59 protein-coding genes and 1 tRNA gene are annotated in these 54324 nt (G+C 70.2%); 34 read left to right on the top strand and 26 right to left on the bottom strand.

Annotated elements, in window-relative coordinates:
* Position 1: 1 nt before the first annotated feature.
* Positions 2 to 304, bottom strand: a complete 303-nt coding sequence (locus AUL35_RS04705; RefSeq protein ID WP_062012527.1) for a YggT family protein — start codon at positions 302 to 304, stop codon at positions 2 to 4.
* A gap of 171 nt (positions 305 to 475) precedes the next feature.
* Between AUL35_RS04705 and AUL35_RS04700 the strand changes: the two genes are divergently transcribed.
* From AUL35_RS04700 to AUL35_RS04690, 3 genes are all read left to right on the top strand, one after another.
* A tRNA-Ala gene (locus AUL35_RS04700) sits at positions 476 to 551 on the top strand.
* Between the two features lie 285 nt (positions 552 to 836).
* Positions 837 to 1025: a hypothetical protein gene (locus AUL35_RS04695; RefSeq protein ID WP_062012525.1), complete on the top strand. Its 189-nt coding sequence runs from the start codon at positions 837 to 839 to the stop codon at positions 1023 to 1025.
* Between the two features lie 96 nt (positions 1026 to 1121).
* Positions 1122 to 2129 carry an SDR family oxidoreductase gene (locus AUL35_RS04690; protein ID WP_062012523.1) on the top strand — a complete coding sequence of 336 codons (1008 nt, stop codon included), beginning with the start codon at positions 1122 to 1124 and terminating at the stop codon, positions 2127 to 2129.
* A 46-nt stretch (positions 2130 to 2175) separates the two neighbouring features.
* On the opposite strand, the gene AUL35_RS04685 is transcribed toward AUL35_RS04690, so the two are convergent.
* On the bottom strand, positions 2176 to 2946 hold the full coding sequence (locus AUL35_RS04685; protein WP_062012581.1) for an SDR family NAD(P)-dependent oxidoreductase: 771 nt from the start codon (positions 2944 to 2946) through the stop codon (positions 2176 to 2178).
* A gap of 205 nt (positions 2947 to 3151) precedes the next feature.
* Here AUL35_RS04685 and AUL35_RS04680 point away from each other — a divergent pair, with 205 nt between their 5' ends.
* Together AUL35_RS04680 and AUL35_RS21980 are read left to right on the top strand one after the other, a co-directional pair.
* The gene (locus AUL35_RS04680; RefSeq protein WP_062012521.1) at positions 3152 to 3652 is read left to right on the top strand and encodes a DUF2726 domain-containing protein; all 501 of its coding nucleotides are present in this window, start codon (positions 3152 to 3154) and stop codon (positions 3650 to 3652) included.
* A gap of 84 nt (positions 3653 to 3736) precedes the next feature.
* The gene (locus AUL35_RS21980; RefSeq protein ID WP_156417833.1) at positions 3737 to 3895 is read left to right on the top strand and encodes a hypothetical protein; all 159 of its coding nucleotides are present in this window, start codon (positions 3737 to 3739) and stop codon (positions 3893 to 3895) included.
* A gap of 59 nt (positions 3896 to 3954) precedes the next feature.
* Here AUL35_RS21980 and ybaK read toward each other — a convergent pair whose 3' ends face one another.
* The gene (gene ybaK, locus AUL35_RS04675; RefSeq protein WP_062012518.1) at positions 3955 to 4428 is read right to left on the bottom strand and encodes a Cys-tRNA(Pro) deacylase; all 474 of its coding nucleotides are present in this window, start codon (positions 4426 to 4428) and stop codon (positions 3955 to 3957) included.
* A 191-nt stretch (positions 4429 to 4619) separates the two neighbouring features.
* Between ybaK and AUL35_RS21475 the strand changes: the two genes are divergently transcribed.
* Positions 4620 to 4763 (top strand): DUF1127 domain-containing protein, encoded by a 144-nt coding sequence (locus AUL35_RS21475; RefSeq protein WP_082666108.1) that lies wholly within the window; start codon positions 4620 to 4622, stop codon positions 4761 to 4763.
* A gap of 144 nt (positions 4764 to 4907) precedes the next feature.
* On the opposite strand, the gene AUL35_RS21975 is transcribed toward AUL35_RS21475, so the two are convergent.
* Positions 4908 to 5057 (bottom strand): hypothetical protein, encoded by a 150-nt coding sequence (locus AUL35_RS21975; RefSeq protein WP_156417832.1) that lies wholly within the window; start codon positions 5055 to 5057, stop codon positions 4908 to 4910.
* A 42-nt stretch (positions 5058 to 5099) separates the two neighbouring features.
* Positions 5100 to 5546: a DUF2383 domain-containing protein gene (locus AUL35_RS04670; RefSeq protein WP_062012516.1), complete on the bottom strand. Its 447-nt coding sequence runs from the start codon at positions 5544 to 5546 to the stop codon at positions 5100 to 5102.
* A gap of 186 nt (positions 5547 to 5732) precedes the next feature.
* On the opposite strand from AUL35_RS04670, the gene AUL35_RS04665 reads away from it, so the two are divergent.
* From AUL35_RS04665 to alr, 7 genes are all read left to right on the top strand, one after another.
* Positions 5733 to 6785: a cytochrome c oxidase subunit II gene (locus AUL35_RS04665; protein WP_244493663.1), complete on the top strand. Its 1053-nt coding sequence runs from the start codon at positions 5733 to 5735 to the stop codon at positions 6783 to 6785.
* Positions 6782 to 9340: a cytochrome c oxidase subunit I gene (ctaD, locus tag AUL35_RS04660; protein WP_062012513.1), complete on the top strand. Its 2559-nt coding sequence runs from the start codon at positions 6782 to 6784 to the stop codon at positions 9338 to 9340. Before AUL35_RS04665 ends, ctaD begins: the two co-directional genes overlap by 4 nt.
* Positions 9341 to 9347: 7 nt before the next feature.
* The gene (locus AUL35_RS04655; RefSeq protein WP_062012508.1) at positions 9348 to 9728 is read left to right on the top strand and encodes a hypothetical protein; all 381 of its coding nucleotides are present in this window, start codon (positions 9348 to 9350) and stop codon (positions 9726 to 9728) included.
* Positions 9725 to 10393 carry a cytochrome c oxidase assembly protein gene (locus tag AUL35_RS04650; protein ID WP_244493662.1) on the top strand — a complete coding sequence of 223 codons (669 nt, stop codon included), beginning with the start codon at positions 9725 to 9727 and terminating at the stop codon, positions 10391 to 10393. The genes AUL35_RS04655 and AUL35_RS04650 overlap by 4 nt, the downstream gene beginning before the upstream one ends.
* A complete protein-coding gene (locus AUL35_RS04645) occupies positions 10390 to 11673 on the top strand; it encodes a c-type cytochrome (protein WP_062012504.1) in 1284 nt (427 codons plus the stop codon). Before AUL35_RS04650 ends, AUL35_RS04645 begins: the two co-directional genes overlap by 4 nt.
* A gap of 109 nt (positions 11674 to 11782) precedes the next feature.
* Complete coding sequence (locus AUL35_RS04640; protein ID WP_062012502.1) at positions 11783 to 12814, top strand: aldo/keto reductase; 1032 nt, start codon at positions 11783 to 11785, stop codon at positions 12812 to 12814.
* A 147-nt stretch (positions 12815 to 12961) separates the two neighbouring features.
* The gene (gene alr / locus AUL35_RS04635; RefSeq protein WP_082666113.1) at positions 12962 to 14116 is read left to right on the top strand and encodes an alanine racemase; all 1155 of its coding nucleotides are present in this window, start codon (positions 12962 to 12964) and stop codon (positions 14114 to 14116) included.
* 20 nt (positions 14117 to 14136) lie between these two features.
* Here the strand turns inward: alr and AUL35_RS04630 are convergent, their stop codons facing one another.
* The 4 genes from AUL35_RS04630 to AUL35_RS04615 all read right to left on the bottom strand — a co-directional run bounded on the left by AUL35_RS04630 (position 14137) and on the right by AUL35_RS04615 (position 19424).
* Entirely contained in the window at positions 14137 to 15108 is a 972-nt protein-coding gene (locus AUL35_RS04630) for a dihydrodipicolinate synthase family protein (RefSeq protein WP_062012500.1), read from the bottom strand.
* A gap of 83 nt (positions 15109 to 15191) precedes the next feature.
* Entirely contained in the window at positions 15192 to 15908 is a 717-nt protein-coding gene (locus AUL35_RS04625; RefSeq protein WP_062012498.1) for a GntR family transcriptional regulator, read from the bottom strand.
* An 80-nt stretch (positions 15909 to 15988) separates the two neighbouring features.
* The gene (gene rhaI, locus AUL35_RS04620) at positions 15989 to 17284 is read right to left on the bottom strand and encodes an L-rhamnose catabolism isomerase (protein WP_082666107.1); all 1296 of its coding nucleotides are present in this window, start codon (positions 17282 to 17284) and stop codon (positions 15989 to 15991) included.
* A 43-nt stretch (positions 17285 to 17327) separates the two neighbouring features.
* Complete coding sequence (locus AUL35_RS04615; RefSeq protein ID WP_062012496.1) at positions 17328 to 19424, bottom strand: bifunctional rhamnulose-1-phosphate aldolase/short-chain dehydrogenase; 2097 nt, start codon at positions 19422 to 19424, stop codon at positions 17328 to 17330.
* A gap of 191 nt (positions 19425 to 19615) precedes the next feature.
* Between AUL35_RS04615 and AUL35_RS04610 the strand changes: the two genes are divergently transcribed.
* From AUL35_RS04610 to AUL35_RS04600, 3 genes are read left to right on the top strand one after another with little or no spacing between them, the layout of a single operon-like run.
* Positions 19616 to 20419 carry a DeoR/GlpR family DNA-binding transcription regulator gene (locus tag AUL35_RS04610; RefSeq protein WP_062012494.1) on the top strand — a complete coding sequence of 268 codons (804 nt, stop codon included), beginning with the start codon at positions 19616 to 19618 and terminating at the stop codon, positions 20417 to 20419.
* A 37-nt stretch (positions 20420 to 20456) separates the two neighbouring features.
* Positions 20457 to 20771, top strand: coding sequence for an L-rhamnose mutarotase (locus AUL35_RS04605; protein WP_192847044.1), 315 nt, complete (start codon positions 20457 to 20459; stop codon positions 20769 to 20771).
* A complete protein-coding gene (locus AUL35_RS04600) occupies positions 20768 to 22162 on the top strand; it encodes an FGGY-family carbohydrate kinase (protein WP_062012490.1) in 1395 nt (464 codons plus the stop codon). Before AUL35_RS04605 ends, AUL35_RS04600 begins: the two co-directional genes overlap by 4 nt.
* Before the next feature lie 7 nt (positions 22163 to 22169).
* Here the strand turns inward: AUL35_RS04600 and AUL35_RS04595 are convergent, their stop codons facing one another.
* Positions 22170 to 22832 carry a hypothetical protein gene (locus AUL35_RS04595; protein ID WP_062012488.1) on the bottom strand — a complete coding sequence of 221 codons (663 nt, stop codon included), beginning with the start codon at positions 22830 to 22832 and terminating at the stop codon, positions 22170 to 22172.
* 19 nt (positions 22833 to 22851) lie between these two features.
* Positions 22852 to 23550 carry a hypothetical protein gene (locus AUL35_RS04590; RefSeq protein ID WP_062012486.1) on the bottom strand — a complete coding sequence of 233 codons (699 nt, stop codon included), beginning with the start codon at positions 23548 to 23550 and terminating at the stop codon, positions 22852 to 22854.
* A 190-nt stretch (positions 23551 to 23740) separates the two neighbouring features.
* On the opposite strand from AUL35_RS04590, the gene AUL35_RS04585 reads away from it, so the two are divergent.
* From AUL35_RS04585 to ptsP, 6 genes are all read left to right on the top strand, one after another.
* Positions 23741 to 24736, top strand: coding sequence for a sugar-binding transcriptional regulator (locus AUL35_RS04585; protein WP_244493661.1), 996 nt, complete (start codon positions 23741 to 23743; stop codon positions 24734 to 24736).
* Between the two features lie 96 nt (positions 24737 to 24832).
* Positions 24833 to 25285 carry a transcriptional regulator GutM gene (locus AUL35_RS04580; protein ID WP_062012482.1) on the top strand — a complete coding sequence of 151 codons (453 nt, stop codon included), beginning with the start codon at positions 24833 to 24835 and terminating at the stop codon, positions 25283 to 25285.
* A 165-nt stretch (positions 25286 to 25450) separates the two neighbouring features.
* Entirely contained in the window at positions 25451 to 26194 is a 744-nt protein-coding gene (locus AUL35_RS04575) for a PTS glucitol/sorbitol transporter subunit IIC (protein ID WP_374754477.1), read from the top strand.
* Positions 26195 to 26219: 25 nt separating this feature from the next.
* Positions 26220 to 27275, top strand: a complete 1056-nt coding sequence (locus AUL35_RS04570) for a PTS glucitol/sorbitol transporter subunit IIB (protein WP_062012480.1) — start codon at positions 26220 to 26222, stop codon at positions 27273 to 27275.
* Positions 27276 to 27414: 139 nt separating this feature from the next.
* Positions 27415 to 27795, top strand: a complete 381-nt coding sequence (locus AUL35_RS04565; RefSeq protein ID WP_062012478.1) for a PTS glucitol/sorbitol transporter subunit IIA — start codon at positions 27415 to 27417, stop codon at positions 27793 to 27795.
* A gap of 34 nt (positions 27796 to 27829) precedes the next feature.
* Positions 27830 to 29803, top strand: coding sequence for a phosphoenolpyruvate--protein phosphotransferase (gene ptsP / locus AUL35_RS04560; protein WP_306304358.1), 1974 nt, complete (start codon positions 27830 to 27832; stop codon positions 29801 to 29803).
* Between the two features lie 113 nt (positions 29804 to 29916).
* Here the strand turns inward: ptsP and AUL35_RS04555 are convergent, their stop codons facing one another.
* Complete coding sequence (locus tag AUL35_RS04555; protein WP_082666105.1) at positions 29917 to 30561, bottom strand: response regulator transcription factor; 645 nt, start codon at positions 30559 to 30561, stop codon at positions 29917 to 29919.
* A complete protein-coding gene (locus AUL35_RS04550; RefSeq protein ID WP_062012471.1) occupies positions 30545 to 31861 on the bottom strand; it encodes a sensor histidine kinase in 1317 nt (438 codons plus the stop codon). The genes AUL35_RS04555 and AUL35_RS04550 overlap by 17 nt, the downstream gene beginning before the upstream one ends.
* Before the next feature lie 274 nt (positions 31862 to 32135).
* Between AUL35_RS04550 and AUL35_RS04545 the strand changes: the two genes are divergently transcribed.
* The 3 genes from AUL35_RS04545 to AUL35_RS04535 all read left to right on the top strand — a co-directional run bounded on the left by AUL35_RS04545 (position 32136) and on the right by AUL35_RS04535 (position 33418).
* Positions 32136 to 32474: a hypothetical protein gene (locus tag AUL35_RS04545; RefSeq protein ID WP_062012469.1), complete on the top strand. Its 339-nt coding sequence runs from the start codon at positions 32136 to 32138 to the stop codon at positions 32472 to 32474.
* A gap of 94 nt (positions 32475 to 32568) precedes the next feature.
* Complete coding sequence (locus tag AUL35_RS04540) at positions 32569 to 32946, top strand: hypothetical protein (protein WP_062012467.1); 378 nt, start codon at positions 32569 to 32571, stop codon at positions 32944 to 32946.
* A 127-nt stretch (positions 32947 to 33073) separates the two neighbouring features.
* Positions 33074 to 33418: a hypothetical protein gene (locus tag AUL35_RS04535; RefSeq protein ID WP_156417831.1), complete on the top strand. Its 345-nt coding sequence runs from the start codon at positions 33074 to 33076 to the stop codon at positions 33416 to 33418.
* A gap of 93 nt (positions 33419 to 33511) precedes the next feature.
* Here AUL35_RS04535 and AUL35_RS04530 read toward each other — a convergent pair whose 3' ends face one another.
* Genes AUL35_RS04530 through AUL35_RS04510 form a run of 5 tightly spaced genes read right to left on the bottom strand, consistent with a single transcriptional unit; the run spans position 33512 to position 39077 of the window.
* Positions 33512 to 34171 (bottom strand): HAD family phosphatase, encoded by a 660-nt coding sequence (locus tag AUL35_RS04530; protein ID WP_062012463.1) that lies wholly within the window; start codon positions 34169 to 34171, stop codon positions 33512 to 33514.
* 50 nt (positions 34172 to 34221) lie between these two features.
* Positions 34222 to 35631, bottom strand: a complete 1410-nt coding sequence (locus AUL35_RS04525) for an acetoin dehydrogenase dihydrolipoyllysine-residue acetyltransferase subunit (RefSeq protein WP_062012461.1) — start codon at positions 35629 to 35631, stop codon at positions 34222 to 34224.
* Between the two features lie 3 nt (positions 35632 to 35634).
* Complete coding sequence (locus AUL35_RS04520; protein ID WP_062012459.1) at positions 35635 to 36648, bottom strand: alpha-ketoacid dehydrogenase subunit beta; 1014 nt, start codon at positions 36646 to 36648, stop codon at positions 35635 to 35637.
* A 25-nt stretch (positions 36649 to 36673) separates the two neighbouring features.
* Positions 36674 to 37726, bottom strand: a complete 1053-nt coding sequence (locus AUL35_RS04515; RefSeq protein WP_062012457.1) for a thiamine pyrophosphate-dependent dehydrogenase E1 component subunit alpha — start codon at positions 37724 to 37726, stop codon at positions 36674 to 36676.
* A gap of 31 nt (positions 37727 to 37757) precedes the next feature.
* Positions 37758 to 39077 carry an NAD(P)H-dependent oxidoreductase gene (locus tag AUL35_RS04510; RefSeq protein ID WP_062012455.1) on the bottom strand — a complete coding sequence of 440 codons (1320 nt, stop codon included), beginning with the start codon at positions 39075 to 39077 and terminating at the stop codon, positions 37758 to 37760.
* A gap of 144 nt (positions 39078 to 39221) precedes the next feature.
* On the opposite strand from AUL35_RS04510, the gene AUL35_RS04505 reads away from it, so the two are divergent.
* The 3 genes from AUL35_RS04505 to AUL35_RS04495 are packed head-to-tail and all read left to right on the top strand — an operon-like array spanning position 39222 to position 42115.
* A complete protein-coding gene (locus AUL35_RS04505; protein WP_062012453.1) occupies positions 39222 to 39461 on the top strand; it encodes a hypothetical protein in 240 nt (79 codons plus the stop codon).
* Positions 39462 to 39483: 22 nt separating this feature from the next.
* On the top strand, positions 39484 to 41082 hold the full coding sequence (locus AUL35_RS04500) for a glycerol-3-phosphate dehydrogenase/oxidase (RefSeq protein WP_062012451.1): 1599 nt from the start codon (positions 39484 to 39486) through the stop codon (positions 41080 to 41082).
* A gap of 58 nt (positions 41083 to 41140) precedes the next feature.
* Complete coding sequence (locus AUL35_RS04495) at positions 41141 to 42115, top strand: carbohydrate kinase family protein (RefSeq protein ID WP_062012449.1); 975 nt, start codon at positions 41141 to 41143, stop codon at positions 42113 to 42115.
* 13 nt (positions 42116 to 42128) lie between these two features.
* On the opposite strand, the gene AUL35_RS04490 is transcribed toward AUL35_RS04495, so the two are convergent.
* The gene (locus AUL35_RS04490) at positions 42129 to 44483 is read right to left on the bottom strand and encodes a DUF3772 domain-containing protein (protein ID WP_062012441.1); all 2355 of its coding nucleotides are present in this window, start codon (positions 44481 to 44483) and stop codon (positions 42129 to 42131) included.
* Positions 44484 to 44604: 121 nt separating this feature from the next.
* Between AUL35_RS04490 and AUL35_RS04485 the strand changes: the two genes are divergently transcribed.
* From AUL35_RS04485 to AUL35_RS04470, 5 genes are all read left to right on the top strand, one after another.
* The gene (locus AUL35_RS04485) at positions 44605 to 44874 is read left to right on the top strand and encodes a hypothetical protein (RefSeq protein ID WP_062012439.1); all 270 of its coding nucleotides are present in this window, start codon (positions 44605 to 44607) and stop codon (positions 44872 to 44874) included.
* Positions 44875 to 44978: 104 nt separating this feature from the next.
* On the top strand, positions 44979 to 46496 hold the full coding sequence (locus AUL35_RS04480; RefSeq protein ID WP_062012437.1) for a sodium:proton antiporter: 1518 nt from the start codon (positions 44979 to 44981) through the stop codon (positions 46494 to 46496).
* 148 nt (positions 46497 to 46644) lie between these two features.
* A complete protein-coding gene (locus AUL35_RS04475; RefSeq protein ID WP_062012434.1) occupies positions 46645 to 46836 on the top strand; it encodes a hypothetical protein in 192 nt (63 codons plus the stop codon).
* Between the two features lie 73 nt (positions 46837 to 46909).
* The gene (locus AUL35_RS22495) at positions 46910 to 47074 is read left to right on the top strand and encodes a hypothetical protein (protein WP_192847043.1); all 165 of its coding nucleotides are present in this window, start codon (positions 46910 to 46912) and stop codon (positions 47072 to 47074) included.
* A gap of 23 nt (positions 47075 to 47097) precedes the next feature.
* Positions 47098 to 47277, top strand: coding sequence for a DUF3606 domain-containing protein (locus AUL35_RS04470; protein ID WP_062012432.1), 180 nt, complete (start codon positions 47098 to 47100; stop codon positions 47275 to 47277).
* Positions 47278 to 47749: 472 nt separating this feature from the next.
* Here the strand turns inward: AUL35_RS04470 and AUL35_RS04465 are convergent, their stop codons facing one another.
* Together AUL35_RS04465 and AUL35_RS04460 are read right to left on the bottom strand one after the other, a co-directional pair.
* The gene (locus AUL35_RS04465; protein WP_062012430.1) at positions 47750 to 47971 is read right to left on the bottom strand and encodes a hypothetical protein; all 222 of its coding nucleotides are present in this window, start codon (positions 47969 to 47971) and stop codon (positions 47750 to 47752) included.
* A 193-nt stretch (positions 47972 to 48164) separates the two neighbouring features.
* Entirely contained in the window at positions 48165 to 48377 is a 213-nt protein-coding gene (locus AUL35_RS04460; RefSeq protein ID WP_062012428.1) for a cold-shock protein, read from the bottom strand.
* A gap of 309 nt (positions 48378 to 48686) precedes the next feature.
* Between AUL35_RS04460 and AUL35_RS04455 the strand changes: the two genes are divergently transcribed.
* Complete coding sequence (locus AUL35_RS04455) at positions 48687 to 49127, top strand: hypothetical protein (protein WP_062012426.1); 441 nt, start codon at positions 48687 to 48689, stop codon at positions 49125 to 49127.
* A gap of 15 nt (positions 49128 to 49142) precedes the next feature.
* Here the strand turns inward: AUL35_RS04455 and hydA are convergent, their stop codons facing one another.
* From hydA to AUL35_RS04430, 5 genes are all read right to left on the bottom strand, one after another.
* On the bottom strand, positions 49143 to 50549 hold the full coding sequence (gene hydA / locus AUL35_RS04450; RefSeq protein WP_062012424.1) for a dihydropyrimidinase: 1407 nt from the start codon (positions 50547 to 50549) through the stop codon (positions 49143 to 49145).
* Positions 50546 to 51763, bottom strand: a complete 1218-nt coding sequence (locus AUL35_RS04445; RefSeq protein ID WP_062012422.1) for a cysteine desulfurase-like protein — start codon at positions 51761 to 51763, stop codon at positions 50546 to 50548. The genes hydA and AUL35_RS04445 overlap by 4 nt, the downstream gene beginning before the upstream one ends.
* 25 nt (positions 51764 to 51788) lie before the next feature.
* Complete coding sequence (locus tag AUL35_RS04440) at positions 51789 to 52463, bottom strand: amino acid ABC transporter permease (protein ID WP_062012420.1); 675 nt, start codon at positions 52461 to 52463, stop codon at positions 51789 to 51791.
* Between the two features lie 68 nt (positions 52464 to 52531).
* A complete protein-coding gene (locus AUL35_RS04435) occupies positions 52532 to 53317 on the bottom strand; it encodes a transporter substrate-binding domain-containing protein (protein WP_062012418.1) in 786 nt (261 codons plus the stop codon).
* Between the two features lie 154 nt (positions 53318 to 53471).
* Positions 53472 to 54182, bottom strand: a complete 711-nt coding sequence (locus AUL35_RS04430) for a GntR family transcriptional regulator (protein ID WP_062012416.1) — start codon at positions 54180 to 54182, stop codon at positions 53472 to 53474.
* Positions 54183 to 54324: the final 142 nt, after the last annotated feature.

Below are 54324 nucleotides of genomic sequence, written 5' to 3'. Positions count from 1 at the left end.
CTCAGATGCCGGCGCGATAGATGGCGGGAATGACGTAGATGAAGATCAGCTGCTGGATGAAGAAGATGACCAGGAGCACCACCAGCGGCGACAGGTCGAGCCCGCCGAGGTTGGGCAGGACGCGCCGGATCGGCCGATAGAGGGGCTCCGTCAGGCGGTAGAGCATGTCGGCGACGGAGCGCACGAAGTTGTTGCGGTAGTCGAGGATGTTGAAGGCGAGCAGCCACGACAGGATCGCCGACACGATGATGATCCACCACAGGATGTTGAGGATCAGGAGAACCACTTGGATGACGGCGAGCATGGGTCGCGATGGGCCTTCGATGGGGGCCGCGGGCGGCCGGGAGGGAAACGGGAATCGGAGACTAGCGCCGCCCATGTGGTGATTTCGCTAACGCGAGTCCACGCCCTCGCGCGCCTCACATCCGCTTGACACCGCAGAGCCCGCCGCGCTAGAGGATCGCCACCGGTGGACGGGGCTGTAGCTCAGTTGGGAGAGCGCGTCGTTCGCAATGACGAGGTCAGCGGTTCGATCCCGCTCAGCTCCACCAGGTACCTCCTTCGATTGAGTGGACAAGCGGCGCGCTGCCAGCGCGGGTTCCGCATGACAGAGTCTATGCCACCCGCGCGCCGGGAATAGCAGGCTTGCTCCGCGCCGGGCTCGCGCCGGCGGAAAGCCTTGTGTTCCGGATCGGGTCGTCCGTCGGGCGGACGGCTTGGTGGTCGCGTGCGACGATGAGCGCGCAACCCTTCCCGGACACGACGGCGTTATCGCGTCTAGGATCCGTGAGCGTCCCCTTCCCCCGGGATCCCGAAACCAGCGCGAGGCGCGATCGATGTTCGTGGACTATCGCAACTGGCGTCCGCCCGAGCCCCTGCCGGAGCGTCCCCCTTCGCCCAAGCTGACGCGGCGCCAGGAGAAGGTCCTAATCTGGGCGATCGGGCTCAACGTCCTGGCGCTGTTCGTGGCTCCGCTCGCGGGCGTCACCGTGCTGCAGGCCCTCTGGGCGTGGGCGGCGGGCTGAGGGGCGCCTTCTTCCGTTAGCTGGCGCAGCGACGCGAACGATCCGGCGCGCCGGGACTTTGCGCCTTGCGTAGGATCAACGGGAGCGCCATCCACCATGCCGTCACTTGCGGGCCAAGTCATCGTCGTCACGGGCGCCAGTTCCGGCATCGGCCTTGCCACCGCGCGCCTCGCCGCGCGGCAGGGGGCGAGCATCGTCCTCGCCTCGCGCGACGAACCACTCCTCCGGCGCCTCGCGCGCGAGATCGAGGAAACCGGCGGCCAGGCTCTCGCGGTCCGGACCGACGTCGCGGTGGAGGCCCAGGTCGAGGCGCTGGTCGATCGGGCGGTCGCACGCTTCGGCCGGATCGACGCCTTCGTCAACAATGCGGGCATCGCCGCCTATTCGACGCTTGACGCGTTGCCGCTCGCCGAGCACCGGCGCATCTTCGAGACGAACTACTGGGGTCTCGTCCACGGCTCGCTCGCCGCCGTCCGCCATTTCCGCTCGCGGCCGGGCGGAGGCAGGCTCATCAACGTCGGCTCGGTCAACTCCGACTTCGCGATCCCGCTTCTCAGCGCCTATTCAGCCTCCAAGCACGCGGTGAAGGGATTCACGGATGCGCTGCGGCGCGAACTCCTCGCCTCCGATCCCGCGATCACCGTCACGCTGATCAAGCCGTCGGGCATTGCGACCGGCTTTCCGCAGCATGCCCGCAACCATCTGGCGGAGGAGCCGCGCGTCGTGCCCCCGCTTTATGCGCCCGAGATCGTGGCGGATGCGATCCTCGATGCGGTCCGCCATCCCCGGCGCGAGATCGTGGTGGGGGCGGTCGGCCCCGCGCTCGCCGTGCCGCTGGCCCTGTTTCCCCGCGCCATGGACCGGTTGCTTGCCGCCGTCGTCCCGCCCCTGTCGAAGTCGCGCAACCCGCGCACGCGAACCGACAATCTCGACGCGCCGACCGGCGAGGCCCTCGTCCACTACGCCCACGCGCCGGGCCTGCCCTTCAGCCCCTATACGGCGATGCAGAAACGCCCCGGCCTCACCGTGCTTCTCGCGGCCACAGCTGTGATCGGGGCGATCGCCTCCCGTCGGCGGCGTTCGCGATACGATCCGCGCCGCTAGCAGACGCATCGGCGTCCGGGCTCGGTCCCCGGACGCCGATGCTCCGTCAGCGCAGGCGCGGCTGGCCGTTGGAGGCCGACAGGCCGCCGTCCACCGGCAGGTTCACGCCGGTGATGAAGTAGGCGTCCTCGCTCGCCAGAAACGCGATCGCACCCGACACGTCGTCGGGCCGGGCGCCGCGGCCCATTGGAATACGCTCCTCGAACTCCTGGATGAGGTCGGGCTGATCCTGCATGCCCTCGGTTAGCGCGGTGTAGACCAGCGAGGGGTTCACCGCGTTCACCCGAACCCCGTTCGCGGCCTCGTCCAGGGCGAGCGCGCGGGTGAAGTTCGTCACCGCGCCCTTGGCCGCGCAGTAGAAGCTGTGGTTCCAGTCACCGCCGAGCCCCGAGACCGAGGAGACGTTGACGATCGAGCCCTTGGACTTGCGCAACTCCGCGATCGCGGCCCGGCTGAGCTGGACGACGCCATAGAGGTCGGTCTCGATGACCTTGGTGAACTCCGAGAAGTCGCCTTCGTCGAGTTTGCCGAGATGGTCGACGCCGGCGTTGTTGACGAGGACGTCGATCCGGCCGAAGCGCTCCAGCGTGAAGCGCACGAGCGTCTCGCAGTCCTCGCGCCGGCTGACGTCGCAAACTTGCGTCTCGATCCGCCCTTCGCCGCCCCCGAGCGCGGAGGCCACCTTGCCGAGGCCGTCGGCATCCTTGTCGCCGAGAACGAGATGGGCGCCCTCGGCCGCGAAGCGCCTGACGGCGCCCTCGCCGATGCCCGAGCCCGCGCCGGTCACGATGACGACCTTGCCTGTGAAACGTGCCATGCCTGTTGTTCCGATCCGATGGTGTTGGACGGCCGGCGGGAAGTGCCGGCGGCGGTCGGGCAGGAGAAGGGTCGTGCGCGACGAGAGTTGCAGCAAGATGGCGCTTTTCGTCCGGTCGCGACGGCTTGACGCCCGGCCGCCTCCTCGTGTCCCTCGGCCGTTCCGACGGGCGATCAAGGCCCGCGCCTTGGAAGGAGGGTCCGCCATGGGATCGTGGTCCGCACCGCTTGCCGTCGATCCGGCGCGCTTCGTGCCGCTCGGCGGCGCGCTGCTCGTGCTTCTCGTCGCGCTGCTCGCGCTTCGGCGCTGGTGGCGCTCGCGCGTGCGGCTCGAACGCCGCCCGCTCCTTACCAAGGCGGAACTGGAACTCCTTTCGATCCTTCGCGCCGCGCTTCCCTCGCGGCTGATCGGCTGCCAGGTCTCGATGGGCGCCCTGCTCCAGCCCCGGCGCGGGATCGGTCGGCGCGCCGCCTCGCTTGCGCGCAACAAGATCAGCCAGAAGGTCGTGGACTTCGCGGTGATCGATCCGGCGACGGGCGTCGTGGAGGCGTTGATCGAGCTCGACGACTCGTCGCATGACGCCCGACGCGACGCGGCCCGCGACCGGCTGCTCGCGCAGGGGCGCTATCGCGTGATCCGCATCCCTTCCAAGCCCCGTCCGACGCCGGACGTGGTGCGCCCCTATCTCGCGGGCCTCATCGCCTGAAAGTCGCTTGGCCGCGCATGGATACCGGAAACCTCGACGGGTTGGGACGTTGGTTCGACAGACCCCTTTCCGAAAGGATCCGCTGTGCAGGAAAAATCGAAGAACCGCTCCGCCGCAACCTTCATCCTGGTCGGCGCGATCGTCGTGGCGCTCCTTCTGATCGGCCTGTGGTCGGATTGGTTCGGGCTTCTGGGAACGGAAATGGCGCCGGGCAGCACGGTTCCGCCCGGCAACCCATCCTGAACGCGACCGGTGCGGCCTTCCGGGCGACCCTGGCGTATTCGGCGACCGCCGAGCGCCTCTCAGGCGACGACGGAAACGGTCAGGGCCTCGAGCAGTTTTGCTGCGTCGCCCGGGGCCAGACGGACCTGCAGGCCGCGCTGTCCGCCGTTGATGAAGACGAGCTCGTGCCGCAGCGCCGCCTCCTCGAGAAGTACCGGCACGCGGCGCTTCTGGCCGAACGGGCTGATCCCTCCGACCTTATAGCCCGTCAGGCGTTCGGCATCGGCCGGGGGCATCATCTGCGCGGACTTGGCGCCAAGCGCCGCGGCCACGCGCTTCATGGAAAGCTCGCGGTCGGAAGGCAGGATCGCGCAGGCCGGGCGGCCGTCCGCCAGAACCATGAGCGTCTTGAGGACGCGATCCGGCGCCTCGCCGAGGGCCTCGGCCGCCTGGAGGCCGATCGAGCTGGCATAGGGATCGTAGTCGTAGCTGCGGATCGAGAAGGCGACCCCGGCCTTCTCCAAGGCCCGCGTCGCGGGGGTCGTTCTGGACATGCGCCTTCTTCGCGTCCCTCCTCGGAAGTCACCGGGTGATTAACCAGGGACGCGCGGGATGCAAGGCTCCCTTGCAGAGTTTGCGCTCCTTTAAATCGGTTCAGTCGCCTATCTTCCGGGTGTCGAAAGAAACCAGAGAGCAGCGGCCACCACCGACGAGAGGCCGCGCCCAACCACCAAGGAAGAGACCCATGGGTATCACCTCCGCCCTTCGCGCCTACCGCTCCTACCGCCAGACCTCGAACGAGCTGAACCGCCTGTCGAACCGCGAGCTCGCCGACCTCGGCATCAGCCGGGCCGACATTCCGACCGTCGCCCGTCAGGCCTCGCGCTAACAGTTTCACGCTTTCGCTGCGGCACTCTCCTCCCAAACGTCGCAGCGGATCGGCCGAAGGTTCCTCCCACCTGAGGCCACTCATACGCCCCCGCCGGTCCTCCCCCGGCGGGGGCGTTTTGATATGCGGATCAGCGGGCCCGCGTCACGCCCATTGCGCGAGCGTCAGGCCGCCGATCAGGAGATAGATGACGAGGCCGAGACTCAGCTTGAGCCGCCCGTCGACCTGCGTTCCGCCGAGAAAGCGCTTCCAGAACGCAAGGCCGGCATCGTCGCCCGGTTTGACGCTGTCCATGCGTATCCCTTCCCTGTCCCGGTCGTTTGTGCCGCCTCGCCCTCAGGCGGCGGCGGTCGCGTCCATCCAGTCCTTGTGACGCGACTCGTCCGCGTAGGCCTTCTGGAAGAAGGCGCGCGCCTCGCCGCTGGCGACGCCGTTCTTGGCCGCCTGGTCGTAGGCCATCTTGGTCTCGATCTCGTTGGTCGACATGGCCTTCAGGATCGTCCGGTCGCCGACGATCGAGGCCAGCGCCACCTTGCCGGTGGTGAGATACTGCTTGACGTCGCCCTCCCGGGGCGCCTCGGTTCCGAGCGCGGCGGCCATGCGCGTGAGTTCGGCCACATGGCTCTCGTGGTCGCGCTTGAACTCCGCGATCCGCTGCTTGTGGGCGGGATCGTCCAGCCGCTCGATCGTCGTGTCGTAGGCGGCGATCGCGTCGTGCTCGAGGATGAGCAGGTTCTGGACGAGCTTTTCGAACGTCGTCTCGGTTCCGACCGTGGTGACCATGGGGTCTCTCCGTCTGGTTGAACAGATCCGGGAAAGGCGAGGCCGGACCCTGCCGTTCCAAACTCATCACTTAGCCGGCACCACGGCTCGGCCGGGCCGAAACACCATCGCCGCCGAAAGTTTGCGCGCTATCTTCTTGGTCGGGGATCGATGAACCGGCGCTCATGGTGCCGATACGGGATGTGGATGGGGAAGCTGCGAAGGGACATGGTGGCGCCGGCCAGGCGTCGCGGGCGCAGCCGCGCCCGGACGGCCCGCGCGATGGCGCTGGGCATGGTCGCTGCCGCGCTGGCGGGTTGCCGGGGACCGCAATCGGCCTTCGACCCGGCCGGCACGGAGGCCGCGGGCGTCATCCACCTGTTCTGGGTGATGGCGGCGGGCGCCGCGCTGATCTGGCTCTTCGTCATGGGCATCTCGGTCTACGCCACGCGCGTCCAGCCCGGCGCCCATAGCGAGCGCACCGGCAACCGTTTCATCCTGTGGGGCGGCGTCGCCTTCCCGGTGGTGGTGCTGACCGCGCTGCTCGTCTTCGGCCTGCGCCTCATGCCGGGTTTCCGCGCGCCCGCCGACGGGCCGCGCATCGCTGTGTCGGGCGAGCGCTTCTGGTGGCGCGTCCACTACGACACGCCCGATACGCCCGGCGTCGCCAAGGCGCTGACGCTGGAGGGCGTGCCCTCGGCCAACGAGGTCTGGCTGCCGGTCGGCCGCCGCTCCGAGATCCTTCTGGGAAGCCCGGACGTCATCCATTCCTTCTGGGTGCCCAATATCGCGGGCAAGACCGACACCATTCCCGGGCGCATCAACCGGCTCGTGCTGGAGCCGACAAGGCTGGGCACCTTCAACGGCATCTGCGCTGAATTTTGCGGCACCGCCCACGCCCAGATGGGCTTTCGCGTGCGTGTCGTCAGCCAAGCCGACTACGACGCACGGGTGGCGCTGGAAGCCTCCGATGCCGCTGTGCTCGACCATCCGGGGCGGGCGAGTTTCGAACAGGCCGGCTGCGGCGCCTGCCACGCGGTGCGCGGCACCGCCTCGGTCGGCCTCGTCGGCCCGGACCTGACCCATCTGGCGAGCCGCCAGACTCTGGGCGCCGGCATCCTCCCCGTGACCCCCGACAACATCGCGCGCTTCGTCGCGCTCACCGAACACGAGAAGCCGGGCGTCCAGATGCCACCCTTCAGCATGCTGCCGCCGGACGAACTCGCCAGCATCGCCGCTTGGCTGGGAGCGCTGCGATGAGCATGGCCGAGCTCGACGCCCTGCGCCGTCCGGGCGACCCGGACCAGAACGACGAGGCCGTCCGCAAGGCGCAGGCCGAGCGTCTGATCGCGGTCTGGGACAGCCCCAAGGGCTGGCGCTACTGGTCCGACGTCAACAACACCACCGTCGGCGTCTGGTACACCGCGACGGCCTTCGCCTTTATGCTGTTCGCGGGCGTGCTCGGCCTCCTGATCCGCGTGCAGTTGGCCGCGCCCGACAACGACTTCCTGTCGGCCACGATGTACAATCAGGTGTACACGCTGCACGGCACGGTGATGATGTTCCTGTTCGCCGTCCCGATCTTCGAGGCGGTGGCGGTTATCCTCCTGCCGCAGATGCTGGGCGCGCGAGACCTGCCCTTCCCGCGCCTGTCGGCCTTCGGATACTGGTGCTTCCTGATCGGCGGCCTCTTCGTGTGCGGCTCGATCTTCTTCGGGCAGGCGCCCGACAGCGGCTGGTTCATGTACCCGCCGCTCACCACGCAGGCGCGCTTCACGCCGGGCTACGGCGCCGACATCTGGCTGCTCGGCCTGTCCTTCATCGAGGTCGCCTCGATCGCGGCCGCCGTTGAGCTCATTGTCGGCACGCTGAAGTGCCGCCCGCCCGGCATGCGCCTCAACCTCATGCCGCTCTACGCCTGGTACGTCCTGGTGGTTGCGGCGATGATCCTGTTCGCCTTCCCGCCGCTGATCGCGGGCGACGTCCTGTTCGAGATGGAGCGGCTGTTCGACTGGCCCTTCTTCGATCCCACGCGCGGCGGCGACCCGATGCTGTGGCAGCACCTGTTCTGGATCTTCGGCCACCCGGAGGTCTACATCATCTTCCTGCCGACCATCGCGCTGTTCGCGATGATCATACCGACCTTCGCGCGCCGGCCGCTGCTCGGCTATTCCTGGATCGTGCTGGCGGCGGTCGGCACGGGCTTCCTTTCCTTCGGCCTGTGGGTCCACCACATGTTCGCGACGGGCCTGCCGGCCATGTCGCTCGGCTTCTTCGCGGCCGCCTCCGAGGCGGTCGCCATCCCGACCGGCGTCCAGATCTTCGTGTTCCTAGCCACCTGCCTGGCCGGCCGCGTCCTGTTCTCGGTGCCCATGCTCTTCGTATCGGGCTCGCTCGGCATCTTCGTGCTGGGCGGCCTCACCGGCGTCATGGTGGCGCTCGCGCCCTTCGACTGGCAGGTCCACGACACCTACTTCGTGGTGGCCCACCTCCACTACGTCATCATCGGCGGCGTCCTGTTTCCGATCGTGGCCGGCCTCTACTACTACTGGCCCGTCGTGTCCTCGCGGAAGCTCTCGGACCGCTGGGGCAAGCGCGCCTTCTGGCTGATGTTCGCCGGCTTCAACATCGGCTTCTTCCCGATGCACTATTCCGGCATGATCGGCATGCCGCGCCGCGTCTGGACCTATCCGAAGGCGCTCGGCCTGGAGCTGCCGAACCTCGTCTCCACCGTCGGCGCCTTCATCTTCGCGGCCGGCTTCCTGATCGTCGTCGCCGACATGCTGCGGCCCCGCAAGGACCCCTATGCCAGCCGCAACGTCTGGAACGCGGGCACGCTGGAATGGTCGGGCGAGGTGCCGGACCAGCCCTGGGGGGTGCGCTCCATCCCGATCGTCCGCTCGCGCTACCCGCTCTGGGACCAGCCGAACTTCGTGGACGACATGGACAAGGGCCGCTTCTACCTGCCGGACGCGCAGGAGGGGAAGCGCGAGACGCTGGTGACGTCGGTGCTCGACGCCGAGCCCGTGCAGTGCCTGCGCGTGCCCGGCCCCTCCTTCGTGCCCATGATCGCCGCCGTGTTCCTCGGCGCCTGCTTCATCGCCGCGACCTTCCACTACTGGACGCTGACGATCGCCTCGCTCGTGGTGGCGGTGCTGGTGATCATGTTCTGGCTCTGGCGCGCCACCGCCGTGATCCCGGAGAAGGATGAGAAATACGTCGGTCTCGGCCTGACCCTGCCGACCTACGTCTCGGGGCCGCACTCGGTCTCGTGGTGGGCGATGTTCATCACCATGATCGGCGACGCCACCGCCTTTCTGAGCCTCGTTTTCGGCTACTACTTCTTCTTCACGATCCATGCCGACTTCCCGCCCGCGGGGACCACGGGGCCGGGGCAGTTCTGGCCGACCGTCGCGCTGGCCCTCTTCGCGCTCGCCTGGGGCGGCACGCTCGTGTCGCACCGCGTGCTGAAGGCTGGCAACGTGCGCGGGGCGCAGCTCCTCATGGCCGGCGCGCTGGTGGCCTTCCTCGCGGCAGGCGCGGCCATCCTCTGGGGACCGCACGCGACCGGCCTCCAGCCGACCGTCCATGCCTATCCCGCGATCGTCTGGATCATCGCGATCTGGACCGCGATCCATGCCGGCGTCGGGGCGCTCATGCTCGCCTACTGCCTCGTGCGCTCGCTCGCCGGGCACCTGACGCCGCGCTACGACATCGATCTCTCGAACGTCGCGCTCTACACCCACTTCGCGGCGGCCACCGGCCTCGTCACCGTCCTGACGATCGGCTGGTTCCCGCTGGTCGCCGGAGGCTGATCCCGCCATGCTCGGTCTGCGGCGCGGTACGCGCGACAGTCTCGTCACCATGATCGCCGCGCCCACGGTCTGGGCGCTGCACTTCCTCCTGTCCTATGTCTGGGTGGCGAGCGCCTGCGCGCCCAACGAGAACGTCTTCAAGTCCATCACGACGGCCCGGATCGGGGTCGCGGTCGCGACCCTCCTCGCGCTCGCCTTCTGCTTCTTCGCGGGCCTGCGGGCCTGGCGCGAATGGCGGGAGGCCGGGGGCGAGCCGCCGCACGACCAGCCGACGGAACACGATCGCGAGCGCCAGATGGAGCTTGCCTCCGTTCTCCTGTCGGGCCTGTCGTTCCTGGCGATCATCTTCACCGCCCTGCCGGTGCTGCTCGTATGGGACTGCCGGTGAGCGCGGTCCCCGCTCCCGCACCTGAAGCCGGCTGGCGCCGCCACGCGCCGTTCGGGCTCGGCCTCCTCCTCCTCGCCCTTCTCTGGGGCGGGCCGCTGCCGGCGCGCGCCGAGACCTCGTTCGCGGCCCACATGGTGATGCACATGGGCGTCGTGGCCTTTGCGGCGCCGCTCCTTGCGCTGGGCCTGTCGCGCTCCGGCCTCCTGCGGCGCGGCGGCTCGGGGCGCTTCGTGCTTCTGGCGGCGCTTGCCGAGTTCCTCCTGATCTGGGGCTGGCACGCGCCGGCGCTGCACGACGCGGCGCGGCAGCGCCTCGCGCTTCTCGTCCTCGAGCAGGGCTCCTTCCTGCTGGCCGGCCTTCTTCTGTGGACGACGGCGCTCGGAACGCTCGGCCCCCATCGCCTCGCGACGCGCACGGCGGGCGCCGCCGGGCTTCTCGTCACTTCGATGCACATGACGCTGCTCGGCGCCCTCCTGCTCCTTGCTCCCCGGCCGCTCTACGAATGCGGCGACATCTGCTCGCCCTTCAGCACGCTGACGCCGCTGGAGGACCAGCAGCTCGGCGGAACCATCATGCTGATCGTCGGCGGCTCGACCTATCTGGCCGGCGGCATCGCGCTCCTCGCCGGCGTCCTGAGGCTCGATGCGTCGGAGGCGCGGGCATGAAGCGGACCATTACGCTCACTTGGGCGCGTCTGGCGCTGCTTCCCGTCGCCGGCCTTGCGCTCGCGCTCTTCGTCGGCTGGTCGGGCCTCGTCTCGATCGCGGCCTCCTCGGGCCACTTCAAGGTCGTGGAGTGGTTCCTCCACTGGACCTTCATCAACGCGGTGAAGACGCAGTCGCTGCCGATCTCGGTTCCCGAAGGCGTCGACCTGGCCGACCCGCTCCTCGTCCAGCGCGCGGCGGGCCACTTCGCCAGCGGCTGCGCGCCCTGCCACGGCGCGCCGGGAGAGAAGCAGTCGCCCGTCACGCAGGCCATGATGCCCTGGCCGCCCCGGCTGGAGGAGAATGTCGGCGACTGGCGCGACCGCGAGCTCTTCTGGATCGGCCTGCACGGCGTGAAATATTCCGGCATGCCGGCCTGGATCACGCAAACGCGGCCCGACGAGGTCTGGGCGATGGTCGCCTTCCTGCGCAAGCTGCCCGAGCTGACGCCGGAGGCCTATCGCGAGCTCGCGCTCGACACCTCGGGCGGACCGGCGGCGGTGCCTGCGCTGGCGCTCGAGGCGCTCGGCCAGGCTGCCGACCCGGCGCTCGCCGACTGCGCGCGCTGTCATGGCACGGACGGGCGCGGACGCGGGCCGACGGGCGCCTTCCCGGTGATCGCCGGCCAGCCGGAAGCCTATCTCTACGAGACGCTCGCGGCCTTTGCGACGAACGAGCGCGAGAGCGGCATCATGACGCCGGCCGCCGGCATCCACGACGACGCGACGCTGCGTCGCCTCGCCGCCCACTACGCCGCGCAGGATCCGGCCGGCGCGCCCGCGCCCACCGGCACCGCCCAGCCGGCGGCCGGCGTCACGATCGGCACCGAGGGCGCCGCGCGCCTGCCGCGCAACTCGCTCGCCGCCGACGCGCCCGCCACCGAGCCCGCGCCGCAGGGTCCGGCGGCCGCCGTGGACCCGGCCGCCGCGCACGGCGCCCCGGTCAGTCCGCCGGGCCTTCTGGACCTCGGACGGCGCATCGCGCAAGAGGGTCTGCCGGCCCGCAAGCTCGCCGCGTGCGACACCTGCCACGGCGCGAGGCGCGCCGCCGACAGCGCCAACTACCCGCATCTCGCCGGCCTGCCGGAATGGTACGTCGCGGCCCAGCTCCAACTCTGGCGCGACCACAAGCGCGGCGGAACGCCGTTCAACCACCTGATGGAGCCGATCGCGATCAACCTCACCACCGAGCAGATCGACGCCCTCGCCCTCTGGTACGCTTCGCAGCCGCCGGGCGGCTGACATCGGGGTCCGTAGCCGGCCACGCGGCCTGCCTCTTGCGGATCGCGGCCTCGCCGACAGATGAGCCCCGGCGGCACGGCGTTCGTCCCGGCCGCTGGGAGGACACGCCATGCAATACCGGACGCTGGGCACCACGGGCGCCGTGGTCTCGAACCTGTGCCTCGGCACGATGACCTTCGGCGCCGAGGCCGACGAGGCCGCCTCGCATGCCATGATGAGCCGCTTCGCGGCCGCCGGCGGCACGTTCCTCGACACGGCCGATGTCTACAGCCGCGGCGTTTCGGAGGAGATCGTCGGGCGCTGGCTGCGAGCCAACCCGGACGAGGCCGACCGCATGGTGGTCGCCACCAAGGGGCGCTTTCCCATGGGCGCGGGGCCGAACGACCTCGGCCTGTCGCGCCGCCACCTTGGCCGGGCGCTCGATGACTCGCTGCGCCGTCTCCAGGTGGAGTGCGTCGATCTCTACCAGCTCCACGCCTTCGACGCGCTGACGCCGATCGAGGAGACGCTGCGCTTTCTCGACGACGCGGTGAGCGCGGGCAAGATCGCCTATTGGGGCTTCTCGAACTTTCTCGGCTGGCAGCTGACCAAGGCGGTGCATGTCGCGCGGGCGCATGGCTTCGCCGCCCCCGCGACGCTCCAGCCGCAATACAACCTCCTCGTGCGCGACATCGAGCACGAGATCGTGCCGGCCTGCCTCGATGCGGAGATCGGCCTCCTGCCCTGGTCGCCGCTGGCGGGCGGCTGGCTCACCGGCAAGTATCGCCGCGACGAGCGGCCCACGGGCTCGACCCGCCTCGGCGAGAATCCCGAGCGCGGCATGGAGGCCTTCGGCCCCCGCAACGGCGAGGAGGCGACCTGGACCGCGATCGAGGCCGTGCAGCTGATCGCCGAGTCGCGAGGCGTCACCATGGCGCAGGTCGCGCTCGCCTGGCTCGCGGCACGGCCGGCCGTCACCTCGGTGATCCTCGGCGCGCGCGACACGCGCCAGCTCGACGACAACATGGGGGCGGCCGATCTCGTGCTCTCGGTCGAGGAGACGCAGCGCCTCGACGACGCCAGCGCGCGACCGATGCCCGACTACCCCTATGGCCGGGCCGGCATCGCGCAACGCAACCGCAGGCTGGAGGGCGGTCGCTAGGGAGCGTCGCGTGGAGGCCGGACCGGCTCTCACATCCGGTCCGTGCCGCGGGACACCGAGAGTTGATGCGGGCGGCGCCTTCCCATAAGCCGGAACGCGAGCTTGGCCGACGCGTCGTGGCGCCGGCCGGGCCGAACCGGAGGCTTGGTGGTGGATCGTCCTGAGATCGCGTCGTCGAACGAATCCAGTTGCCCCGAGACCGTCGCCGCGCCGGCGGGCGGCGTCCTCCATGTCTCGCTCGGCGCGCTGCGCGCCAACTACCGGCACCTGCGGACCCTGGCCGGGGGCGCCGAGGTTGCGGGCGTGGTGAAGGCGGATGCCTACGGGCTGGGCGCGCGGGAGGTCGTGCCGGCGCTGGCCGAGGAAGGTTGCCGCAGCTTCTTCGTGGCGCAGCTCTGCGAGGCCGCCCCCCTTCTGCCGCTCCTGCCGGCGGGGGCCGAGCTCTTCGTCCTCAACGGCCTGTCGCCGGGCGCGGAAGGGGCTTGCGCCGCGACGGGCGCGATTCCGGTCCTCAACTCCCTCAACCAGGTGCGGCGTTGGGGCGCCGAGGCCGCGCGGCGGGGCGAGGCGCTTTCGGCCGCCCTCCAGGTCGATTCCGGCATGTCGCGCCTTGGCCTGTCGCCGGCCGAGGTGGAGGCGCTGGCCGCAGAGCCGGCGCTCCTATCGGGCCTGCGCATCGTTCTCGTGATGAGCCACCTCGCCTGCGCCGACGAGCCGAACCACCCCGCAAGCGAGCAGCAGCGCCTCGCCTTCCGCCGGCTTGCCGCCCGGCTGCCGGCCGCGCGCCTGTCGCTCGCCAACTCTGCCGGCATGTTCCTTGGCGAGGATTTCCGCTTCGACCTCGCGCGGCCCGGCATCGGGCTCTACGGCGGCCAGCCGGTCGCCGACGGCCGGCCCAACCCGATGCGGCCCGTCGTGCGCCTTCAGGCCCGCGTCGTGCAGACGCGCGAGGTGCCGGCGGGCTCTGGCATCGGCTACGGCTTCAGCCGCGTGGCGGACCGGCCGATGCGGCTTGCGACGATCGGGATCGGCTATGCGGACGGCTGGCCGCGCGCGCTGTCGAACCGGGCGGCGGCGTTCTTCGGGGCTGCGCGCCTGCCGATAGCGGGGCGCGTCTCGATGGATTCGACGATCCTCGACATCTCCGCCCTCGAGGCGGCACTCCGTCCCGGCGACCTCGTGGATCTCGTCGGCCCGCACCAGACGCTGGACGAGGTGGCCGGGCTTGCCGGCACCATCTCCTACGAGATCCTGACCTCGCTGGGCCACCGCTTCGAGCGGCGGATCGAGCGCGAGGGCTGAACGCCCTCGCGCGTCCGTCGTCAGGCTGCCTGGGCGCGCGCCTCGTGCGTGTCGGCGTTCTCGCGGCTCCAGTCGCGGTACCAGTTCTCGAAAAGCTTGAGCTGCGCCGTGGCGTAGCCGCGCTGCGACTGGCTGAGGGCGTCGCTCTCGTTGAAGTGGAGCTCGTAGGCCCGGTCGCCCTTCTCCACCATGAGGTGCTTGTAGAAGAGGACGAGGTCGGCGCCCTCGTCGAACGAGGAGAGGACGGCCAGCGCCTCCTCCAGCTCGCCCGCCTGCCGGCGCGCCGTGGCGTCGCCCGCGGCCGCGGCCTCGGCCAAACGGCAAAGGTGGAGCACCTCGCGCGGCAGGACGTTGCCGATGCCCGTGATCGCGCCCTTGGCGCCGCAGTTGACGAAGCCGTGGACGACCGCCGTGTCGACGCCCACCATCAGCGTCACCTCGTCGTCGCGGCTGGTGATGGTCTCGGCCGCGTAGCGCAGGTCCGCCTTGCCGCCGAACTCCTTGAAGCCGACGAGGTTCGGATGCTCCGCGCGAAGCGCGAAGAACAGGTCGGCGCGCGTGGCGAAGCCGTAGTACGGGCTGTTGTAGATGACAGCCGGAAGCTCGGGTGCGGCTTCGAGGATCGCCTTGAAGTGGTCGCGCTGCGCCTGCGCCGACGAGCCGCGCGACAGGACGCGCGGGATCACCATCAGGCCCTTGGCGCCGACGCGCGCGGCGTGGCTCGCGTGCGCCACGGCCGACGCCGTGTTCACGGCGCCCGTGCCCACGATCACCGGGATGCCGGCCTTGGCCAGGCGCTCGACGCCCTCCATGCGCTGCGCGTCGGTGAGGAGCGGCCAGTCGCCCATCGAGCCGCAATAGACGACGGCCGACATGCCCTGGGCGATCAGCTCGCGGGCCTTCTCGACCAGCGCGTCGAAGTCGGGCGTGCGGTCGGGGCGGCACGGCGTCATCAGCGCCGGGATCACGCCGGAAAAGATGGATGCGGTCATGACGGGCTCCTTCGGATCGGCCGTCGGGCTCCGCGAGTCCAGCGTCGCGAGCCTCGATCGACCCGCTTATCGCATTCTGTATTTTATTTGTCGACACCCAATGCGACGGTGAGATCGGATCGCCGCGCCAGAAAGGTGCGCACCTGCTCGGCGATCTGCTCGCCGTGCTCGCGCGCCAGCCTGTCCGCGCGTTCGAGGTCGCGCTCCTCGACGGCGCGGATCAACATCTCGTGCTCGTCCACGAAACGCTGCGGCAGGCGGTCGTGGTAGCTGTCGTAGTAGAGGCGCAGGATGCGCCGGCCCTCGTCGAGAAGCCGGCCGAAGAGCGCGCTGAAATAGGGATTGCGCCCCGCTTCCGCGATGGCGGAGTGGAAGGCGGCGTTGGTGGCGATCATGGCGAGCGCGTCCTGCGCCCCGACCGCCCGCGCATAGGCTGTCTGGTGGCGGCGGATGGCCGGCAGGTCGGCCGCGCGATGGTGCTCGGCGGCCAGCCGCGTCGTGACGCGGTACATGAGGACGAGGGCGTCGAAATAGGGCCCGAGGTTCATCGCGTCGATCGGCGAGACCAGCGTCGAGCGGTTGGGCAGGGTCTGCACGAGCCCCTCGCCGCTCAGGCGCACCAGCGCCTCGCGGATCGGCGTCCGCGACATGCCGAAGCGCTCGGCCAGCTGCACCTCGTCGATCGGGCTTCCCGGAGCGAGCGCGAGGCTCAGGATCTCGTCGCGCAGGAGATCGTAGACCATCCGCGCGCCCGAGCCGCGCCGTCGCTCCTCGAGCACGCGGTCCCCTGTGTCGCCCATGGTCGTTCCCTTGTCAGCGGCCCGGCTCGCGGCCGTCTTCCGCTGTGTAAGGTCCGGACCGGCGGCGCGCCAGTGGGGCGTCAGACGATGCCGCCGCCCGACCCCGCGACCGCCGGGCGCTCGGTTGCGACGCGCTGGCGGTAGCCGCTCGTCCGATAGGCGCGGATCGGGTCGATCGCCCCGCCCTCGCGCCGACGCGCCTCGGCCAGAAGCGGCTCCACATCGGTGCGGAAGGCGCTCTTCAGGCGCTCGGAGGCCAGAAGCGCGTCGCCCTCGTCCTGCAGGCCCCGAAGCTCGGCGCGGTCGACGAGCAGCGCCTGCGCATAGGCGCGGCGGATCTCGGCCCCGGAGCGGATCAGGCTTTCGATCGGGTCGGTGACGTTGTGCGACTGGTCGATCATGTGGGCGGGCGCGAGGCGATCCAGCCGCTCGCCCGCTTCCACCAGCTCGTTGAAGACGAGGAACAGGCGGAACGGGTCGATCGAGCCGGCGTCGAGGTCGTCGTCGCCGTAGCGCGAGTCGTTGAAGTGGAAGCCGCCGAGCTTGCCGGCCCGGATCAGGCGCGCGACGATCTGCTCGATGTTGGTGTTGGGCGCATGGTGGCCGAGGTCGACGAGGCAGAAGGCCTTTTCGCCGAGTTCCTGCGCGGCCATCAGGCTCGTGCCCCAGTCCGACACGACCGTGGAATAGAAGGCCGGCTCGTACATCTTGTGCTCGGAGAAGACGCGCCAGCCCTCGGGCAGCGCCTCGACGATCCGCTTCATGCTCTCGATGTAGCGGTCGAAGGCCCGCGACAGGTCGCTCTGTCCCGCGAAGTTCGAGCCGTCGCCGATCCACACCGTCAGCGCCCTGGAGCCGATCGCCTCGCCGATGCGGATCGTCTCGATGTTGTGCTCGACGGCCTGGCGGCGCACCGCCGGGTCGGCGTGGCTGAGCGAGCCGAACTTGTAGGAGAGCGGCTGGTTCGGGTCGCCCGGATGGTCCTGGAACGTGTTGGAGTTCATCGCGTCGAACCGCAGGCCCAGCGCGTCGGCCCGCTCCTTGAGCTCGGTCGGCTCCGCCTTGTCCCAGGGAATGTGGAGCGAGACGGCCGGGCTCGCGCGTCCCAGCGCCTGGATCACGGCGCAGTCGGCGAGCTTCTCGTAGATGCCGCGCGGCTCCCCAGGGTCGGGAAAGCGGGCGAAGCGCGTGCCGCCCGTGCCCGTGCCCCACGAGGGCACGGCGACCGTGAAGCGGGCGACCTTTTCCACCAGCGCGTCGGCGTCGAGCCCCCGCCGGGCGAGGCGCTCGCCGAGCGACCGGAAGTCGGCCTCGTGGTCGGCGCTGAGGCTCTCGTTGTGGCGCTCGATCACGCCGGCTTCGATGGGCGATGTCATGATGCGGGCCCCTCCCAAGGCTCGTTCCGACTCGTAAAGCTATTCAGCGGGTGAAGCTGATCGCGTTGCCGGCGTCGACGTTGACGATGTTGCCGGTGGACTTGGCGGACTGGTCGCCCGCCAGGAAGTAGACCGCCTCCGCGATGTCCTCCGGATAGACCGAGCGCTTCAGGAGCGAGCGGTTGCGGTAATGCGCCTCCAGTTCCTCCTCGCCGATGCGCGAGGCGGCCGCGCGCTGCTCGCGCCACTCGCCCGACCAGATCTTCGAGCCGCGCAGCACCGCGTCGGGGTTCACCGTGTTGACGCGGATGCCCGCTTCCGCGCCCTCCAGCGCCAGGCAGCGGGCGAGATGGATCTCGGCCGCCTTGGCGGTGCAGTAGGCGGACGCCCCGGCGGACGCCGCCAGGCCGTTCTTGGACGAGATGAACACCACCGAGCCGCCGAGCTTCTGCCGGCGGAACAGGCGGAAGGCTTCGCGCGAGACCAGGAAATAGCCGGTGGCGAGGATCGAGATGTTGCGGTCCCAGACCTCCAGCGTCGTGTCCTCGACGGGTGCCGCCGAGGCGATGCCGGCATTGGAGACGAGGATGTCGAGCCCGCCGTAGTCCACGACGGCGTCGCGGAAGCTTTGCGCGACCTCCGTCTCGCTCGTGACGTTCATGCGCGTCCGGCGGATCTGGTCGGCGCCGAAGCCCTTCGCGAAGTCGGCGGCAGCGGTGTCCAGCGCGCCCTCGTCGATGTCGGCCAGGACCACGCAGGCGCCCTCCGACAGGAGGCGCGCGGCGATCGCGCGGCCGATTCCGCCCGCCCCGCCGGTGACCAGCGCGACGCGGCCTTGGAGCGGCTTGGCCTTGGGCATGCGCTGGAGCTTGGCCTCCTCCAGAAGCCAGTACTCGATGTCGAAGGCCTCCTGCTCGGGCAGGCCCTGGTAGGTGTCGACGCCCGAGGCCCCGCGCATGACGTTGATCGCGTTGCGGTAGAACTCGCCCGCGATGCGCGCCGTCGCCTTGTCCCTGGCGAACGAGATCATGCCGACGCCCGGCACGAGGTAGATCACCGCGTTCGGGTCGCGCATGGCCGGCGAGTCGTCGTGCCGGCAACGCTCGTAGTAGCGCGCGTAGTCGGCGCGGTAGCTCTCGATCGCGGCTTCCAGGCCTTCCAGCACCGGCTCGACGCCCGTGGCGGGGTCGAAGCGCAGGACGAGCGGGCGGATCTTGGTGCGCAGGAAATGGTCGGGGCAGCTCGTGCCGAGCGCCGCCAGGGACTCGAGGTCGCGCGAGCCGACGAATTCCAGCACGGCGTCGGAATCGTCGAAATGGCCGACCTTCGCCTCGTCGCGGCCGATATGGGCGCGGATCGCGGGCATGAGCCGGGCGGCCACGTCGCGACGCGCCGATGCGTCGAGCGCGGCGACCGCCTCGCCGCCGAAGGCCGGCTTTCCGGCGAGTGCGCCCTCGAACCACTCGATCGCGCGGTTGATGATGCGCAGCGTCGTGGCGTAGCAGTCCTCCGCCGTATCGCCCCAGGTGAAGAGCCCGTGGCTGCCCAGCACCACGCCCTTGGCGTCCGGATGCTCGGCGGCGAAGCGCGAAAGCTCGAGGCCGAGCTCGAATCCGGGACGGCGCCATTCCAGCCAGCCGATCTCGTCGCCGTAGACCTTTGCCGTGATCTCGCGCCCGTTTCGCGTCGCGGCGATCGCGATCACCGCGTCGGGATGTATGTGGTCGACGTGCTGATACGGCAGATAGGCGTGCAGCGGCGTGTCGATCGAGGCGGCGCGCGGGTTGAGGTTGAAGGTGCAGTGAGGAAGATACCCCACCATCTCGTCCTCGTGCGCCTCGCCCCGGTAGACGTTGCGCAGTTGCTCCAGCTTGTCCTGGTAGAGCGTCGCGAAGCCGTCGAGCTTGATCGAGCCGACGTCGCCGCCCGAGCCCTTCACCCAGAGCACCGTCACGCTCTCGCCCGTCAGCGGATCGCGCTCGGCGACCTTGGCCGAGGTGTTGCCGCCGCCGTAGTTGGTGATGCGCTTGTCGGAGCCGAGGAGGTTGGAGCGGTAGAGGAGCTTGCCCGGCTCGTCGAGCCCGCTCGCATAGGCCTCGTCCCACCGGTTGCGCAGGCGCGTGTCGCCTTGTCCGGCCATCGCATGTCCTCCCCCAACGAGCGGCGTGCCGTCTCGCATCGCCTGCCCCCGATGAAATGCGCCAGCACCGTCCTTTTTGTCAACAAATCCGATCAGGACCGATCGGATATTGCATTGCAGTGAATGAATATGATCGGACGTGATTGACAAGGGTCGCTGCGCCCGACGATCTTCGACGCTGGAGGACCGCGATGCACGAACGGGAGCGACACCGCCTGATCCTGAGCGCCGTGCAGGGCCGCCCGGTCGTGGCCGTGCCCGAACTCGTGGACCTGACGGGCGCCTCCGAGGCGACGATCCGGCGCGACATCGCGGCGCTCGCGCTTCAGAAGCGCTTGAAGCGCGTGCGCGGCGGCGCCGAGGCGATCAACAGCTCGCCCTACGGGCGCATCGGCGGCCCCTCGATCCTGGCGACCGAGGCGCGGCGCCGCGCCGAGAAGCGCCTGATCGCGCGCGCGGCAGCCGAGATGTGCCATGAGGGCGACTCGATCATCATCAACGGCGGGACCACGACCTTCCAGATGGTGCACTTCCTGGGCGACCGGCCGCTCCAGGTCCTCACGAACTCCTTCGTGGTGGCCGAGCACCTCGTGAAGCACGCGCGATGCACGGTGCTGCTGCCGGCCGGCGCGGTCTACCGCGAGCAGGGCCTCGTGCTCAGCCCCTTCGAGGCCGACGGGATCGCCCATTTCGCGGCCCAGCGCATGTTCATGGGCGCCCAGGCCATCTCGGCGCTCGGCATCGCGGAGGGCGATCCCCTGATCGTCCAGAGCGAGCAGCGCCTGATGCGCCAGGCCGACGAGCTCGTGGTGCTCGCCGACTCCACCAAGTTCCGCGCGCGCTCCTCGATGGTCGTGGCGCCGCTCGAGCGCGTCTGCGCGATCGTCACCGACGAGGACATCGACGACGCGGCGGCGCAGATGATCGAGCGGGCCGGCGTGCGCCTCGTGGTGGCGCGAGCGGCGGGCGAGGACGATCGGGCCGCCACGGCCTGAAAAGGGTCGGCACAACAGGAAGACACGCATGAGCGCGCTGGAGAAGATCGCCTTCCGCATGGTCCTGAAGCCGGGCATGGCCGAGGAATACCGACGACGCCACGACGCGATCTGGCCCGAGCTCGTCGCCCTCCTCCGGCAGGCCGGCGTTCGCGACTATTCGATCCATCTCGACGCCGAGACCCACCACCTCTTCGCGGTGCTCTGGCGTCCCGTGGACCACGACATGGACGCGCTGCCCGCCCATCCCGTGATGCGCCGCTGGTGGGACATGATGGCCGATCTCATGGAGGTGCGCGCGAACAACGAGCCGGTCGCCCTGCCGCTCGAGACCATGTTCCACCTCGCATGACGAGTCCTACGCCCCGCCGCATCGCGGTGGTCGACATCGGAAAGACCAACGCCAAGCTCGCGCTCCACGACCTCTCCGAGGGGCGCGACCTTTTCGTGCGCACCGCGCCCAACACGGTGCGCCCCGGCCCGCCCTACCCTCATTTCGACACCGAGCGCCTCTGGGAATTCCTTCTCCAGGCGCTGACCGAATGCGCGAGCGCGCACGAGATCGACGCCGTGTCGGTGACGACGCACGGCGCCTGCGCGGCGCTGGTCGACGCGCGCGACCTCGTCCTTCCGATCCTCGACTACGAGAGCCGCCTGCCGGACGAGCTGGCCGAGAGCTATGCCCTCGCGCGCCCCCCCTTCCGGGAGACCGCCTCGCCGCGTCTGCCGGGCGGACTCAATCTCGGCGCGCAGCTCTTCTGGCTGACGTCGCGCTTTCCCCGCGACGTCGCGCGGGCGCGCCATCTCCTTCCCTATCCGCAGTACTGGGCCTGGCGCCTCAGCGGCGTGGCGGCGGCCGAGGTCACCTCGCTCGGCTGCCACACCGACCTCTGGGACCTCGGCGCGAGCCGACCCTCGAGCCTCGCCCGCGCGCGCGGCTGGGACCGGCTCCTGCCGCCGCTTCGCTCCGCCTTCGACGCGCTCGGCCCGCTGCGGCCGGAGCTTGCCGCGCGGATCGGGCTCGCCCATCCGGTTCCCGTGTTCTGCGGGCTGCATGACTCCAACGCCTCGCTCCTGCCCCACCTCCTGTCGCGCGAGGCGCCCTTCACGGTCCTGTCCACCGGAACCTGGACGGTCGCGATGGCGGTCGGCGGGCGGCTCGACGGCCTCGATCCCGCGCGCGACACGCTCGCCAACGTCGACGCGCTCGGACGACCGGTGCCTTCGGGACGTTTCATGGGCGGGCGCGAGTTCGACGAGCTGACGGGTCGCGAACCGGCGGAACCGACTGCCGAAGACATCCGGCGCGTGCTGGAGCGCGAGATCATGGCATGGCCGAGCTTTGCGCCCGGCACCGGGCCCTTTCCCGCCGGCGCCGGGCGCTGGAGCACGGCGCCGGACGCGCTGTCGCCGCGTGAGCGCACGGCCGCCGCCAGCCTCTACGGTGCTCTGATGACGGAGCGGGTGCTCGCCCTGGTCGGCGCGGGCGGCCCCTCGATCGTGGAGGGACCCTTCGCGCGCAATCCGCTTTATCTCGCGGCCCTGCGGACCCTGAGCGGGCGGGCGGTGCTGGCCTCGGAAGGGGCCACCGGCACGACGGCCGGCGCGGCGCTCCTGGCACAGGGGTCGGGCGCCCGGCCGCAGGCTCCCGCTCATGCGCCGGCCGGCGAGGTCGCGGGCCTCGACGAGCCCTCGCTGCGGCGCTACGCGGACGCCTGGCGGCGGCAGGCGGAGGCGGCCTGAGCCGGCGTCAGGCCTCGGACAGCCGGCGCTCGGGCCGGAGGAGATGGTCGCGCATCGCCGAACGGAAGCGCGCGGCGGTCGGCATGTCCCAGACCGGATCGCCCTGGAGGAAGAGATCCAGAAAGGCCACGGCCTGGTCCGGGTCGTTGGCGACGTTCTCGCGGAACGACCACCAGCTTCGCAGCTCCAGCGCTTCCGGGGCGAGGTGGATGCCCTCCAGCCGCTGCTCCGCCAGGACCTTGTCGAGCACCGTGATGCAGAACTCGAAATAGAAGACGCCCTCCGGCCAGAAGGCGACGAGCCGCTCCTCCGGGCCGGAGGCGGCCGGGGTGGCGACGGCGGGCCGGGCAGCCGGGCGCCGCCGCACCGGGCGATTGCGCACGAGGCTGCCCAGAAGCAGCCCCGCCGAGAAATGGCTGAAGTCGCGAGGGTCGCGCGCGGCCAGCTCGCGCTGCGCGTCGAAGCGGCGGACCCATTCCAGGAAGGCGCGCGTCAGGTCGCGGCGCGAGAGTTCCAGCTGCGTGCCGTAGCGTCGGTTGAACTCGGCGAGGGCGAACTCGACGCTGCGCGAAAAGTCGCCGAGCCGCCGGATCGATCGCTTCCACTGCGATGCGCCCGTGTCGCCGCCCGGAAGCGGCAGGTTGAGCGCGTCGGTCGCGGCCTCGGTCATGGATACGCGCCTCCGGGCGTCAGGGAAGATAGGGAACGGTGCGCCGCCAGCCGGCCGCCAGCGCCTCGAGGCGCCCCTCACGCAGGAGGCGGGTCCAGTCGTCGCCCTCGGCCTCAAGAGCCAGGGCCGCGGCATCCAGGACGTCGCTCGCCGGCGCTCGGCTCTCGCGGCGCACCAGCACCGCCAGCCAGCAGCCGAGCGCGACGCGGGCACCCGTCCCGGCGACGCGCTCCCGCTCGGCGGGCAGAAGGACGGTCGACAGGCAGGGGCGCACCGCGCCGAGGCCGTGGAGTTGACCCGCCATGCGCGCCGCCAGAAGCGCGGCGTCGCCGCCCGGCTGGCGCGCCGGCCGGCCTCCCGCCGCGGCCAGCGCGAGCTCCGAGACGAGAAGCCCGGCCGCGCCCTCGCGATCGAGCACCTCGCGGCAGACGGCGTAGAGGTCGTCGGCGCGGGGCGCCTCCGGGCCGCCGAGCGCGGCGGCCATCCGGTCGAGCCGCGCGCCGAGGTCGCGCTCCTCGCGCGGGCGCACGCGGCTCGCCGCGCGCTCGGCCCGCGTCAGCACCCCGTCGGCCAGCCGTGCCAGGCCCCGCACGGGCTGGGGCGCGCCGAAGAGATGGCTCGACACGAGCCCCGAGCGCGCTTCCAGCCGGATCGAGGAGCGCAGGTCGCGGATGCCCTCCTTCAGCGGCAGCGTCAGGCCCTCGGGATGGGGCAGCATGGCTTCCTCCTCGGTTTTCGGCTCCGGCCGCGCGGGACCGTCGGACCTTGTCCGGTAACGGTCCGCGACACTAGCATGTTTCCATGCGAATCATGAGGGCATCGATGACCCCGATCCTGGCTTCGAGGCGTGGCGCGGGCGCGGCGCGGCGCCCTGCCCGAGACGACGCGCCGGCGGGATCCGGCATCCCGTGCCGGTGACGCGAACCGCGCGGCCCGCCGCCCTCGAGGCCGTCCCCGGCGAAGCCGGCTCGCGCTCCGACCGCATGCGCGTGCGCGCCGCCTGGATGTACTATGTCGAGGAGATGACCCAGAACGACATCGCGACCGCGCTCGGCATCGGGCGCGTCAGCGTGGTGCGCCTGCTCGCCGAGGCACGGGCGCGCGCCGAGGTGCGCATCTCCGTGACGGGGCCGCTCGCCGAGCTCGTGGGCATCGAGCGCGATCTGGAACGGCGACACGCGCTGGCCCGCGCGATTGTGGTGCCGGCACCGGGCGCGGGCGAGGACCCCGCCCCGGTGATCAGCGCGGCGATCGGCGCCTACCTGTCGGAAGCCGTGCGCTCGGGCATGACGGTGGGCCTCGGCTGGGGCCGCACCCTTCTTGACTCGCTGCCCTTCATCGAGGCGCGCGCCCTGGAGGACCTGCGCGTCGTCTCGCTGCTCGGCGGCATCGCCGAGGCCCATCGCTTCAATCCGGCCGAGTTCGCCTGGCGCTTCGCCCAGATCTTCAACGGCGACGCCTTCCTGCTCGCCGCGCCCGCGATCGTCGACAGCGCCGAGACCAAGCGGGCGCTGGTGGAGCGCTGCGGCCTCAAGCCCGTGCTCGACATGGCCGAGGCGCTGGACCTCGTGGTGCTCTCGGTCGGCGGCATCGCGGCCGACGCCACCACCTACCGCACCGGCTTCATCGCGGAAGGCGACCGGCGCTCGCTGGAGCGGGCGGGCGCGGTGGGCGACCTCCTGTTCCACTTCATTGACCGCGACGGCCGTCTGATCGATCATCCCATCAACTCGCGCATCATGTCCGCCGACATGGCCGCCATCCGCCGGGCGCCCGCCCGCGTCGTGGCCTCGGGCGGTCCCGAGAAGATCGACGCCCTGAGAGCCGCGATCGCCTTCGTGCGGCCGACGGTGCTGATCACCGACGAGCGCAGCGCCGTCCGCCTGCTGCGGGAGCCGGAATAAGGTCGTCGCGGAGGTTTTGAACATATTGACATCGTAATGGTCAAATGTTCCTTGATGGGGTCGGCGCGGGATGGGCGCCGACGGGAGGTGCGGTCCATGTGGGGTTGGCAAGGCATCCTGGCGCTTCTGGTCCTGGCCTGGACGCTGCAATGCGCGGGCACGTTCGTACAGGTGCGCCGCTACCGCGCGGCGTTCCGCGAATTGTCGAACGGGTGGTCGGACGGCTGGATGGGCGCGGGCAAGGGCGGCAGCGCCCTGCGCGGCGCGGCGCTCGCCATGGTGGTGATGGGTCCCGACGAGCGGATCCGCCGCGCGGTGTCGATCCGCGGCCGCACGGTCTTCGCGCAAGCCGAGCGCCTGGCACATCTGGAAGGCATGACGGCCGAGGCGCTGCGCGACGAGGCCGCACGCACGCCGAAGGACGCCGTGTCGGCCGCGCTTCTGTCCGCGCTCGACCAGATCGCGACCGTTCGCGCCGCGCAGGCCGCCCGCGCCGAGAAGAGCGCGCAGGGCCGCGCCGACGAGGATTGGGCGGAAGCGCCGGCCTGACCGTGCGCCCTGCCCCTTAGAAGAAGACGATCTCACTCAACAGGCCGGGAGGGGCCCATGATGCTGACGATGCTGATGGCACAGGGAGCGGCCGATATCGCCGCCCATGGTGCCGCCTACGCCCACGCCTTGAGCGACCCGGCGCTCGCCGTGCCGCTCGCCGACGTGGCGGGCCACCACGCGGGGGCGATCGCGGATGCCGGTCACCAGGGCGCGACGCTCATTGCCCAGGCCGCCGATCCCGGCGCCGCCGGCACGGCGCAGGCGACGGCGCCCGCGACCAGCGGGGGCGCGATCTCGGCCGACGAATACGCCCGGCGCGTGCAGCAGCTCTCCAAGAGCGGCAACCAGGAGGAGCAGCTCGGCTGGCTCGCCACGATCGGCCGCCACTTCATCGGCGTCTTTCAGAAGGGCGGCGAGGTATTCCTCGGCTTCGTCACCGGCATCATCCCGACGCTGGTGGTGCTGATGACCGCCTTCTACGCGCTCACCGGCATGATCGGCGAGGAGCGCGTCCACGGCCTTGCCCAGAAGGCCGGCCGCATCGCGCTGACGCGCTACACCGTGCTGCCCGTGCTGGCCATGTTCTTTCTCACCAACCCGATGGCCTACACGTTCGGGACCTTCCTGGAGGAGAAGCACAAGCCCGCCTTCTACGACTCGGCGGTCTCCTTCTGCCACCCGATCCTCGGCCTCTTCCCGCACGCCAACGCCGGCGAGTACTTCGTCTGGGGCGGCGTCCTCGTCGCGCTCCTGGAGCTCGAGAACCGGGGCGTCGTGCCGGCCGGCTACCACATCAACCTCGCCATCTACTACTTCATCGTCGGCGTCGTCGTGATCCTTCTCAAGGGCATCGTCACCGAGCGCATCACCCGCTTCCTCGCCGCGCGCGAGGGGGTGACGCTCTGACGATCGGTCTCGGGAGGACACGCACATGAACAAGACCTTCAAGGCCATCCGCGTCTCGCCCGGCAAGGGCGGCTGGGGCGGACCGCTGGTGATCCAGCCGACGCCCGAGCGCGACAAGATCGTGGCGGTGACGGGCGGCGGCATCCCCGCCGTCGCCCAGCGCCTGGCCGAGCTGACCGGTGCCACCGTGGTGGACGGGTTCCGCAACCCGCCGCTGGAATCCGAGATGGCCGCCGTCGTGATCGACTGCGGCGGCACGGCCCGCTGCGGCGTGTATGCGAGAAAGCGCATCCCCACCGTCAACATCATGCCCGTCGGGCAGTCGGGCCCGCTCGCCCAGTTCATCACCGAGGACATCTACGTCTCGGGCGTGACCGTGGAGGACATGGCTCCCGCCGACGGCTCGGCGGCACCCGCCGGGGCCGCCAGCGGCCAGAGCGCCGCCTCGCCCGCCGCCATGGGCCAGCCCACCGCCGCGCCGCGCTCGTTCTCGTCGGCCGCCGAAGCCAGCGCCGCGCTGGGCGGCTCGCTTCCCGCCACCAACAAGGGCGGCCTCATCGGCGCGATCACGAGCGTCGGCCGCGTCATGGGCCGCGCGGTCGGCATCTTCTTCAACGCCGGCCGGCGCACCATCGACATGGTGATCCGCAACGTCCTGCCCTTCATGGCCTTCGTGACCATGCTGATCGGCATCATCCTCTACACGGGCGTCGGCGATCTCCTGGCGGCCCCGATGGGTCCGCTCGCCAACAACATCGTCGGCCTGATCGTCCTCTCCGCCATCTGCGGCCTGCCGTTCCTGTCGCCGATTCTCGGCCCCGGCGCGGTGATCGCGCAGGTGATCGGCGTCGCCATCATCGGCCCGCAGATCGCCAACGGCACGATCGCCCCGGCGATGGCCCTGCCCGCCCTGTTCGCCTACAACACGCAGGTCGGCTGCGACTTCGTGCCCGTGGGCCTCGCGCTCGGCGAGGCCAAGCCCAAGACCATCGAGATCGGCGTGCCGGCGGTCCTCATCAGCCGCCAGGTCATGGGACCGGTCTCGGTGCTGATCGCCTGGGGCGCGAGCTTCCTGCTCTGATCCGGACGCGGGTCCGGGCGAGGCATCGCTTTGCCCGGACCCGCATCGACCGGCCCCCGGACCGCGGCTATAGGCTCCGGTCCACTCCTTCCCATCCCCTGACGCCGCGCTGCCCCCGCGCGACCGGAGAAGCACGCCCATGACCGCCCATCTGCGCACCACCGTCACCGCCGTCGGCCCCGACGTTCCCGACCTTTTGGAGGGCGGCGTCCTGATCCTGTTCGCCGACGGCGCGCCGCCCGAGCTCGCCGAGGTCTCGGTGCTGCACAGCGTCGTGGAAGGCCCGAGCGACGAGCCGCCCGCCGTCGGTGCCCCGATCCGCGTCGGCTCGGTGCTGGCCAGCCTCACCGGCATCGGTCCGCTTGCCTGGGCCAAGGTGCGCGACATCGGCCATGTCGTGATCAACTTCAACGGCGAGGCCGAGCCCGCGCGGCCCGGCGAGCTGACGGCGAGTCCGGTCGACGGCGGAGAGCTCGCGGCCGCCCTCAGGAGCGGCGCCGAGATCGTCATCGGCGGCTGACGCCGGCCCTTTCCTGCCAGAATCGAGCCTTTCCATGATCGAGCGTTCCGTCGTCGTGCGCGTGCACGAAGGGCTCCATGCCCGCCCGGCCACCCAGTTCGTGAAGCTCGCCAAGAGCTTCACCTGTGAGGTCGAGATCCGCTGCAACGGACGCGGCGCGAGCGCCAAGAGCGCGGTCAAGCTGATGCTGCTCGGCGTCAAGGAGAACGACGAGGCGGTGCTGCGGGCCGAGGGCGAGGACGCGGCCGAGGCGGTGTCGGCGCTGGCGACCTTCCTCCAGACCCCGGGCGCGGGCGACGTGGAGCTGGCGGCCCCGCCCGCCGCGAGCGCGACCTCGGCCGCCGGGGACGTTGCGGCGTCGGCCAGCCTCGCGCCCCTGCCGGTCCCGGCCCCCGGTCCCTCGCGCGGCGTCGCCGCCAGCGAGGGTACGGCGATCGGCCCCGCCTTCGCCTTCTTTCCCGCAGCGCTCCGCATCCCCGCCGACCGCGTCGAACCGGGCGACGCGGAGGCCGAGGTCGCACGCTATCGCGCGGCCCTTGCCGCCACGACCGAAAGCTTTCGCAAGGCCAAGGCGCGGCCCGGCCTCAAGCGCGACGACGCCGCGATCATCGACGCGCTGGTGGACGTCGCCGAGGACGCCGAGTTCATCGCCGGCGTCGAGCGCTCGATCCGCGAGGGGTCGAATGCCCCCGCCGCCGTGACGCGGACCGGCGCCGAGATCGCCGGCAGCTTCGAGGCGATGAGCGATCCCTATCTTCGGGCGCGCGCCGAGGACATCCGCTCGGTGACGCGCTCCATCGCGCTCGCCCTTCTGGGCGAGCGCGACGCCTCGCTCGCCGACATGCCGCCGGGTTCGGTGATCGTCGCCGACGAGATCGCCGCGCTCGACCTCGCCAAGGCGACGCTCAAGGACATCGCCGGCATCGTCTGCCGCAAGGGCGCCGCCACCAGCCACGTCGCCATCATGGCCCGCGCCCACGGCATTCCCGCCGTGCTGGGCGCGCCCTTCGCGCAGGAGGCGCTGAAGGCCGCGCGCGTCGTCGGCCTCGACGGGGCGAGCGGCGAGGTCCTCGTCGATCCCATGGCTGCGGACGAGGCGCGGCTGCGCGAGGCCATCGCGCGCGAGCGCACCGAGCGCGAAAGCCTCATCGCCTACCGCACCGTGGAGCCCCGCACGCGCGACGGGCGGCGCATAGAGATCGCGGCCAACCTCGGCTCGCTCGCCGAGATCGACGGCGCGCTCGAGGCCGGCGCGATGGGCGTCGGCCTGTTCCGCACCGAGTTCCTGTTCATGGAGCGGCGCGCGCTGCCGGGCGAGGACGAGCAGGCCGAGACCTACCGCCGGCTGGCGGAGGCCTTCGCGCCCCACCCGGTCGTGATCCGCACGCTCGACATCGGCGGCGACAAGCCGGTGGCCGGCATCGACTTCGAGCACGAGGACAATCCGTTTCTGGGCTGGCGCGGCGTTCGCATGTGCCTGGAGCGGCCCGACGTGTTCAAGCCGCAGCTGCGCGCGCTCCTGCGGGCCACGCCGGCGGGCAACGTGAAGATCCTCCTGCCCATGATCGCCGATGTCGGCGAGGTGGATGCGGTGCGCGCGCTCCTCGACGAGTGCCGCGCCGAGCTCGACGCCGAGGGACTGGCCCACGGTGCCTTCGAGCTCGGCGTCATGATCGAGACGCCGGCCGCCGTGTTCCTGGCGGGCGCGATCGCGCGCGAGGTCGACTTCTTCTCGGTCGGCACGAACGACCTCACGCAATACGTCATGGCGGCCGACCGGCTGAACCCGCGCGTCGCCAAGCTCAACCGCACCGAGCACCCGGCCGTGCTCGAGGCCATCCGCATGGCGGCGCGCGCCGCGCGAGAGGCGGGCATCTGGATCGGCGTCTGCGGCGAGGCGGCCGCGCGCCCCGACCTCATCCCCTTCTTCGTCGAGAACGGCGTCACCGAACTCTCCATGAGCCCGGCCTCGATCGGCCGCGCCAAGAAATGCGTGACGGAGATCTGAGACCACCCGGGCGGATGGGCGGTTGCACGGGTGGAACGGTGACGGCTCGCTTGCGCGTATCAGGGGTTCGAAGCCGCCGCCGACAAGCCGATGCCTCGCTCGGGTCGTCGCCGTCACTCCAGGAACCAGCCCTCCGCCATCGCATGGCGCAGGACCGCGACCCGGCTGCGCAATCCCAGCTTTTCAAAGGCGCGGGCGCGGTAGGTCTCGACGGTCCTCGTGCTGAGGCCGAGATACGTCGATATCTCCTTGTTGCAGTGGCCGGACGCGACGAGCCGCAACACGCTCTCCTCGCGATCGCTGAGCCCGTCGCCTCGCGCGCGTGCGACGGGCTTGAGCGGGATCACCTTGCCCGCGATCGCGGGATCCACGTAGACGCCGCCCGCCAGCACCGCCCGAATGGCCTTGAGAAGGTCATCCGCCGCCGACGCCTTGAGAACGAACCCCTTGGCACCGGCCCGAAAGAACGCCCGCACATAGGCCCCTTCCTCGTGCAGCGTCAGCGCAAGGGTGCGGATGCCGGGGAAGCGCTTCGTCAGGTGGCTCACGAGCGCGGCGCCCGACATGCCGGGAAGCGAGCCGTCGACGATCACGAGATCCGGCTGCGTGCTCTCGATCTGTTCCATCGCGTCCGCCGCCGCTTCGGCCTGGCCGACGACTTCCAGATCGGCCTGCTCCGACAAGAGGGAATTCAAGCCCGAAAGGACGATCGGATGGTCGTCCACGATGAACAGTCGATGCTTACGCTCGCTCGTCATGTGCCTCGCTCCCGTTGCTGAGGGGAATCTTGACGTACGCTGCCGTTCCCGTTCCCATTCCGCTCTCGATCGTCAGCGATCCGCCGACCGCCGCCAATCGTTCCCGCATGCCCGCCACTCCGTTCCGACGGACCGGCATGGAAGACCCGTTCGTCGAATCGAACCCACGGCCGTCGTCCTCCACGACGATACGCAGGACGTCGCCCGAGCGACGGGCCGCGACGCTGAGGGATCTGGCTCCCGAATGGCGCGCCATGTTCGTCATGAGTTCCTGGAGGACGCGATAGATCGCGACGGCGACGGGCTTTGGAACAGGCTCCTGCAGACCGTCGAGAAGCAGATCGACCTCGATCCCGAGCTTCGATCCCCAGCCGAGCGCGAGATCCTCGACGGCGGCGAACAGACCGAGATCCTCGAGGATCGGGGGCCGTAGATTGCCCGCCAGATGATGAACCTGGTCATGCAGGCGTCCGGCGACCGCGCGCAGGTTCTCCAGGCGTTCGGATCGGAGCTCGTCCGTCGCGGCGGTCCCGATCCCTTTCAGCCCGACCATAAGGGCCGTGACCTCCTGGCCGAGTTCGTCGTGGAGCTCCCGCGCAAAGTGGAGGCGCTCCTCCTCCTGAACCTCGATCAACCGTCGCAGGAGGACCTCCTGCTCATGCTCCGCGAGCTTGCGGGCGGTTATGTCGGAAAACGCCACGACGGCGGCGGGTGTCCCGTCCGGGTCGTCCTGGATCGGTCCGGCGCTGACCGCCATCCAGCGACGCTGCCCATCTGCCGTTTCCATCTGGACTTCGACGTCCCGGCTCGTCTCGCCGAACTTGAGGGCGCGGCTGCTCGGCCAATCGGGTCGCTCCAGCGCTTCGCCGTTGCGATCGAACAGGCGGACGCTTCGATGGATGTGGCTTGGCGGAACATCCGCGCCCTCGACCTGGACGAGGGCTCGATAGACGGCGTTGGACAGGACCAGCTGGTTGCTCGACCCGTCAATGACGCCGACCGCGACCGGCATGTTCTCGACGACGCTTTCCAGCCACGCCTTGCGTCGCCGCATCTCCCGTTCCGCCGCGTCCCGTCGCGTCTCGACCTGACCCACCACGCGCGCCGCCCGCATCAGAGCGAATGCGGTGAGCGCGTTCAGGAGAACCAGGAGGCCGAGGAAGACGTCGTCGATGCGGAACGGCTCGCTCGCGGGCGGGAAGGCGCGCCGCGTGACGGCGTAGGCCGCCAGCAGGAGCGCTCCGCCCAGGAGGGAGGTCGCCCCCCAATGCAACTGCCGCTGAGCGAAGCGCTGGATCACGTGACACGACCCTCGACCATGCCGCCTTCGTCGGGACGGCACGGAGCGGCCGAGCCAGACGAGCCCGGGGACGATAGCACCGTTTGGCGCCCAGCCATGTCGCAGAATCCCCGACAGGAACGGCCACGAATGCCCGACGTGCCCAGCGTGGAGAACCCGGCGGCACATGCAGTCCGACCCGAATGGCGGGTTCGGGACCGGAGGGCTCTGATGGCGGCGTCGGCACCGATCGGCGACCGGCGCAACCGCAACTCAAACCTCCTGGAGATCAGTCATGAAACGCATGGTTCTCGTCACCACCGCCTTCCTCGCCCTGACCGCCGTCGCGAGCGCCGCCTCGGTGGGGAGCGGCAACGGCAACGGCAACGGAAACGTCGGGATCGGCAACGGCAACGGAAACGGAAACGGCAACCACGGTGCCCTGAACGGCAACTTCAACGGCAACGGCAACTACGGCATCGGCAACGGCAACCTGAACGGCAACGGCAACTACGGCATCGGCAACGGCAACTTCAACGGCAACCTGAACGCAGGCGGCCTGAACGGCAACGGCAACGGCAACAGCAACTACGGCGGCTTCAGCGGCAACTTCAACGGCAACATGAACCGCTGATCGGCACCGTCCGCCGACCGCAGGCGCCGCCTCTCTCCTTCACGCGAGGGCGGACCTGCGGCCGGCGGCGTTTCCACGAGAAGAGGAGGTCCACATGACCATCAGGCATATTGCCGGCTGGACCTTGGCCGCCGTGCTCGTCGGCACGGTTCAACCCGCCTTCGCCATCAGCATCGGAAGTGGCAACGGCAATACCGGGATCGGCAACGGCAACGGGAATGGCAACGGCAACGGCCGGCCTCAGACGGGCGGCAACTACGGCGCGTTCAACTCCGGGACCGGCAATGTCGGCGCCTTCAACTCGGGCACGGGCAACGTCGGCGCCTTCAACGGCAACGGCAACACGTCACCGACCAGCGGCAACAACAACCTCGGTTCCTTCAACGGGAACTTCAACGGGGGGCTGAACAATGGCAACGGCAACGTTGGAGCCGGCAACGGCAACTTCAACGGAAACGGCAACACGCCTTGACGTCTCTGCGGGGCGTCGCCCGGCCGAGGCGGCGGCGCTCCGTGGAGCATTCGCGTTCCACTTCCGTGTCCTGCTCATCCTCGCGACCGTCGTGCCGGCGGCATCGCCCTGCGCCGGCCTGGCGGCCGTGGGACAGGGGAACGGCAACGGGAATGGCAACGTCGGAAATGGGAACAGCAACGGCAACTCGGGCAACAACAACGGCAACAACAATGCGGGCGACCGGAACGGGAACGGAAACACGGGTTCCGGTCAGGGCAACGGCAACCTCGGAAGCGACCGCGGCAACGGCCCCGCCTACCGCCATTGGAACGACGGCTATCGGCTCGGCCAGGGCCACGGCCACGGCCGCGACGCGCCTCGAGCGTCCGAATGGCCGTGGTGGCTCGAGGATCTCACGATGAAACACCAAGCGCCGCCCAAGGCGAGGCGCATGCTCGACGACGACGGCCCGATCGGCATCGTTCCCTGAAAGCCGCCGCAGCTCTCCTTCGGGATGCGGCAACCATGACGGCCTGTCGCCGCTGCGGCCGGGCCGAACCTTCCGATAGGCGCCCGGAAACCGTCAGCCCATCATCTCGGCGGCGATCTCGTCCCAGGTGCGGGCGACGAAGTCTGCGCCGGCCGCGCGAAGCGCCTCGCCGGAGTTCGCCAGGAGGTGCGCCCCGCCCAGGAAGCCGTAGGCGGTCATGCCGGCGCTTTTCGCGCCCTGGACGCCGAAGCGCGAGTCCTCGATCACGAGGCAGCGCTCCGGCTGGGCACCCATGCGGGCGCTTGCGTGCAGCACGAGGTCGGGCTCGGGCTTGCCACGCCTGACGTCGTGCGAGGAGAAGATCGCATCCGCTCCGAAGAACCGGTCGAGCTTCGTGACGCTGAGGCTGTGGCGGATGCGCTCGTGGTCCGAGGAGGAGGCGACGCAGCGCGGCAGGGTCGAGCGCTCCAGAAAGTCCGCCACGCCCGGCACCGGCAGGAGCTCGGCCGAGAACAGCGCCTTGGTCTCGCTCCAGAAGCGCGGATGGTAGTCCTGCGACAGCTTGCGGCCCGTGCGCTCCTCGAGCCCGGCCAGGAGGTCGGCGAACTTCATGCCGACCACCGCGTCCACCATCTCGGCGGTGATCTCGATTCCCGCCTGGCGGAAGACGGACTGCACCGCGCGGCGCGCCAGGATCTCCGAGTCGACGAGCACCCCGTCGCAGTCGAAGATAATGAGGTCGAACTGCGCCATGCCGCGTCTTTCGGTTGTCGCGCCGCTCGATCGGGCCGGGCGGCGTCGGTTTAGCGGGCGAGCTCGCGCAGGAGCCGGGCGACCTCGGCCCGCTGTTCGATCTGCGGCATATGGCCGGTGCGGGCGAAGATGTGCAAGGCGATGCGGCCGGGAAGCCCGGTGAAGTGGCGCGCCGGCAGCACGCGGTCCTCGGCGCCCACTACGATCTTCACCGGCATCGACAGCTCGCCCACGAGCCGGCGCACGTCGAAATGCTGCGTGCCGTTCGAAAAGAGCCGGCCTGCGAGCCTCGTCTGCGCGAGGGTCTGGCGTCCGTCGGCTCGGCCTCGCGCTGTCGCGCGCACGAAGCCGTCCGACAGCGCGGCGGGGTCGGCGACGAGGTGGTGCAGCCAGGCGCGCACCGCCGGCTCCTCGCTTGCGCGGGCGAAGCCGTCCGTGAAGCCGGTGTCGATGTCCGGCCCGAAGCCGCCGGGCGCGACCAGAAGCAGCGAGCGCGTCTCCAGCGCGATGCCGCCCGCCACCGCCACCGCCACCGCGCCGCCGAGCGAGTGGCCGACGAGATGGGCCGACGCGATGCCGAAGGCACGGATCGTGTCCTCGACCGCCGCGACGAGGTCTTCGAAGCTTGATGCCTCGCGGTCCACCGAGCCGCCATGCCCGGGGAGGTCGATGCCGAGGATGGGCATGTCGTCCGCGATCTCGGACAGCATCGGACGCCAGCTCGCGAGCTCGGAGCCGAAGCCGTGGATCAGGATCACCGGCGTTCCCGCGCCCTGCCGCAGCCAGACGGCGTTGAGCGGCGGGTTCGCGGGTGCCGCGCGGGGCGCCTGCTCGGCGCTCCTCTCCACGACCGGAGCGGGGGACACGGGTGAGGAAACCGGGCCGTTGGCCGAGGCAGGCGCCGGGGCGGTCTCGCTTCGGCGCGCGGCGACCGCCTCCTCGACCTCCTCGCGCCCGATGCGCCCGCACGGGCCACGACCCGTCAGCGTCGAGAGGTCGATGCCATGCTCGCGCGCGAGACGCCGGGCGAGTGGGGTGGCGCGAACGCCGCGACGCGAGCCGTCCGACGCGGTGATGGGCTGCGTCGCGTCCTCAGCCCGGCCCGCGACGACTGCCACGTCTCGTTGCGTGACGGGCCCCGAGTCCACCTCGACATCCGGATCCGGCCCGACCGCCTCCGGCTTGCCGGCCCCGGTGGTGGGCGCGGCCTCGTAGCGCTCGCCCTCGGCATAGATCCAGGCGACAGCCGCACCGATGGCGATATCGACGCCTTCCGCCCCGGTCACGTCGCGCAGCGTGCCGCTGGCCGGCGCGTCGACCTCCATGGCGGCCTTGTCGGTCTCGATCTCGAAGAGCGGCTCGCCCTTCTTGATCCGGTCGCCCTCCCGGTAGAACCAGCGCGAGATCTGGCCGGTCGCCATGTCCATGTCGACCTTGGGCAGGATCACCTCGGTCGGCATGGCTCAGCGCTCCCGCTTGTGCAGCGAGCGCACGGCCGCAAGGATGTCGGGAACCTGCGGCACCACCGCCTTTTCCAGCTCGGGATTGTAGGGGATGGGCGATTCCGCGCCCCCCAGCCGCACGATCGGCGCGTCGAGATAATCGAAGGCCTCGCTCTCCGCGATCATGGCCGCGATCTCGGCGCCGACGCCCAGCGTCTTCACGCCCTCGTAGACGCAGACGAGGCGCCCGGTCTTCATGACGCTCGCGATGATGGTCTCGCGGTCCATCGGACGGATCGTTCTGAGGTCGACGACCTCGACGTCGATCCCGTCGCGGGCCAGCTCCTCCGCGGCGGTCAGAGCCTTGTGGACCATGATGGCGCTGGCCACGATCGTCAGGTCCCGCCCCTCGCGCACCACGGCGGCCTTGCCGATCGGGACCGTGTAGCGCCCTTCCGGCACGAGGCCCTTCATCTTGTAGAGGATCTTGTGCTCGAAGATCATCACCGGATCGGGGTCGTCGATCGCGGCGAGCAGCATGCCCTTGGCATCGTGGGGCGTCGAGGGCTGCAGGACCTTGAGGCCCGGCACGTGGCCGAGCCAGGCTTCGAGGCTCTGGGAGTGCTGCGCGGCCGCGCCCGTGCCCGAGCCCGCGGGAAAGCGCATCACGAGCGGCACCGAGACGTTGCCGCCGAGCATGAAGCGCAGCTTCGCCGCCTGGTTCACGATCTGCTCCATGGCGAGCGTCGCGAAGTCCGAGAACTGGAACTCGTAGATCGGCTTCATGCCGGTGAGCGCGGCGCCCACCGCAACCCCTGCCCCGCCGAGCTCGGCGATCGGCGTGTCGATCACGCGTTCGGCGCCGAAGCGGTGCACGAGGTCGCCCGTCACCTGGAAGGCGCCGCCGTAGACGCCGATGTCCTCGCCCATGATGAAGACGCGGCTGTCCTCCTCCATGGCGATGGCGATCGCTTCCTGGATCGCCTGGGCATAGGAAAGCTCGCGGCCGGCTGCCGCGTTCGCAAGTTCGCTCATCCGGGGATTCCTTGGGGTCGGCTGTTCAGGCCGTGTAGACGAAACGCGTCGCTTCGGACGGGTCAGGGGACGGCGAGTTCCTGGCGAACTCGATGCCCTCCGCGATCTCGCGCTCGACGCCGGCGCGGATCTCGTCGATCGCAGCCGCGTTCACCACGCCGTATTCCAGCATCTCCGCCTCGAAGCGACCGATCGGATCCTTCGAGATCCAGTCATCGATCTCCTCCTTGGTACGGTAGCGGTTGCGGTCGCTCTTGGAATGGCCGCGATGGCGGTAGGTCTTGCACTCGATCAGCGTCGGCCCCTCGCCGCGACGCGCGCGCTCTATGGCCGTGACGGAGGCTTCCGACACGTCCGACAGCGAGTTGCCGTCGACGGTCACGCCCGGCATCGCGTAGGCCACCGCGCGCTCGGCGATGTTCTTGACGGCGGTGGAGCGCTCGGTCGAGACCGACATGCCGTACTTGTTGTTCTCGCACACGAACACGACCGGCAGCTTCCAGATCGAGGCCATGTTCAGCGCCTCGTGAAAGGCGCCCTCGTTGTTGGCGCCGTCGCCGAAGAAGGAGACGACGACGTCGGGCCGGCGCTGCATCTTCATGGAAAGCGCGGCACCCACCGCGATGGGCAGGCCGCCGCCCACGATGCCGTTGGCGCCGAGATTGCCCTTGGCGACGTCGGCGATGTGCATGGAGCCGCCGCGCCCCCGGCAATAGCCCGTCTCCTTGCCGAAGAACTCGGCGAACATCTTCCCCACCTCCGCGCCCTTGGCGATGCAATGGCCGTGGCCGCGATGGGTCGAGGTGATCTGGTCGGTTTCGGTGAGCGGCAGGCAGACCCCCACCGCCGAGGCTTCCTGGCCGATCGAGAGATGCATCGTGCCGTGGATGAGGCCGCGCATGTAGCTCTCCTCCGCCCCTTCCTCGAAGCGGCGGATGAGATGCATCTGGCGCAGCGCGTCCCTCAGGACCTCGGCCGGGAAGTGCCGAAAGGCGAAGGGCCGGTTGTCGCCGCCTCGCGGGGCCACGCCTTGGGAGGCGGCGTCTGCGACCTCGGAGCTGCGCGGGATGGCGGACATGGGAATCGGCTCCTTGCGGGGTGGGTCTGCTCTACGCGGCCTGCGTCGCGAACCGGCCGTCGGCCTGGTCGAGACGGCGGCGGATCTGGGTGATCACGAGGCTGTCGTCGGGCTCGCAGTTGGCATAGGTCAGCTTCTCGCCGGCCTTGATCGGCTTGATGACGCGGGCCCGCTCGGCCAGACCCAGCGGCAGGGCGCCCTCGTTTCGCGCGCCTTCCCAAGTCATCGCGAAGCCGCGATAGTCGTACTCGCCGATCTTGCCGAGCGTGTCGCCCGGGTTCAGGTCGCGCTTGGCGAGCGTCACGCATTCGGCGACCGGGCGCTCGGCGGGGACGAGGTCGGGCGTCTTCTTGACCACCGCACGCACCGCCGAGAGCGGCACCTCGAGCGAGGTCAGGTGGTAGGGCCGGAAGATCGTGTAGTTCGGGCCGGGACCCATCTTGAGATCGCTCATGCGCTCGAGCACGCGATCATGCTTCGGCTTCACGATGCAGAAGACGCCGGGCGCGACGCCCTTGCCGATGGAGTAGTCGACCTTGCCGGGGCCCGACAGGACGCCGCCGTCCTGCTTCGTGCAGAGGACGGAGGCGAGTTCGTCGCGCGTCGCGGCCGGCCCGTGCATGCCCGGCACGTCGGGCACGAGGCCCGTGGCGTTGGCGACGGCCACCATCTCGATCATGGTCTTCGAGCCGTCCACGAACTCCACCAGCATGCGCGCGTTCATGTTGCGCTGGCGCGCCTCCTCCTCGTAGGCGTCCGGCGTGGCATCGAACTTCAGGGGATTGTTCTTGCCCTTGCCCGCGCACACGATATCGAAGCCGAGCGACTGGGCGAAGCCGATGATCTCGACGGTCGCCGCCGGCTCGTCGCCCGCCGCGCCCGTGTAGATGACGCCGGCCTTGGCGGCCTCCTCGCGCAGGAAACGGCCGATCGTGATGTCGGCCTCGACGTTCAGCATCACGACGTGCTTGCCGTTGCGGAACGCCTCCAGCGCGATCAGCGTGCCGACGTTCGGGTTGCCCGTGGCGTCGATGATGACGTCGATCCGGCCGCTGGAGCACAGCGCCTTGTAGTCCTCGGTGAGCGCGACGCGCCCGCCCTCGATGGCGCGGTCGATGTCGCCGGCGCTCGAGGCGCGCGAGAATTCCGAGCCCGCCATGCGCAGCGCGCTTTCCGCGCCCGCGATGTTCAGCTCCGACAGGGCGCCCAGGCGCACGCCCGGCATGAGGGTCAGCTGCACCACCATGTCGGTGCCCATCTGGCCGGAGCCGGCCAGACCCACGGTCACCGGACCATGCTGGTCGGCATAGGCCTGAAGCTCGGCCGCCAGGCCCACCTGCAGAATGCTCATCGGACGTCCTCCATGCGAGAAAGATACATTTGTATTAGGTGAAAGACAACAGTTCACAGCGTCATTTTACGCCGTTCCCCTGTCGGGAAAACGCATGTCCCGCGCTCGTCGCTGGCAAGAAATGCGGGTCGCAGGAGCGAGACGGTGGCGCGTGGCGTGGCCATTCCAACCAGCCGCCGGGCCATGGGCGTGCGCTTCCCATCCGCGCTCCGCCGCGAGTTCCCGGGCGACGCGCCTCCGGTTCGCGACGTCGCCGACCTCATCGCCACGGGACCGCTCGACACCGGGCCCGTCCTGACGCATCGTCTCGCGCTCACCTCGATCAACGAGGCGCTGGACACGGCCGTGCGCGGCGACGCGATCAAGGTCGCGATCGTGTCCTGAACGCCCCCGCTTCAGAACCGCCATGGACGCCTCACCCTCCGACATCCGCCACGTTCCCGTTCTCGTCGTCGGCGGGGGAATCAACGGCATCGGCACGTTCCGCGACCTGTGCCTGCAGGGCGTGGACTGCCTGCTCGTGGACCGGGGAGACCTGTGCGGGGGCGCGAGCGCGGCCTCCTCGCGCCTGATGCACGGAGGGCTGAAATATCTCGAGACCGGCGAGTTCCGCCTGGTTCGCCAGTCGGCGGAGGAGCGCAACCTCCTCCTGCGCAACGCGCCGCACGCCGTGGCGCCGCTCGAGACCGCCCTGCCCGTGCGCTCCTGGTTCGGCGGCATCGTGCCCTCCGCCAGGCGCTTCCTCGGCCTCAAGGCCAGGCTCAACGACCGCGGCCGGCTGATCACCGCGCTCGGCCTGACGCTCTACGATATCTTCGGCCGGCGCTTCCGCGCCATGCCCGTGCATCGCTTCGTCGGCCGGCGCGAGGCGCAGCGCCTCCTGCCCGGCCTCGATCCGGGCATCCTGGCGGTCGGCCTCTACTACGAGGCGCGGCTCGACCACGCCGAGCGGCTCGGCCTCGAGATCGCGCTCGACGCGCTCGCCGACAATCCGGGGAGCGGCATCCGAACCTATTGCACGGCGCGCGGCCAAGCGGGCGGCGTGATCGAGATCGAGGACCGGCTGACGGGCCGGCGCGAGCGCGTCACCACCGACCTCGTGGTGAATGCCGGCGGCGCTTGGATCGACGACGTGAACGCGGCGCTCGGCCTCAACAGCCGCTACATGGGCGGCACCAAGGGCAGCCACGTCGTGGTGGAGCACCCCGGCCTTCTCGCGGCGCTGAACGGTCGCATGGTCTATTTCGGCTCGGCCGACGGGCGCGTGAACCTCCTCTACCCCTTCAAGAACCGTGTCCTCATCGGCTCCACCGACATTCCGGTCGCCCACCCCGACGAGGCCGAGGTGAGCGAGGACGAGATCGGCTACATGATCGGCGTCGTGGCCGAGGTCTTTCCGAATATGGCGATCGGGCGCGAGGACGTCGTCTACAGCTTCTGCGGCGTGCGCCCGCTGCCGCGCGCGGATGTCGACAATCCCGGCGAGATCAGTCGCGACCACTCCTTCGGCGAGGACAAGCTGCCGGGCACGGACGTGCCGGTCCTGTCGCTGATCGGCGGCAAGTGGACCACCTATCGCGGCTTCTCGGAAGAGGCCGCCGACCGCGTGCTCGGGCATCTCGGGCGCGCGCGGCGCGCCTCCACGGCCGATCTCGCCATCGGCGGGGGCCGCGACTTCCCTGTGGACGCGCGCGGCCGCGCGAAACTCGCGGCCGAACTGGACCGGCTCGCGCGCGCATCCGTCGGCGAGCGGCTTCTCTTGCGCTACGGCACGCGGGCCCGGCCCGTCGCCGAGGCGATCGGCGCCTCGGACGGCGCGACGCTTCGCGCGCTGCCGGACTACCACGACGCCGAAATCCGCTGGATCGCGCGGCACGAGCTGGTGCGAACCGCCGACGACATCCTGCGCCGGCGCACCGAGATCGCGCTGACGGGCCGCGCGAGCGAGGCGGCCCACGCCGAGGTCGAGGCGATCATCGAGAGCGCGCGGGCAACGCTTCACTAGACATTCGCGGGACCTGGAAAGGGGCCCCGCCGCAGGCATAAGGGAGGAGACGCGGACCATGGCGCGCTACGACTACACCTCGATCGGCTTCATCACCTTCGACTGCCTCGGCCGCCCCGTCGGCGAGATCCCGGCCGGCGGCGGAACGGCGTTCATCCCGCAGATCGACATCGCCGTGTCCGGCGCGGCGGGCGCGGCCGTGGTGGCCGCCGCCAAGCACGGCCTGAAGTGCCTGGCGGTGGGCGGCGTCGGCGACGACCTGATGGCCGACTGGGTGCTGAACCGCATGGCGCAGTTCGGCATCGACATCTCGCTCATGCAGCGCTGCGCAGGGGTCGGCACCTCGACCTCGATCATCCTGACGCGCGCCGACGGCTCGCGCCCGGCGCTGCACATGCGGGGGGCGACCGGCGCCTTCGCGGTGAGTGACGACAGCCTCGACCAGATGCTCGACGCCACCGTCGTGCATCTGGGCGGCGTCGGCCTCATGGACCGCATGGACGGCGAGCCTTCGGCGCGGCTCTTCGCGGAGGCCAAGCGGCGCGGCGCGCTGACCACGGTCGACGTCTTCGCGGCGGCCGAGAAGGATCTCGCCAACGTCGTCGGCCTCCTGCCCTACACCGACTACTTCCTCCCCTCGATCGAGGAGGCGCGCGTCCTGTCGGGTCTCGAGGATATCGAGGACGTCGCGCGCTTCTTCCTCGACCGGGGCGTCACCTGCTGCATCCTGACGCTCGGCGAGAACGGCGCCTATTATCGCCACGCCAACGGCGACCGCTTCCTGATGCCGGCCTTCGACATCCAGATGGTCTGCTCCTGCGGCTGCGGCGACGCCTTCAACGCCGGCATCGCCACCGGCCTCGTGCACGGCATGGACCCCGAGACCATGGTGCGCTTCGCCCAGGCGACCTCGGCGCTCAACGCCACCGGCCTCGGCAGTCAGGCGGGCGTTCGCTCCTTCGAGCACACGCAGGCCTTCACCGCCACGCCGACGCGCCGCTCCGCCGTGTCGCTGCCGCGCCTCGTCGCCTGAGGTTCGAAGCCCCTCATGCCGGCTTGACGATCGGGATGCCCTCCTCGCGGAAGCGCCCGAGGATCGAGAACAGGAGCGCCGAGCGCGTGGAATAGACGAGACGCGGCGCGGACACGAAGGCGAACGCCTTGAACTGCACCTGCCCGCTCTCGATCCCGTCGATGAAGAGGCTGGGCGCCGGCTCCGACAGCACCGCCTCGTGGTCCTCGAAGATCGCGAGCACGGTGCGGCGCACCGCCTCGGCGTCGACCTCCAGCGGACCCGAGAAGCTGATCTGGATGCGGCCGAGTGGGTTCGCCATGGTCATGTTGCGAACGGGCTTGGTGATGAGCTCCGAGTTCGGGACGATCAGGGTCGAGCGGTCGGCGATCTGGATCTCGGTTGAGCGCACCGAGATGCGCTTCACGTCCCCCTCGTCGGTGCCGATGCGCACCGTGTCGCCGATCTTCACCGGCCGCTCGGCCAGAAGGATCAGGCCCGACACGAAGTTCTGCGTGATCGCCTGAAGGCCGAAGCCGATACCGACCGACAGCGCCGAGACCACGAGCGCGATGCGCTCCATGCCGATGCCGAGCGAGGTCAGCGCCCAGAAGCTCGCGAGGATGATGCCGGCATAGCCGACGATCGTCGACACCGAGTTGCGCGCGCCGGGATCGAGGTCGGTCGCCGGCAGGTAGCGCTCGTCCAGCCACCGGCGGACGCCGCGCATCAAGGTGATGCCGATGGCCAGCGCGACCGCCGCCTTGAGGATCGCGCCCGGCACGATCGTGAAGCCGCCGATGCGGATCTCGGCAGACGAGCCGAACTGGTAGAAGAGCGACGAGGCGCCGGGCCCGAGCGGCCCCGACAGGAGAAGGGCGGCGAGCACGAGGATCGCGATGCGCAGGAGCGCCGACAGGACGACGCCGAGCTGGCGCACCTGGGACTTGCGCAAGCCGAGGCTCGCGTGGAGCGCGCGGCCGAGCCGGCTTTCGGGCGCGAACATCGTGGTGCACAGGTCGTCCGCCACCACGAGAAGGAGATAGGCCGCGGCCGCGACCACGGCGGTCCAGATCGTCTGCCGGCTGATGAAGAGCGCGAGGTTCGCATAGCCCTGAAGCGCCGCCGCGAGGCTGACCGCCACGCAGATCCACGCCGCGACGGTGGCGAGCGTCACCCAGGTCGTCGCCCCGCCCGGCTCGCGCACCTCGTCGTCCTGCCGGCGCCGGACGCGGCCCAGCGTGACGAGGACGGTCACGATCAGCGCGACATAGGCGAGCGCGGCCACCGCGTTGAGAAGCACCACGGCCGAGCGGCTGACGCCCACCGCGTTGCCGCCCTCGATCAGGAACACGGCGAAGAACGAGACGAGGGCTGTGGCGAGCGGCAGGAAGCGAAGGCTCTCGGCCGTCTCCTCGGAGATGGGCAGGAGACGCCAGGAGGCCTTGCCGACGAGAAGAAGGCCCGCGCCGAGCGACACCACGAAGCCGCCGACCCCGGCCGTGACGCTCAGGACCTCGAGCAGCGGACGCGTGGCGTTGGTCAGCATGTCCGCCCAGTAGAGCGCCAGGAACAGGGCCGAGACGCCGAGCGTCGAGATCAGGGTGCCGACGAGGACGAACCAGAGGGCGAGCCCCGAGCGCCGCGCGCGGGTCGCGGGCACCTGGCGCACCGCGAAGTTGCGGCCCGCGTCGCGCAGCCAGCGCCGCACGGGCACGAGGATCAGGAGCGCCAGCCCGAGCCCGCCGAGCACCACGGCGATGCGCGAGGAGGTGCGCGTCTCCAGAAGGCGCGTGACGTTGTCGTGCGTGAAGTCGCGCAGCCGCGCCAGGTCATCGGGCAGGTTGCGCGCGACGGTCTGCCACAGAAGCGGCGAGAGCGGCGAGGCGACCTTGCGGAACGTGTCGCGGTTGAAGGCCTCGTTGATCTCGCGGATCAGGCGGTCGATCGTGTCCTTGGCGTCGGCGGCGAGCAGCCGCCCGCGCTTGATCGCCGAGTCCACGGCGTCGCGCTGGGCGGTGAGGCGTGTGCGCTGCTCCTGGACGTCGGGCGCCTCGCCCTCGCTCGCCTCTCCGAGCTCCGTGAGCCGGGCATTGGCGGCGTCGAGCTCGGGAACGAGCAGCGCCGCCGCGTCGTTGGCGGCGCTCCCCACCGCCATCGCCCGGTCGCGCAGGTCCGCCTTGGCGTCCGTGTCCGTGCCGGCGGCGTTGGCCGCCGCCTGGACGGCGGCGAGCTCGGCGGCCTGCTGGTCGAGCGTCGCGATCGGCGCCTTGGCCCCGTCCGGCACGTCCTGGGCGCGCGCGGGCGAGAGAAGGAGCGGAACGAGAAGGGCGATCAGCGCGACGAAGGCGGCAAGGCGTCGGTTCTGCAAGGCGGCACGTATCCCCATGATGACGGCGCGTCCCCTCCCCCCGGAACGGGACGCGGGGGCCCTTTGCCGGGCAAATGCGGAGGTTTTATTGCAAGGCTCCCGAAACGAACCGCCTCGCGCCCCGCGACGTTGAACCGGCATGAGCCTCGACCTCGACGCCTTCGCCCGCGCCCTCGACCTGTTGCCGGAAGGCTTTCGAGAGGGCGCGTTCGAGGGCCGCCGCTGGGGCGTCACGCTCAACCGGTCGCCGGACGGGCGCCGCCGCTGGCTCTGGGGCGAGGAGCTCGGCGGGCCGGGGCGCGTCAGCGCCAACGTCTACCGGCTGGAGGAAGGCCTGCGCCTCCTGCCCTGCGAGATGCCGGCCGAAGCCGTCGTGGCCTTCGTCCTCGGCTTCCGGCCGGACGGCTGACGATCGATCAAGCCGGGCTCACGGCGCGTTGATCGCGCTCGCCCCGAGCGGCTAAACGGGACCATGCCGCCGCGTCTCGGCGCCAACCGCACCCCGGGGGCCCCATGCACGTCTTCGAGTCCCTTCTCGCGCTTCTCTTCGGCGCGACGCTCCTGTCCATGCTGGCGCGACGTCTGAGCGTGCCCTATCCGACGCTGCTCGCGCTGGGCGGCGCGCTTCTCGCCTTCCTGCCGAGCGGGCCGCGCCTGGAGCTGCCGCCGGACCTCATCCTCGCGCTCTTCGTCGCGCCGGTCCTGTCGGACGCGGCCTACGATTCGTCCTTGCGCGACCTCAAGCGCAACTGGCTGGAGGTCTCCTCGCTGGTTCTGGTGGCGGTCGGGCTGACGACGCTGGTCGTGGCGCTCGTCGTGCACCTCGCCCTGCCGGACATGCCCTGGGGCGCGGCGATCGCGCTCGGTGCGCTGCTCGCCCCGCCGGATGCCGTGGCGGCGCTGGCGATCCTGCGCGCGGTCGCCCCGCCCTACAGGCTGCGCGTCATCCTGGAAGGGGAAAGCCTTCTCAACGACGCCTCCTCGCTGCTGATCTACCGTCTGGGCCTCGGCGCGGTGGCCGCAGGGGGATTTGCCTGGAGCGAGGCGCTGCCCGCCTTCGGCCTCGTCTTCATCGGCAGCGCGGTGGCGGGCTTCCTGTTCGCGCAGGTCACGCGCCGCCTGATCGGGCGCATGACCGACGGGCCGAGCGCCACGATCTTCCAGTTCGTGGTGACCTTCGGCGCCTGGCTCGGGGCCGAGCGGCTCGGCCTGTCGGGCGTCATCACCGTCGTGGTCTTCGCGATCACGGTGGCGCGCGGCACGCAGTACGCCATGCGCGCGCATCTGCGCGTCACCTCCTTCGCGGTCTGGGAAACCGTGACCGTGGTGCTCAACGTCCTCGCCTTCACGCTGATCGGGCTGGAGCTGCGGCCCATCCTGGAGGCGCTGACCGTGGCCGAGCAGGAGCGCTTCATCGGCCTGTCGCTCCTGCTTCTCGTCGTGGTGATCGTGGTGCGCCTCGCCTGGGTCGCGGCCCATCACGGGCTGCGGCAGCTGCGCCGCGAGGCGGCGGACGAAGACCAGGCCGGCATCGGCCCCTCGCTGGTGATCGGCTGGTCGGGCATGCGCGGCATCGTCACGCTGGCGGCGGCGATCGCGCTGCCGGAGGGTTTCCCCTATCGCGACTTCATGCAGCTCGCCGCCTTCGTGGTGGTGCTCGGCACGCTTCTCATCCAGGGGCTGACGCTGGGCCCGCTCCTGCGCTTCCTGCGCCTGCCCGAGGACCGGACCGTGGAGAGCGAGCTGCGCCGCGCGCGCAAGACGGTGATCAAGGCGGGCCTGGCCGAGCTCGACGGCGACACCTCCCCCGCCGCCCGCCGCATCGCCGAGGAATATGCCGAGGCGCTGTCCCAGGCGATGGAGGGAGCGGACCTGCGCGAGCGACCCGAGAACCACGTTCGGCTGCGCATGGTGATGGCTGCGCGCCGGGAGATCGGGCTCTTGCGCGACGACGGCACGATCGGTGACGAGGCCTATCGCCGCGTCGAAGAGGAACTCGACTGGCTGGAGATGAGCGCCCGGCCTCTGTGACGGGGCAAGCGCCCGCGGGGCGTCGGAGCGGCCGGGGCGTTGAAACATCTGCCCGGGGCCGCGCGTCCGGTCGCCCTGACGCAAGGCTCCTCGGCTACGACCATCCCGTTGCGATCCGTCGCCCGATCACTCCGACAAGGCGACGCGCATGCCCCTTCCTGCCACCACCATCCGCTGCATCTCCGGTCACTGGCACCTCGTGGTGACCACCGACGGGTCGGAGCGGACGCATCCCGCCGCATCCAAGCTCGAAGCCGAGATCATGGCGGTCCGGGAGCGTCGGCGACTGGCCGAGGTCCGGCTGGCCGAGGCGGCCGGAGGCGCGGAATTCGACAAATAAGTCGCGGTCGATCCGGGCGAAGCGGCCTGATCGTCCCCATATACGCTTTACCGGCACTCAAGGACCGATCCTCATGCGGACACCGAACTACAACTTCGAGCGCCAGGAGCGTGACAAGGCCAAGGCCGCCAAGAAGGCGGAGAAGGCGGCAGCCAAGGCGGCCAAGAGCGATTCCGAGGCCGCGTCGCGCGACGCTCGCGAGGATGTGCCGGACACCACTTCCTCTTCCGCGAACTGACGCGGGGAAAGGCACGTGCTGCCATGACCAACCAAAGCAAGACCCCGGCCAAGCCGGGCAAGGCCTCCCACGAGGAGCCCTACGAACCGGAAGCCTTCGCCAAGAAGTACGGTATCCCGCCCGGCGAGGCCAAGACGATCATCAAGCGATACGGGCCCTCGCGCCGGAAGCTGGATACCTACATGGCGGCTCGCAACGCCTGACAGGCCGGCGGGGCTGTTCCCTCACCCTGTCCACCGACACTCCTGCACCCACGGGCCTGGTCGCGAAAGCGACCGGGCCCGTTTGCTGTCAGGGAGAGGAGATCAAAGGCCGATCTGGACGCCGCAGAGCTGTGAATACGAAGGCCCAGCAGGGCGACCCGGCCCTTCAAACGCGTCCGCGCCGAGCGTGCCGCCGTCGTGGCTGCCTACGGCGCCGGCAGCGCGAGGAGAAGCCGGCTTGGCGGCAGGCCCGGCTCAAGGCGGAGCGCGCCACGGCGAAGGAGTTGGCGGCCCAGTCCCCCGCATTCGAGCCAAATCGGCTTAGGGCACAGGCGCGGGAAGGTGAGGCCGCGCGGGAAGGTCAGACGCGACGCGCGATAGGCCGCGCGCCAGACACGCAAGAACTGACGCGCACCCACCGACGGCGACGAACGCACCGATGCTGCCAAAGGTCCTGAAATGCGTCGAGCGCTCAGGCGCTCTTCTTGGCGCGCGAGGCGCGCTTCTTCGGCTCGGGGGCCACGACGATCGTGGCCTCGTGCGCGAGGCGGAGGGCTCGCAATCTCGCCGTCTTGTCCTGCGTCGCGGCGGCCTGCGCCGCGATGGTCCGCATCGCCGATCCCTTCTCGGGCCGGTTGTCGTGAGGAATGAAGAGGCGTTCGGCCTGCGTCTTGGGTGTCGTCGAACGATCCATGGGAATGTCCTTCCGGTCTCGGCCGCAGCCGCGACGGCTTGATACGAAAAGGCCCCGCTTCCTCGTCGGAACGGGGCCTTCGGTCGGTGAAGCAAGACCCCTCGCCCTTCTCGGCCGCCAGTCCATCCGTGGTCGGGGAAAAGAGGAGGAGACTAGGCCGTCCGGGCTCGCAGGGAGCCTCGGAGGTGCGCGATCAGGAGATCGACTGGAGGTTCTCGGCGGCCATCTTGCCGGTGCGGCGGTCGGCGACCAGCTCGAAGCTGACCTTGTCGCCTTCCTGCAGGCCGCTCAGCCCCGAGCGCTCGATCGCGCTGATGTGGACAAAGGCGTCCTTGCTGCCGTCGTCCGGCGCGATGAAGCCAAAACCCTTGTCGTGATTGAAGAATTTCACGGTTCCCGTCGTCATGGGATACCTTTCAGAATAAAGTTCTCGTCGGCTGGCATGAGCTGCCATCCGTTGCAGATCGAGTGTTCAGGAAGAAGCTTGAAAGCAAGGCGCTGCACTGGCGAGCGCGGGGCCAAAAGTTCCGGCCGTCTATCGACCCTGTAACTGTGGGCTCTTTCAAAACATTGCGCAACCCCCACGCAGCGGATTGTTCGATTTCCTGGGCGCAGCTTTTCGGAAAGACCGGTCGCGGCACCTTCACCCGCACCGGTTGCGATCCAGATTCTCTGCAGGACGGCCATGCCGAGGAGGTCTCGAGCGATGCGATAGGTGACGGGAGCCTTCGTGCTGGCGATGGCGGTGCCCTTGCCGGCCTTTGCGGCGACCGTCGCCGTTCCGGCCCAGGCGCAGCGCTCCGAGGCTTCAGGCGAGGTCGTCACGCCGGCGCTCTACGCCGTCCGGTTCGTCGGCGCAGCGGGCGGCGGGCGCGGTTCGCTCTATGTAGGCCACGGCATCGTCAGCGGCGTGGACGTGACCGGCGGCACCTATGACGGGTCCTATGGGGTGAACGAGGGACGCGTCCACGGGATCGCGTCCATGCGCGCGCTCGGTGAAACCCAGTTGGTCACCGGCCAGCGCCTCGACGGCGGACAGGCGCTGGAAATCCGGTTCGAGCTGCCGGTCGCCATCGACGAGACGGCGACCTACGACATCACGGTCGGCGGCCAGCCGGTTCGGATCCAGCTTCGAAAGGTCCGCGACCTGCCTTGAGACTCTTGCGGGCGCTCACGTCACCCGCGCGAGGCTCGACAGCGCGCGCGGGCGGTAGGTCCCCGCGCCCTTTTCGCCGACCAGCGCGCCGCCGCGCACCATGACCCGGCCGCCGAGGATGACGTCCTCGGGCCAGCCCATGACCTCCAGCCCCTCGTAGGGACTGTAGTCGGCGCCGTCGTGAAGGTCGGCGTGGCGGATCGTGCGGCGCGCCTCCGGATTCCAGATCGCGATGTCGGCGTCCATGCCGACCGCGATCGAACCCTTGGTGGCGAGGCCGTAGATGCGCGCGTGGTTGGTCGCCGTCAGCGCGACGAAGCGGGAAAGATCGATGCGGCCCTTCATCACCCCTTCCGAGAAGAGGATCGGCAGCCGCGTCTCGACCCCCGGTATGCCGTTCGGCACATGGCGGAAGCTCGTTCGCCCGCGCGGGTTCAGCTTGCCCTCCACGTCGTCGTAGCGGAACGGGCAGTGGTCGGAGGAGAAGAGGTCGAAGTCGCCGTTCTCGAGGCCGGTCCAGCAGGCCACCTGCTCGGCGGCGTCGCGGGGCGGCGGCGAGCACACGAACTTCGCGCCCTCCCAGTCCATGCCCTCGAGGTCGGCGGCGGTGAGCACGAGGTATTGCGGGCAGGTCTCGGCAACGACACGCCGGCCGCGCGCCCGCGCCGCGCGGATCTCTCCAAGGGCCGCCCCGTTCGAGACGTGGACGATCACCACCGGCACGTCGACGACCTCGGCGAGGCTGACGGCCCGGTGCGTTGCCTCGCGCTCGACGGCCACGGGCCGCGTCGTGGCGTGGGCGCGGGGTGCGACGTCGCCGCGCGCCTCGTGCTGGCCGACGAGGTAGCGGATCGCGTCCTCGTTCTCGCAATGGACCATGACCAGCGCGCCGGTGCGGCGCGCCGTGTCCATGGTCTGGAGGATCTCGGCGTCGTTCAACCGGAGGTCCTCGTAGGTCATGAAGACCTTGAAGGAGGTGTAGCCGTCGGCCACCAGCGCCGGCAGTTCCTGGCCCAGCACGGACGGCGTCGCGTCCGAGACGATGAGGTGGAAGGAGTGGTCGGTGTAGCACTGCCCTTGCGCCAACGCATGGTAGCCCTGGAGCGCCTCGCGCAGCGACTGGCCCTTGCCCTGCAGGCAGAAGGGCAGGACGGTGGTGTTGCCGCCCATCAGCGCCGAGCGCGTGCCGCTCTCGAAGTCGTCGGCCATGCGGATGCCGGCGCCCGAGGGCTGCGAGATGTGGACATGGCTGTCGATGCCGCCCGGCAGGACGAGCCGGCCGGCTGCGTCCACGCTCTCGCGCGCCTCGCCGACGCTTTCCGCGATCTCGACGATGCGCCCGTCGCGGATGCCCACCTCGGCGCGGAAGACATCCGATGCGGTCGCGATCGTGCCGCCGCGGATCGCCAGATCCAGCGTCACAGCTCGGGCTCCAGCGCGGCGATCAGCTGGTCCACCTCCTCCACCGTGTTGTAGTGGATCATCGAGACGCGCACGACGCCGCCCCGCTCGAGCAGCCCGTGCTCCTCGACGATGCGGCGGGCGTAGAAGTCGCCGTGGCGGATGCCGACATGGGCGCGGTCCACGGCCTCGACGATGCGCCTGGAGTTCTCGTCGCCCACCGTGAAGGACACCGTCGAGACGCGATCCTCGACGGCGGTGGAGCGGCGCCCGATGACGCGCACGGAGTTGCGCGAGGCGAGGAAGTCCATCAGGCGCTCGGTGACGACGCGTTCCTGCTCGGCGATGGCGGCAAAGCCCGCCTCGATCGCCGCGCGGCCCGTCGAGCCGTCGGCCTGCCGGCCAAGCTCGGCGACGTAGTCGACCGCCGCGACCGAGCCCCAGGCCGCCTCGTAGTTGATGTTGCCGGGCTCCAGCTTGTGGGGCACCCGGCTCTTGTCGAAGAAGTAGTGGTAGATGTTGTCGAGCGCTTCCAGCCTGTCGCGCCGGCCGTACATCACCGCATGGTGCGGCCCGAACACCTTGTAGACGCTGAAGACGTAGTAGTCGGCCTTGAGCGCCCGGACGTCGATCGCGCGGTGCGGGGCGTAGGCGACCGCGTCCACCGCCAGTTCCGCCCCCGCCTCGTGGACGATGTCGGCGATCTCGGCGATCGGGTTGATCGTGCCCAGGATGTTGGAGGCGTGCGTGACGCAGACGAGCTTGGTGCGCTCGGTCATCAGGGCGCGAAGGTCATCGAGGTCGAGTTCGAAGGTCTCGGGGTCGCAGCGCCACCACTTGATCGTGACGCCGCGCTCGGCGTGGCGCAGCCAGGGGCCGATATGGGCCTCGTGGTCGACATTGGTGAGGATGATCTCGTCGCCCGGCTGGAGGCGGCCTGTCATCGCCTCCGACAGGAAGCGAAGGAGGATCGTGGTGCTCGGCCCTTCCACGATCTCGCTCGCGTCGCAGTTCATGAAGCGGGCGAAGGCCTGCCGCGTTTCGGCGACGCGCTGGGTCGATACGCGGCTCGGCTCGTAAGTAGCGCCGGTCTGGACGTTGGTGTTGAGGAGATAGTCCGACACGCGGGCGGCCGCGTCGCGCAGCACCTGGCTGCCGCCGGCATTGTCCATGAAGATCCATTCACCCCCGAGCGCGGGGAACTGCGAGCGGACGAAGTCGAGATCGAGCGACATGGGACTGGCTTTCATGGGACTGGGGTCAGCGCGCCTGCTGGCGGGCCGAATGCTGCTCGAAGCGCGAGACGAGGCGCACGAGCGGCAGGAGGATGAGGAGGTATAGGATCGCCGCCCCGATCAGCGGCGAGGGGTTGGCGGCGAGCGCCTGGGCCTGCGTCGCCTGCTTCAGGAGGTCGGGCAGCGCCACGACCGAGGCGAGCGCGGTGTCTTTCAGGACGTTGATCGAGTTGTTGGTGAGCGGCGGGATCACGATGCGGATCGCCTGGGGCAGGATCACCCGGCGCATGCGCGCCCAGGCGTGGAGGCCGAGCGCGTCGGCCGCCTCGAACTGGCCGCGCGGGATGGCCTCGATGCCGGCGCGGAAGATCTCCGCCGCATAGGCGCTCGACACGGTCGACAGCGCGAAGGTCGCCGCCCAGAAGGGCGAGAAGCGGATGCCCAGGAACGGCAGCGCGTAGTAGACGATCACGAGCCAGACGAGCACGGGCAGCGCGCGGAAGACGTCGATGTAGCTGATGGCTAGCCAGCGCACGGGCTTGCGGCCGTAGAGGCGGGCGAGCGCGAGGCCGAGGCCGCCGAGAAGGCCGAGCCCGATCGACAGGAAACCGAGGAGCACCGTCCGCCCGAGGCCGCCGAGCAGCAGCGGGAACGAGTTCCACAGGACGTCGACGTTGAAGAAGGTGGTGACGATGTCCATCGGGTCTCGAATGTCGGCGGTCGGGATGGACCCGCCCGGGCGGGGGCGGGTCCGCGAGCGTCAGCGTGTCAGGGCTTGGGCATCTCCGCCTCGCGGGCGGTCGAGGTCGAGGCGTCGGGCGCGCTGCCGAACCAGGTCTCGTGCAGCTTGGCGAGCGTGCCGTCCTTCTTCAGCTCGCCGATCGCCTTGGAGGCCTCGGCCGCCAGCGGCGAGTCCTTGGCGAACATCACCGAATACTGCTCGCCGGTCGGGATGCGCTCCACCACGGCGTATTGAGGCTTGTCCTTGATGTAGTAGGCGACGGCCGGGATGTCGGAGATGTAGCCGTCGATGCGGCCGGCGGCCAAGTCCAGCATGGCCGGGGCGAGACCCTCGAAGCGGCGGATGTCGGAGATGCCGTACTCGCCCTGGTGCTGGGTCGACCAGATGTCGCCGGTCGAGCCGGTGTCGACGCCCACCACCTTGCCCTTGAGGCCCGCAAGGTTTTCGATGCCCGACGCCTTGAGGACCGAGAGCGACTGGTCGCTGTCGTAGTAGGGCTGAGCGAAGGAGACCGACTCCAGGCGCTTCTTGGTGATGGTGATCGAGGAGACCGCCGCGTCGATGCGGCCCGACTGGACGGCCGAGAAGAGGCCGTTGAACGGGATGTTCTCGAAGGAGACCTCGTCGTAGCCCAGGCGCTTGCCGACCTCGCGCATGAGCTCGACCTCGAAGCCCACGGTCTGGCCCGAGGCGTCCTGGAACTCCCAGGGCACGTTTCCGATGTTGGCGCCGACCGTCAGGGTCTTGGCGGAGGCCGCGCCGGTGAGGGCGAGAGCGGCGACGAGGGCGGCGGCAAAGGTCCTGCGGATCATGGCGGCTCCTTCCACGGGAAGCTGACTGGGAAACAGGCGGCCTGCACACCTATCGCGCAGGCGATGCCCAACGATCGATCATATCTTCTGCATGCACTTCGACGACCAAAACGTATGCTCGTTTCGGCCCGCCGCCAAGCGAAAAGATACGCCGTCAGTCCCCGCGCGGGCGGGCGCCGCCGCGCTCGGCCTCGGCATAGGGTCCCAGGATCTCCATGAGGTCGCCGCGCGCGGGCGTCGCGCGCAGAAAGGCCCGCTCGGCCACCTGGTCGAGATGATGGGCCATGAGCGCGGCCGCCCGCTCGGCGTCGCCCGCCTCCAGGGCGTCGATCACCGCCCCGTGCTCGTTGATGGCGCATTCCGTGGAATGGGGCCGGCCGAAGGTCGCGAGCGAGAGCGAGGAGCGGTAGGCGATCTCGCGCACGTATCGCAGGAGCGTCGGCTTGCCCGCCATCTCGGCGAGCCTCACGTGGAACTCGGTGGCGAGGCGGATCGAGTTGGCATCCGGGCCGCCGCGCGCCTCGGACTCGTCCGCCACGTGGGCGCGCAGCTCGGCGATCTGTTCCGGGGTCAGGCTGCCGGCGAGCGCGCGGACGACGAGGCGTTCGAGCTCGCGCCGGATGTCGAACTCGTCGCGCGCCTCCTCGAAGGAGGGCGTGGCGACCAGGGCGATGCGGTTGCGCCGAAGCTCGACCAGCCCCTCCGAGGCGAGCTGGCCGAGCGCATGGCGCGCGATCGTGCGGCTGACGCCGAAGCGCTCGCCGAGCGTGTCCTCGGGTAGCTTGTCGCCGGGGCTGAGCGCCTGTTCGAGGATGGCGCGCCGGATGGCCCGGCAGATGGCGGCGGCGCGGTCGGAGGCATCCATTCGGGCAGAGATTTCCTGGAAGACGCGGACAAGGTTGCGCCTCTCATACCAGCTTATCCCAGCGGCACCCAAGCGCCGCGACGCAGACAAAGCGCACGATCCAGCAGCAAACTGCATGCACTTTAAGCGGCAGTGTGCGCGT

This window comes from Aureimonas sp. AU4, from assembly GCF_001463765.1.
Taxonomy (GTDB): Bacteria; Pseudomonadota; Alphaproteobacteria; order Rhizobiales; family Rhizobiaceae; genus Aureimonas.
The sequence above is the reverse complement of the archived record's forward strand: the minus strand, read 5'-3'. Positions and strand labels throughout refer to the sequence as shown.

Coding starts and splice junctions, on each gene's coding strand:
- AUL35_RS04695 (WP_062012525.1), top strand. CDS start 837: ATGTTCGTGGACTATCGCAACTGGCGTCCGCCCGAGCCCCTGCCGGAG.
- AUL35_RS04690 (WP_062012523.1), top strand. CDS start 1,122: ATGCCGTCACTTGCGGGCCAAGTCATCGTCGTCACGGGCGCCAGTTCC.
- AUL35_RS04445 (WP_062012422.1), bottom strand. CDS start 51,763: ATGTCGCTCGATCTCGACTTCGTCCGCTCGCAGTTCCCCGCGCTCGGG.
- AUL35_RS04625 (WP_062012498.1), bottom strand. CDS start 15,908: ATGGGCGACACAGGGGACCGCGTGCTCGAGGAGCGACGGCGCGGCTCG.
- AUL35_RS04435 (WP_062012418.1), bottom strand. CDS start 53,317: ATGATCCGCAGGACCTTTGCCGCCGCCCTCGTCGCCGCTCTCGCCCTC.
- AUL35_RS04685 (WP_062012581.1), bottom strand. CDS start 2,946: ATGGCACGTTTCACAGGCAAGGTCGTCATCGTGACCGGCGCGGGCTCG.
- AUL35_RS04530 (WP_062012463.1), bottom strand. CDS start 34,171: ATGGCGCAGTTCGACCTCATTATCTTCGACTGCGACGGGGTGCTCGTC.
- AUL35_RS04595 (WP_062012488.1), bottom strand. CDS start 22,832: ATGACCGAGGCCGCGACCGACGCGCTCAACCTGCCGCTTCCGGGCGGC.
- AUL35_RS04705 (WP_062012527.1), bottom strand. CDS start 304: ATGCTCGCCGTCATCCAAGTGGTTCTCCTGATCCTCAACATCCTGTGG.
- AUL35_RS04670 (WP_062012516.1), bottom strand. CDS start 5,546: ATGGTCACCACGGTCGGAACCGAGACGACGTTCGAAAAGCTCGTCCAG.
- AUL35_RS04600 (WP_062012490.1), top strand. CDS start 20,768: ATGACGAGTCCTACGCCCCGCCGCATCGCGGTGGTCGACATCGGAAAG.
- AUL35_RS04640 (WP_062012502.1), top strand. CDS start 11,783: ATGCAATACCGGACGCTGGGCACCACGGGCGCCGTGGTCTCGAACCTG.
- AUL35_RS04520 (WP_062012459.1), bottom strand. CDS start 36,648: ATGAGCGAACTTGCGAACGCGGCAGCCGGCCGCGAGCTTTCCTATGCC.
- AUL35_RS04470 (WP_062012432.1), top strand. CDS start 47,098: ATGACCAACCAAAGCAAGACCCCGGCCAAGCCGGGCAAGGCCTCCCAC.
- rhaI (WP_082666107.1), bottom strand. CDS start 17,284: ATGACATCGCCCATCGAAGCCGGCGTGATCGAGCGCCACAACGAGAGC.
- ctaD (WP_062012513.1), top strand. CDS start 6,782: ATGAGCATGGCCGAGCTCGACGCCCTGCGCCGTCCGGGCGACCCGGAC.
- AUL35_RS21475 (WP_082666108.1), top strand. CDS start 4,620: ATGGGTATCACCTCCGCCCTTCGCGCCTACCGCTCCTACCGCCAGACC.
- AUL35_RS04500 (WP_062012451.1), top strand. CDS start 39,484: ATGGACGCCTCACCCTCCGACATCCGCCACGTTCCCGTTCTCGTCGTC.
- AUL35_RS04555 (WP_082666105.1), bottom strand. CDS start 30,561: ATGACGAGCGAGCGTAAGCATCGACTGTTCATCGTGGACGACCATCCG.
- AUL35_RS04465 (WP_062012430.1), bottom strand. CDS start 47,971: ATGGATCGTTCGACGACACCCAAGACGCAGGCCGAACGCCTCTTCATT.
- AUL35_RS04680 (WP_062012521.1), top strand. CDS start 3,152: ATGGGATCGTGGTCCGCACCGCTTGCCGTCGATCCGGCGCGCTTCGTG.
- AUL35_RS04580 (WP_062012482.1), top strand. CDS start 24,833: ATGTGGGGTTGGCAAGGCATCCTGGCGCTTCTGGTCCTGGCCTGGACG.
- AUL35_RS04570 (WP_062012480.1), top strand. CDS start 26,220: ATGAACAAGACCTTCAAGGCCATCCGCGTCTCGCCCGGCAAGGGCGGC.
- AUL35_RS04630 (WP_062012500.1), bottom strand. CDS start 15,108: ATGACCGCATCCATCTTTTCCGGCGTGATCCCGGCGCTGATGACGCCG.
- AUL35_RS04525 (WP_062012461.1), bottom strand. CDS start 35,631: ATGCCGACCGAGGTGATCCTGCCCAAGGTCGACATGGACATGGCGACC.
- AUL35_RS04460 (WP_062012428.1), bottom strand. CDS start 48,377: ATGACGACGGGAACCGTGAAATTCTTCAATCACGACAAGGGTTTTGGC.
- AUL35_RS04615 (WP_062012496.1), bottom strand. CDS start 19,424: ATGGCCGGACAAGGCGACACGCGCCTGCGCAACCGGTGGGACGAGGCC.
- AUL35_RS04665 (WP_244493663.1), top strand. CDS start 5,733: ATGGGGAAGCTGCGAAGGGACATGGTGGCGCCGGCCAGGCGTCGCGGG.
- AUL35_RS04440 (WP_062012420.1), bottom strand. CDS start 52,463: ATGGACATCGTCACCACCTTCTTCAACGTCGACGTCCTGTGGAACTCG.
- AUL35_RS22495 (WP_192847043.1), top strand. CDS start 46,910: ATGCGGACACCGAACTACAACTTCGAGCGCCAGGAGCGTGACAAGGCC.
- AUL35_RS04565 (WP_062012478.1), top strand. CDS start 27,415: ATGACCGCCCATCTGCGCACCACCGTCACCGCCGTCGGCCCCGACGTT.
- AUL35_RS04490 (WP_062012441.1), bottom strand. CDS start 44,483: ATGGGGATACGTGCCGCCTTGCAGAACCGACGCCTTGCCGCCTTCGTC.
- AUL35_RS04430 (WP_062012416.1), bottom strand. CDS start 54,182: ATGGATGCCTCCGACCGCGCCGCCGCCATCTGCCGGGCCATCCGGCGC.
- AUL35_RS04475 (WP_062012434.1), top strand. CDS start 46,645: ATGCCCCTTCCTGCCACCACCATCCGCTGCATCTCCGGTCACTGGCAC.
- AUL35_RS04515 (WP_062012457.1), bottom strand. CDS start 37,726: ATGTCCGCCATCCCGCGCAGCTCCGAGGTCGCAGACGCCGCCTCCCAA.
- AUL35_RS04540 (WP_062012467.1), top strand. CDS start 32,569: ATGACCATCAGGCATATTGCCGGCTGGACCTTGGCCGCCGTGCTCGTC.
- AUL35_RS04610 (WP_062012494.1), top strand. CDS start 19,616: ATGCACGAACGGGAGCGACACCGCCTGATCCTGAGCGCCGTGCAGGGC.
- AUL35_RS04495 (WP_062012449.1), top strand. CDS start 41,141: ATGGCGCGCTACGACTACACCTCGATCGGCTTCATCACCTTCGACTGC.
- ybaK (WP_062012518.1), bottom strand. CDS start 4,428: ATGTCCAGAACGACCCCCGCGACGCGGGCCTTGGAGAAGGCCGGGGTC.
- AUL35_RS21975 (WP_156417832.1), bottom strand. CDS start 5,057: ATGGACAGCGTCAAACCGGGCGACGATGCCGGCCTTGCGTTCTGGAAG.
- AUL35_RS04480 (WP_062012437.1), top strand. CDS start 44,979: ATGCACGTCTTCGAGTCCCTTCTCGCGCTTCTCTTCGGCGCGACGCTC.
- AUL35_RS04485 (WP_062012439.1), top strand. CDS start 44,605: ATGAGCCTCGACCTCGACGCCTTCGCCCGCGCCCTCGACCTGTTGCCG.
- ptsP (WP_306304358.1), top strand. CDS start 27,830: ATGATCGAGCGTTCCGTCGTCGTGCGCGTGCACGAAGGGCTCCATGCC.
- AUL35_RS04590 (WP_062012486.1), bottom strand. CDS start 23,550: ATGCTGCCCCATCCCGAGGGCCTGACGCTGCCGCTGAAGGAGGGCATC.
- AUL35_RS04510 (WP_062012455.1), bottom strand. CDS start 39,077: ATGAGCATTCTGCAGGTGGGCCTGGCGGCCGAGCTTCAGGCCTATGCC.
- AUL35_RS04645 (WP_062012504.1), top strand. CDS start 10,390: ATGAAGCGGACCATTACGCTCACTTGGGCGCGTCTGGCGCTGCTTCCC.
- AUL35_RS04545 (WP_062012469.1), top strand. CDS start 32,136: ATGAAACGCATGGTTCTCGTCACCACCGCCTTCCTCGCCCTGACCGCC.
- AUL35_RS04655 (WP_062012508.1), top strand. CDS start 9,348: ATGCTCGGTCTGCGGCGCGGTACGCGCGACAGTCTCGTCACCATGATC.